The organism is Bacillus sp. BB081 (assembly GCF_008368895.1).
GTDB lineage: Bacteria > Bacillota > Bacilli > Bacillales > Bacillaceae_G > Bacillus_A > Bacillus_A wiedmannii.
This window is the reverse complement of the sequence record NZ_QOZX01000047.1, coordinates 1-57,671: the sequence shown is the minus strand read 5'-3', so window position 1 is coordinate 57,671 and position 57,671 is coordinate 1. Positions and strand designations below refer to the sequence as shown.

Below are 57,671 nucleotides of genomic sequence, written 5' to 3'. Positions count from 1 at the left end.
AAGAGATTTCGGCTTCTGCAGAAGACATGGCTCAAATATCTCAAAGATCATCTGACCGCACTGATAGGGTAAAAGAGTCTATTCAACAGCAAGAAAAATCTGTTCAAGAGATCTCGGTTTCAATTGAACAGATGCATAATGCAGCAGGAGGATTAAAACAAATAGTTGCCCAATTTACTCTTCAAAAGTAGTAGTATATTTAAGTTTTAATATAGAAAAATTCCACTCAATAAATAAAAAAATCATTCTATATAACAAAGGATGATTTTTTTATGGGAATTTTGTGCAACTATCACTTAATATATTCTAATTTTTTACAATTTTCCGATTGTAATATATAATAATACGTAATGTTTTGGAGATTTTTCATTTGTAAAAGATAGTTTATAGGAGGAGAGAAAGGGTGTTCAATAAAAAATCAATGCCGGCTATAAAAATGATCCTTTCGATGTCTATTTTCGGATCAATTGGATTTTTTTCTACTCAAACAGGCTTACCGTCTTTTGAATTAGTATTCGTTCGTTGCATTTGTGCAACTATATTTTTAGCATTGTGTTGGCTCGTAACAGGACAGTATAAAAGTGAGAAATGGAATAAAAAAGAAGTAATGCAAATATTAGCATGCGGTGTATTTCTCGTTTTTAACTGGGTATTTCTATTTAAAGCGTTTGAAGTTATGTCGATTACAATTGCGATTTCAGTTTACCATCTTGCACCAATTATCGTATTAATGATTGGTAGTATTGTATTTAAAGAGAGACTTACAGTATTTGCGGTTATGTCCATTGTCATTTGTTTCATCGGTACCGTTTTAGTCGCTGGAGTAGACGGTAGTATGTCGTTAGAGAAATTAATGTCATCTGGAATGGTATGGGCACTTCTTGCAGCGTTATTTTATGCTTTTACCACTTTATTAGGAAAAGGAATTCAGCATACGAGCGCATATGCGATGACATTTTTACAAACGTTTTTAGGTATATTTTTATTGCTACCATTCGTAGATTTTGGCAAGTTTCAAGGGTTAACAGAGATGAACTGGATGATGATTACAGCAACAGGACTTATACATACGGGATTTGTATATTACTTATTTTTTGACAGTTTAAGAGGTTTATCGACGAGATTAATTTCTGTATTAGTGTTTTTAGATCCTGCGGTTGCAATACTATTAGATACAGTCTTTACCGGGTTTAGACCGACTAGTATGCAAGTAGTAGGGATTGTTCTTATATTTGTAGGAATGGCATTTACTTTTCGCAAGGGAACAGAGAAGGATTTATCGATGAAGGAAAGTGCTACTTTATAATTTAAATAAAATGATATTGAAAAGACGCATATATATACTATTTGCGTCTTTTTGTGTCAATAAAGTGAAATTTAAAAATGTAAAGGAGTTCACAAAGAGATTGTAGAATTTTTAATATATAGTACCTTAGATGTGACAGCTTCCTTTTTGAAATAAGAAAGAAGGAGGTATAAAGCAGAGAGGACAATGAAGAAAAAATATTGGGTGTAATGATGATTGCGACAATGGTAGGCGGTATATTTGCAGGGACGAATGTGGCCCCTGTAAAAGCGGAAATTGCACCGTTACAAAATACAAATCCAATTGTATTTAAAGATGTACCAAAAGGACATTGGGCAGAAGCGGCAATTCATAATTTAGCGGCAAACGAAATTATTTTTGGATATGGGGATGGAATTTTCGGTTTTGAAGATGACGTAACACGTGAGCAAGTTGCAGCTTTAATTTATCGTGTATTTGATATAGAAGAACAAGATGAATATGAAAACCCATATGGGGATATCGATGAAAACTCAACAAACTTTATTGAAGAGATATTAGCTTTAACGGAACTAGAAATTTTTATGGGAGACGAGCATGGAAACTTTAGACCGAAAGCAACGTTAACTCGTGCGGAAATGGCGCAAGTGCTTACGAATGCTTTTGATTCACAGGCGAAGGGATCTCATACGCTTAATGATGTTTCAGCAAATTCAATGCAATTAGTGCGATACAAACAAATGGTATTACAGCGGGAATCGGAGATAATAAATTCGGCCCATCCATGAAAGTAAAAAGAGAGCAATACGCACAGTTTTTATACAAAGCAATTTTGCATGATATGGAACAAGGACAGCAATAAGGTTTAACTAGTAAAGTGATATTTGAAAAATAATACAAAAAGGTCATTGTTGTATAACAGTGGCCTTTTTTGTATGGGATAAAGCGCGAAAGAAAGGTATTTTGAAAAAAAACGAAATGAATTTTCAAAAAAAACTTCCTTTTCTGAAGATTTGTTATATAATATAAAACATAAAATCAAATCTGTTATAAAACAGTTTAAGAAGGGGATGCTAATATGTCGACGCAAACTTCACGGGTTACATTGCCCGGAGAAATGTTACCAGCGTACAACGAAATATTGACACCTGAGGCGCTTAGTTTTTTAAAGGAACTACATGAAAATTTTAATAAGCGCCGCATAGAACTTTTACAAAAGCGTGCGGAGAAACAAAAGAGAATTGATGCAGGAGAGTTTCCGAAGTTTTTAGAAGAAACAAAGCGCATACGTGAAGCGGATTGGACAATTGCTCAATTGCCAAAAGATTTAGAGGATCGCCGCGTAGAGATTACTGGACCAGTGGATAGAAAGATGGTTATTAACGCTTTAAATTCAGGAGCGCATCTTTTTATGGCAGATTTCGAAGATTCGAATTCACCAACTTGGGAAAATGCAATTGAAGGTCAAATAAATTTACGAGATGCAGTGCAGGGAACGATTTCACATAAAAATGAAAATGGAAAAGAATATCGTTTAAATAGTAAAACAGCAGTATTAATTGTGCGTCCAAGAGGATGGCATTTAGAAGAAAAACATATGCAAGTTGATGGGAAGAATATGTCTGGTAGCTTAGTAGATTTCGGACTTTATTTTTTCCATAATGCGAAAGCTCTCTTAGCAAAAGGAAGCGGTCCATACTTTTACTTACCGAAAATGGAAAGCCATTTAGAAGCAAGGTTATGGAATGATGTTTTCGTATTTGCTCAAAAATATATCGGTATTCCAAACGGAACGATTAAAGCGACGGTGTTACTGGAAACGATTCACGCTTCGTTTGAAATGGATGAAATTTTGTATGAGCTTAAAGATCATTCTGCTGGGTTAAATTGCGGAAGATGGGATTATATTTTCAGCTTTCTAAAGAGTTTCCGTAATCATAATAAATTTTTACTTCCAGATAGAGCGCAAGTCACGATGACGGCGCCGTTTATGCGCGCGTATTCTTTGAAAGTCATTCAAACATGTCACCGCCGTAATGCACCAGCTATTGGAGGAATGGCAGCGCAAATTCCGATTAAAAACAATCCAGAAGCGAATGAAGCAGCTTTTGAAAAAGTGCGTGCAGATAAGGAGCGCGAAGCTTTAGACGGTCATGACGGGACTTGGGTTGCCCACCCGGGACTTGTACCAGTCGCGACGGAAGTATTTAATCACATTATGAAAACACCGAATCAAATTTTTAGAAAACGTGAAGAAATACATGTTACAGAAAAGGATTTATTAGAAGTACCAGTGGGAACGATTACAGAAGAGGGGCTTCGCCTAAATATTAACGTAGGCATTCAATATATCGCATCTTGGTTAAGCGGAAGGGGAGCGGCACCAATTTATAACTTAATGGAAGATGCGGCAACAGCGGAAATTTCTAGGGCACAAGTATGGCAATGGATCCGCCATGAAGGTGGAAAGCTAAATGACGGCCGTAATATTACGCTTGAATTGATGGAAGAGCTAAAAGAAGAAGAACTAGCAAAAATAGAAAGAGAGATTGGTAAGGAAGCCTTTAAGAAAGGGAGATTCCAAGAGGCGACAACGTTGTTTACAAATCTCGTTCGGAATGATGAATTCGTACCATTTTTAACATTACCGGGTTATGAAATTTTATAAAAAATGAAAAGGGGATGGAACAAATGAAAAACGAAAGAATCGAGAAATTACAAGAGAGTTGGGAACTAGATACGCGCTGGAAAGGGATTACACGCCCATATTCGGCAGAAGATGTAATTCGCTTGCGCGGGTCAATTGATATTGAACATACATTAGCGCGCCGCGGTGCTGAAAAGCTTTGGTCATCGCTTCATACGGAAGATTATATTAACGCACTTGGCGCATTAACAGGAAACCAAGCGATGCAACAAGTGAAAGCTGGGCTAAAAGCAATTTATTTAAGTGGATGGCAAGTCGCTGCGGATGCGAACCTTTCTGGACATATGTATCCAGACCAAAGTCTATATCCAGCGAACAGCGTACCTGCTGTAGTGAAACGAATTAATCAAACACTTCAACGTGCGGATCAAATTCAGCATATGGAAGGAAGCGATGATACAGATTATTTCGTACCGATTGTAGCAGATGCAGAAGCTGGATTTGGCGGACAATTAAACGTATTTGAACTGATGAAAGGTATGATTGAAGCAGGTGCATCAGGTGTGCACTTTGAAGATCAATTATCTTCAGAGAAGAAATGCGGCCATTTAGGCGGAAAAGTATTATTACCAACGCAAACAGCGGTGCGTAATTTAATCTCGGCACGCCTTGCAGCAGACGTAATGGGAGTGCCGACAATTATTGTTGCAAGAACAGACGCGGATGCAGCAGATTTAATTACGAGCGATATTGATCCAGTTGATAAAGCATTTATTACAGGTGAAAGAACTCCAGAAGGATTTTACCGTACGAAAGCAGGTCTTGATCAAGCAATTGCACGTGGTTTAGCATACGCTCCTTATGCAGATCTCGTTTGGTGCGAAACATCTGAACCAAATTTAGAAGATGCAAAACGATTTGCGGATGCAATTCATAAAGAGCATCCAGGGAAATTGCTTGCATATAACTGTTCACCTTCATTTAACTGGAAACAAAAATTAGATGAAAAAACAATTGCAAGCTTCCAAAAAGAAATCGCATCTTACGGTTATAAGTTCCAGTTCGTAACACTAGCTGGATTCCACTCGTTAAACTACGGCATGTTTGAATTAGCACGTGGCTATAAAGAGCGCGGCATGGCAGCGTACTCTGAACTGCAACAAGCAGAATTCGCAGCAGAAAAACACGGCTACTCTGCAACTCGTCATCAACGCGAAGTAGGAACAGGTTACTTTGATGAAGTAGCACAAGTTATTACAGGCGGTACTTCATCAACGACAGCGTTAAAAGGTTCTACAGAGGAAGCACAGTTTACGAAATAAAAGGAAGGGGCACCTTTTTAAAGGGTGCCCTTGTTATTTTCGGAACGATTCGAGAGTAAATGGAAATACATCAACGGTTTTTCAAATATATCGACTTACCGACAAAAAAGACGATATTATCAAATCCACTCAGCTCTATGATCGCGAATAAACTGTATATCTTTCTCATAATGCTCTAAATGTCCTTCATCAATCATTCTTTGGAAATTTAAGTCGCCTTCTTGTGCTTTTCTTTTCATATATGTACATAATGCTTCTAATCGTAGTAACACTATTCCTAAGTAATCTTCGTCCATACTTTTACCGTAGGACTGGACAAACAATTTCACTCTTTCTTTCATACGGCTAGCATGTTGTGCCGATTCATAATGAACTGCCTCACCTGATTCTGTATAATACACTCTACTTAAAGGTACACAAGTATAAAGCGTATAAGCGATATCCCAAATTCTTGGACCAGGAGCAGCGACATCGAAATCAATAATACCTACTGGTTTCTCGTCATTAAAAATAATGTTATATATAGCAAAATCATTGTGGCATAAAACCTCAATGTCATTTGGAGTACGATCCATCGGTTGCCATTCATCTGATAAGGGAAAGTCACTTACCGCATCATGATAAAGGCGGAGCATCTTTGCTATTTCCTTTAAAACATCATTAGATCGCATATATTCTTTTAAAGGATAATTTCCAGCGTCTCCTTCAATAAAGGATAAAATCTCTCTATCTTTTTCATCTACACCTAAAAACTTTGGAGCATGATGAAACCCTTTGTTTTCTAAGTGCTGTAATAATGTATGAATTTTTGCACTACCTGGCTTTAATTCTCGCCGAACAGTATTTTCAGAACGATACACATTTGATACATTTCCCCCTGTAAGCTTTTTCTCGTTGGTGTAGTCTGACATATAATCCCCTCCAATATAACGACTGTACGATTATATTGTAACACTTTAGAACAAGGGATGTAATCGTATTCAAATGATGTTTGTGTTCACTTTATAGTGAAATCTGCACATACTAAAATCAATTATTTACGAATGTACAATCAATTTAATTTGTCAGTTATTTTCAAAAAAGATTGTACATTTCATTTTAAGTATGCTATGATGAAGTCAGTTGAATAGTTAAATTAAGCAATCCATATATTATCAAGTGCCGAAAAACGAACGAGAAAAAGTATGTGAGAACTAGTTTATGTTTCGTGTTTGATAATGTGTGGATTCTTTTTTTATACAGGAAGACTAAAATAAATTGTGTTTTCTTTAGGAGGAAATAATTATGGCAGTAACAGGACAAGTAAAATGGTTTAACAACGAAAAAGGATTCGGTTTCATCGAAGTTCCAGGCGAAAACGATGTATTCGTACATTTCTCTGCAATCGAAACTGAAGGTTTCAAATCTCTAGAAGAAGGTCAAAAAGTTAGCTTCGAAATCGAAGATGGTAACCGTGGACCTCAAGCTAAAAACGTAATCAAACTATAATTTTATAGTTCATTATGGAAAAAGGATGGCTGCTGCCATCCTTTTTTTTGTTGTAATATACGAGCATAATGATTATATTTGGGGGAAAAGTATACAAATGAAGTCATACTCGATGTTCGTAGTGGGAATAAAGAAGATCTACACAATACGATTGAAGAAATCTCATTCGCCCGTTTTAGATGAATAAGAAAAAATAGTCGGTTTTTTTGAGGACGAAGAAGAGTAAAAGGCTTTCCAAAATGGAAGGCCTTTTACTCTTCTTTTTCAGCTTTTCTCTTCGCGCGTTTCTTACATTCAGGGCATTTTGATTTTCGGAAAGGCTTTGCGAAGAATAGTAGAATGAAAAATAGCCCGAATATAATGCTAGCTGAGTTTTTCACGATTACAATGCTACTATTTTTCATTTGAATCGTTGGTTGCATTTCTTTTTCTTCCATAGTGGACCTCCATATATTGGATTTTCCTTTTAATTATAGCAAAGTTAATTGTCGTAATGATGCGAAATGAGGAAGCAGTTGTAAATATTTATTGGTAGTATAAATACATTTTATATAGGTTTTTATTACAAAAACACTATATTGTTATTTTATAATTTAAAAGATGTTTGATAAATGATAAAGTATTGTAAAAAAGCGGAATCTGTAAGCCATTTCCTTTTCATAGATGCTAAAATTATATATGCAGCTGCTAATATAAATGGAAAAAAGGAGACAGTAGAATATGGAAAGTAAAGTAGAACGCTATGTCGAAAACTATGTGGTAAATAAAAATACAATGGCCTTACTTCCTGTTATTCTAAGTGAGAAGAAAATTGTTACACGAGTTGTTGAGATGGAAGATTCTTTTTTCGTATTTCAAAAGCCCCTAGATATTATAGAAAGAAGTTGCCGCAAGCATGGCTCTAGTTTCTTAGGCAGAAAAGAAGGAACGAAAGAGTTAACTCATATTACACATAAAGCACCGATTGCGATTAGTCCAGCAGATCAACTTTATTTTTTCCCTACTTATTCTTACTCTAGAAAAGAGTGCGCTTGGTTGTCTCATTTTTATATTGAAAGTAATAAAGAGTTAAAAGATGGAAATGTTATTGTTAGATTTATAAATGGATTTGCTGTGAAATTAGAAATATCAAAAAGTAGTTTTGAAAATCAACAAAATCGTACAGCGAAATTGCGTACTGAATATGAAGATCGTAGAAAAAAACAAGGAAACCCTTGTTTTAAAGAGATTGATAAAACTCAAGAATCTCGATTAAAACCAGCATACGAGAAAGTATATTTTGTGAAAGAAGAGGAAGTTTAAGAGGATGGGGAAAAATCCCCATCTTTTTTATTTGTCAGTTTTTATCGGTAAGTCGATATATTTGAGAAATCCCCGATATAATTTCACCTACTGAGGAATTTGTCAACAAAACAAAAGTGTCACTTCTAAAACTGCGAAACGTCCTGTCGAATATTGATAGATTATCATAGCGTAATAATGAAGGAATTCTAATGAAAGATATGGAAACTTAATAATTACATCTCCATATGTTGTATCTACCATTTCCTCTTTCATATAAGCAATGATACAGTAGAGGTAGTACTTAGAGTAAAGGGGTAAAGTGTAGAATGGATTTTCAGACAATCAAAGAGTATTTTTCACCAGAAAATATGGATCATATTGTTGAAAGTTATAAAGCGTTCGGACCACTTCTCGGTATTGGTTTACCGATGATAGAAGCGTTAATACCGGCATTGCCACTCATCGTATTTGTACTGGCAAATGCTGTTGCATTTGGATTTTGGCTCGGTTTTCTTTATTCTTGGCTCGGATCAGTAATGGGTGCCTTACTTGTCTTTTTCATTATCCGCCATTTTGGACGAAGTCGTTTCTTTTCTTTTGTAAATAAGCATGAGAGAGTACGAAAGGCAATGGGATGGATTGAAAGGAAAGGGTTTGCGCCAATTTTCGTCATATTTTGTTTTCCGTTTACACCGTCTGCGCTTATAAATGTTGTTGCTGGTTTATCTCGCATTAGTGTAAAGCAGTTTGGACTTGCGCTCGCGTTCGGAAAGCTTGTGATGATTTTTATTTTAACGTATATCGGTCATGATTTAATGTCATTTATTCATAATCCGGTGAAATCAGTCATTGTAGCAATTGGTATTTTTATTTTATGGTATGTCGGTAAGAAAATCGAAGTAAAGTTAGAACTACATTAAGAATAGTCTTCTTTATTCAGCTATTTGAGGGCAGTAAAACTCCCACCTCAAAATTCGGTTGGATAGGTGAGAGCCTTGTTGCTCGTAAATGCTAGATTGGTGCGGCTGATAAGGAGTGGGATGAACAAAACTCCCGCCGATTCAGTTTCACTTTATAAATGCAGGCTTCATTATTAAAGGATAAGGGGAGAAGCGGATGAAGAAAACTTTGAAAAAAGAAGGCATAGAGTGGATACGAACAATTTTAATTGGTGTATTATTAGCTGTATTTTTTCGAACGTTTTTCTTTTCGACGTACGTTGTAGAGGGGAAGTCAATGATGCCGACATTGCAAGATGGTAATATGCTCGTTGTAAATAAGGTGAGTTATCAAGTGGGGGACTTGAACAGGTTTGATGTTGTTGTGTTTCATGCGAATAAAAAAGAGGACTACGTAAAACGAATTATCGGTTTACCTGGAGATCAAATTGAATATAAGCATGATAAACTGTATATAAACGGACAATTCGTGGATGAACCTTATTTAGAAACGTATAAGAAAGAGATAAATGGACGACAACTAACAGGTGATTTTAAACTAGAAGAGTTAACGAAAGAAAAGTCGGTGCCACCTGGCTATATTTTTGTAGTGGGTGATAACCGCCTCGGGAGCTGGGATAGTAGACACTTTGGATTTGTAAAAGCTGATACAGTTGTCGGTAAAGTTGATTTACGATATTGGCCAATTCAAGAGGTGCAAACGAATTTTTCAAAAGGTTGATATAATAGGTAGAAGTATAGAAAAAGACAAACTACTCTGTTTGTCTTTTTTCGTGTACTATAATACAATTATAGTAGCAAACTAACGTTCGTTATGTAAGTGAAAGGTGGGGTTACATGTCACTTCGATTTGTAATTGGTAGAGCGGGAAGTGGAAAAAGTACACTTTGTTTACACGAAGTGCAGGAAGAGTTAAAGCAACGCCCAAGAGGGAAAACAATATTATATCTTGTGCCAGAACAGATGACATTCCAAACGCAGCAGGCGTTAATCGGGAGTGAGGATGTAAGAGGTTCTATTCGGGCACAAGTTTTTAGTTTTTCACGATTAGCGTGGAAGGTGCTGCAAGAAGTTGGTGGAGCGAGTCGTCTTCACATTGATGAAGCGGGCGTACATATGTTACTTCGTAAAATTGTAGAGTCTCGTAAAGATGGATTATCGGTGTTCCAAAAAGCAGCGGAGCAAAACGGTTTCTTTGAACATCTTGGCAGTATGATTGCGGAGTTTAAACGTTACAACGTGACGCCATCTAACGTATATGAAATGTGGCAACAATTAGATGCGCATAGTAGCAGTGCAGAACAAAAGCTATTAGCGAATAAAGTGTATGATTTACAACTATTATATGATGATTTTGAACGTGCTTTAATCGGAAAATATTTGGATTCAGAAGACTACCTACAATTGCTAGTCGAAAAGCTTCCACAGTCGGCATATGTAAATGGGGCTGAAATTTATATAGATGGATTTCATTCATTTTCACCGCAAGAACTAGAAATTGTAAGACAGCTTATGATTTGCGGTGCGCGAGTTACGATCACGTTAACGATAGATGAAAAAACGTTAGCACAGCCAGTAAATGAACTAGATTTATTTTATGAAACGACGTTAACGTATGAAAAAATAAAGCAAGTGGCGCGTGAAGAGAAGATAGAAATTGAAAAAACGATTCCACTTATGGAACAACCGCGTTTTCATTCGCAAGCATTAGCGCATTTAGAAACGCATTACGAAGCACGTCCAAATGAAAAGTTTCACGGAGAAGCAAGTGTAACGATTAGTACAGCAGCGAATTTACGAGCTGAAGTAGAAGGTGTTGCCCGTGAAATTCGTAGACTTGTGGCAGATGAAGACTATCGTTACCGAGATATTGCAGTCCTTCTTCGTAACGGAGAAAGTTATTACGATGTGATGCGAACGCTATTTACAGATTATAATATCCCGCATTTCATCGATGAAAAACGCCCGATGTCACATCATCCGCTAGTAGAATGCATTCGTTCTGCACTCGAGATTATTAGCGGAAATTGGCGTTATGATGCAGTGTTCCGCTGCGTGAAAACAGAGCTTTTATATCCATTAGACGTAAGAAAAGAAACGATGCGCGAAGAGATGGATGAGTTTGAAAACTACTGTTTAGCGTACGGTGTACAAGGGAAGAGATGGATTTCTGAGGATCCGTGGATGTATCGCCGCTATCGTTCTCTTGACGATACAGACGAGATGATTACAGACAGTGAACGTGAAATGGAAGAGAGAATAAATCGACTGCGCGACGTTGTAAGAACGCCTGTTATTCGTATGCAAAAAAGGCTGAAGCGAGCGGGAACAGTTATGCAAATGTGCGAAGCTGTTTATTTATTTTTAGAAGAGCTAGACGTTCCGAAAAAACTAGAAGCATTACGTATTCGTGCAGAAGAGAGCGGAGATTTCTTATTTGCGACAGATCATGAGCAAGTATGGGAAGAAGTAATGAGTCTTCTTGATACGTTCGTTGAGATGCTTGGCGAAGAGAAAATGTCACTTTCTATGTTCACAGACGTTATGTCGACAGGTCTTGAGGCGCTTCAATTTGCAAACATTCCGCCGTCATTAGACCAAGTGTTAATTGCTAATATTGATCGTTCTAGATTATCAAATGTGAAAGCAACATTTGTCATTGGCGTGAATGAAGGAGTTATTCCGGCAGCACCGATGGATGAAGGGATGCTTTCTGATGAGGAAAGAGATGTTCTTAGTGTTGCAGGTATCGAATTAGCACCAACGACGAGACAAACCTTATTAGAAGAACAGTTCGTTATGTACCAAATGGTAACGAGAGCAACTGAGAAATTATATATTTCATGCCCGCTTGCAGATGAGGAAGGGAAGACGTTACTTGCGTCTAGCTTTATTAAGAAAATAAAAAGAATGTTCCCTGATGTGAAAGATAAATTTATTACAAATGACGTAAATGATTTATCACGTTCGGAACAAATTTCATACGTAGCAACGCCAGAAGTAACGTTGTCATATGTTATGCAGCAACTTCAAACGTGGAAGCGATATGGATTTGAAGGGAATTTAGATTTTTGGTGGGATGTATATAATTTCTACGTAACTTCAGATGAATGGAAACAAAAAAGTAGCCGCGTATTATCAAGTTTATTCTACCGAAATCGTGCGCAAAAGCTAAGTACAGTTGTAAGTAGAGATTTATATGGAGATAAAATAAAAGGAAGCGTATCTCGTATGGAACTATTTAACCGTTGCGCATATGCTCATTTCGCGCAGCACGGTTTATCGTTAAGAGAGCGTGACATTTTCAAATTGGATGCGCCAGATATCGGGGAACTATTCCATGCAGCGCTGAAGAGAATTGCAGACAGGCTATTACGTGAAAACCGTACTTGGGCGGATTTATCAATAAAAGAGTGTGAGCATCTTTCGGCTGTAGTAATAGAAGAGATTGCACCGTTATTACAAAGACAAATTTTATTAAGTTCAAATCGTCATTTCTATTTAAAACAAAAACTACAACAAATCATTTTCCGTACATCAATCATTCTTCGTGAACATGCGAAGTCAAGCGGTTTCGTACCAGTTGATTTAGAAGTGCCATTCGGTATGGGCGGTACAGGGTCGCTTCCGCCGATGGAGTTCTCATTACCAAATGGTGTGAAGATGGAAGTAGTTGGCCGTATTGACCGTGTTGATAAGGCGGAAGATGAAAACGGAACATTCTTACGTATTATTGACTATAAATCCAGTGCAAAAGCGTTAGACTTAACGGAAGTGTATTACGGATTAGCACTTCAAATGTTAACGTATTTAGATGTTGTTACTTCAAATGCACATACGTGGATGAAAAAAGGCGGGACAGCATCACCAGCTGGTGTACTGTACTTCCATATTCATAACCCGATCGTTGAGGTGAAAGGTGACGCATCGGAAGCAGAAATTGAAAAGGAAATTTTAAAGAAATTCAAAATGAAAGGACTCGTACTAGGAGATGCTGATGTTGTTCGTTTAATGGATAACAAACTTTCAACAGGAAGCTCTGATATTATTTCTGCTGGTTTGAAAAAAGACGGTAGCTTTAGTGCGCGTTCGAGTATTGCAAGTGAACAAGAGTTTAACGTACTTCAAAAATATGTACACCATACGTTTGAAAATATCGGAAAAGACATTACAGAAGGCGTTATCGATATTGCTCCTTATAAGAAGGGGAATAAAGCGGCGTGTACGTTCTGTAACTTCAAATCTGTTTGTCAGTTCGATGAATCACTTGAAGATAACCAGTTCCGTACGCTAAAAGATATGAAAGATAGCGAAGCGATGGAGAAAATTAGAGAGGAGGTTGGCGGAGAATGATTGAAAATTGGCCTGAAAAACCAGAAGGTAGTCAGTGGACGGATGACCAGTGGAAAGCGGTTGTAGCGAACGGACGTGATATTTTAGTTGCGGCAGCAGCTGGATCAGGGAAAACAGCAGTATTAGTTGAACGTATTATTAAAAAGATTATAAATGAAGAAAACCCAGTCGATGTCGACCGCCTGCTCGTTGTAACATTTACGAATGCAGCGGCGCAAGAGATGAAAAACAGAATTGGGGAAGCGTTAGAAAAGGTATTAATTGATGAGCCAGGATCGCAGCACGTAAGAAAGCAGCTTAGCTTATTAAATAAAGCTTCTATTTCGACGATCCATTCCTTTTGTTTACAAGTAATTAGAGGATATTATTACATGCTTGATGTGGATCCTCGTTTCCGCATTGCGAATCAAACGGAAAATGAACTGTTAAAAGAAGAAGTATTAGATGACATATTAGAAGAAGAGTACGGAATTGAAGATAATAGTATTTTCTTTGAACTCGTTGATCGTTATACGAGTGACCGTAGTGATGATGACTTACAGCGTATGATTTTAGCGCTTCATACAGAATCAAGAGCGCATCCAAATCCGGAAAAATGGCTCGATAAATTAGTAGAAGCATACGACGTGGAAGGAAAGACAATTGAAGATTTAGTGTATGCTTCTTACTTATTAGAAGATGTGAAATTCCAGCTTGAAACAGCAGAGGCACATATTCGTAAAGCGACTGAACTCGCAATGCTTCCTGACGGTCCGGCGCCCCGCGTTGAAACCCTGCAAGCGGATGCAGTTTTACTTGGAACGTTGTCATCAGCTGCTCGTGAGTCATGGACAAGCGTTTATGAAGCGATGCAAAACATATCGTGGCAAACGTTAAAGCGTATTAAGAAAAGTGATTACAACGAGGATGTTGTAAAACAAGTAGACTCTCTTCGTAATAAAGCGAAAGATGAAGTGAAAAAATTACAAGAAGAGTTATTTAGCCGCAGACCTGAAAGTTTCTTACGAGATTTTCAAGACATGCATCCTGTATTAGAAAAACTCGTACAGCTTGTAAAAGTATTTACAGAGCGTTTCCAAGCGATGAAGCGTGATAAAGGAATGGTCGATTTCACAGATTTAGAGCATTTCTGCTTACAAATTTTAAGTGAACAAAGTGAAAGTGGTGAAATGAAGCCATCAGCAGTAGCACTTCAATATCGTAATAAATTTGCTGAAGTACTAGTTGATGAATATCAAGATACGAACTTTGTGCAGGAATCCATTATTAAATTCGTAACGAAAGATTCTGAGAGTGAAGGGAACTTGTTTATGGTAGGTGACGTGAAGCAGTCGATCTATCGTTTCCGACTAGCAGAACCAGGCCTGTTCCTAGGAAAGTATAAACGCTTCACACAAGAAGGATTAGGTGGCGGAATGAAGATAGACTTAGCGAAAAACTTCCGTAGCCGTCATGAAGTGTTAGCAGGTACGAACTTTATTTTTAAACAAATTATGGGTGAAGAAGTCGGAGAAATCGACTACGATGCAGACGCTGAATTGAAGCTAGGTGCTAGCTATCCAGAAGGTGAAGATGTAGCGGCTGAACTACTATGCATTCAGCAAACAGAAGAAGAAGTGCAAGACGGAGAAGAAGGTGCGGAAGTAGAAAAAGCACAACTTGAAGCTCGCCTTATGGCGCAGCGAATAAAGGCTATGGTTGATTCAGGATATACCGTCTATGATCGCAAAACGAATGAAATGCGACAAGTACAATACCGTGACTTCGTTATTTTACTTCGCTCTATGCCGTGGGCGCCGCAAATTATGGAAGAGTTAAAGCTGCAAGGAATTCCAGTATACGCTGATCTTGCGACTGGTTACTTTGAAGCGACAGAAGTAAATATTATGATGAACGTATTCCGCGTGATCGATAATCCGATGCAAGATATTCCGCTTGCCGCCGTACTTCGTTCACCAATCGTTGGGTTAAATGATGAGGAACTTGCGACGCTTCGTGCTCACGGGAAGAAAGGTTCGTTTTATGAAGTAATGAGCACATTCTTAAAAGGGGCACCACTTGAAGAAGAGCAAGAACTACATGATAAATTAGAGTGGTTCTATAACTTACTGCAAGGATGGCGTGAATTCGCGCGTCAACAGTCACTTTCTGATTTAATTTGGAAAGTGTACGGTGAGACAGGTTATTACGACTTTGTTGGCGGTTTACCAGCCGGAAAGCAAAGGCAAGCAAACCTGCGTGTACTTTATGACCGTGCAAGACAATATGAAGCAACATCGTTTAGAGGATTATTCCGCTTCTTACGCTTTATTGAGCGTATTTTAGAACGCGGTGATGATATGGGAACTGCGAGAGCTTTAGGTGAACAAGAAGATGTCGTTCGTATTATGACGATTCATAAAAGTAAAGGACTTGAGTTCCCAGTCGTATTTGTAGCGGGACTAGGTCGTCGTTTTAATACACAAGATTTAATGAAACGTTTCTTACTGCATAAAGACTTCGGTTTCGGTTCACAATTTATCGATCCTCGTAAACGAATTAAATATACGACATTATCGCAACTAGCAATTAAGCGTAAAATGAAAATGGAATTAATCGCGGAAGAAATGCGCGTGTTATACGTAGCGTTAACGCGTGCGAAAGAGAAGTTAATTTTAATTGGAACGGTTAAAGATGCCAATAAAGAAATGGAAAAATGGCTCGATGCAAGGGAGCATAGTGAATGGTTATTACCAGACCATATACGTGCCGGAGCGTCTTGTTATTTAGACTGGATTGCACCTTCATTATATAGACATCGTGATAGTGAAATGCTTCTTGAATTAGGACAAGGAAGCATTCCAGGTGAAATTTATGAATATGACACGAACTGGAAAGTGGAAGTTGTTGACGGCAAAACGTTACTTGCACCGGAACCGGTTCAAGAAGAGAAACAAGAATTGTTAGAAGCACTTCGTGAGAAAAAAGCTGTTCCGCTACAAAGTGAACGGAAAGAAGAAGTGTACGACAGATTAATGTGGAAGTACGGATATGAGGAAGCAACATCTCACCGTGCGAAACAGTCTGTTACAGAAATAAAGAGAAACTACCAATCAGAAGAAGGTAGCGATAATGCCTTTATTAAAAAACTACGTGCGCCAATTAAAACACGTCCTCGTTTTATGGAGAAAAAAGGATTGACGTACGCAGAGCGTGGGACAGCAGTCCATGCTGTTATGCAACATGTAGATTTGAAGAAACCAATTACGATTGAAGTTCTTCAAGAGCAAATTGCCGGAATGGTAAATAAGGAACTATTAACATTCGAACAAGCAGAAGAAATAGCAATTGAAAAAGTGATTTCATTCTTTGACAGTGACCTAGGTAAAAGGGTATTAGCGGCGAAAAGTGTTGAGCGTGAAGTACCATTTACGATGATGCTTGCAGCAGAAGAGGCGTATCAAGATTGGCAAGGTAAGAGTGATGAAACAATTCTTGTCCAAGGGGTTATCGACTGCATGATTGAAGAGGAAGATGGTATCACTTTAATCGACTTCAAAACGGATACGATTGAAGGGAAGTTCCCAGGCGGATTCGATCAAGCGAAACCGATTTTAGAAGATCGATATAAAGTACAGCTTTCGTTATATGCAAAGGCGCTTGAAAAAAGCTTGCAACATCCTGTGAAAGAGAAATGCTTATACTTCTTTGATGGCAATCATGTTGTCAAAGTTGAGGAATAGAGGGACTTGAAAATGGCAATGGAAAAAACGTTAAGAACTTGTGAACAGGGACATGAGTATTATAAAAGTAGCGATTGTCCAACTTGCCCAGATTGTGAGAAAGAAAAGAAACCTAAAACAGGATTTCTTTCACTTCTGTCATCACCAGCACGAAATGCTCTGCAACATCATGGAATTCACACTATAGAAGAACTCTCAAAATACAGTGAAAAAGAGATTTTAAAACTACATGGTATGGGTCCAGCATCTTTGCCAAAGCTTAGAAAGGCTTTGGAGGAGAGCGGATTATCATTTAAATAAAATGAAACAGTAAACAGTGGAGTTTTTTGATAATCTTGAATGAGATAAAAGAAAAAAGTAGGAGAATATCTCCTACTTTTTTTACGCTGTTCCGATCTGATCTTGATCGGCCACATCAGAATCAAACGTATTTGTTGCACTAACACCACTAAACGTATTCACGACAAATCCAACATTGGAAGCTCCAGATCCATTATACGCTTTCGTGTTTTCTTTCGGAGATACGTTATAAAAATCTCCTAAATTGAAAGATCCATTACTGTTTTGAACGACAAGGTTTCCAACAACAGAAGGCATACCATCCACCTACTTTTCTAAGCTTTTTAATTACTATATGAATTATTGTGCGGAAGGTTCATCCGTAATATATTGGCGGATTTGCATAATACGAGAGTTATTAAAAACATAATCAACATTTCCAATTTGAAAGCAACCAGAATTTAAAAGTGTTCGCAATTCAACATTGTTTACTTCAATAAAAGGGCATTCATTTACAATGTTTAATTTTACATCTGTCGTTCGTTTTGGGATTGTGATGTGTTCATCTGTAAAGATTTCAAATGCATCTAAGCGACCTTCGCCTTTTATATAACAAGGAATTTCCCTATGGACGGCAAGAGCTCTACTTTTTAATTCCATTTGATTGGCATCTCCAACTTGAAATACGGCACTAATACCTAAAGAAATAATAGAAACATTTTGGACAACAGACACATGATGTAACATAGTTTCTCAGTCTCCTTAACCTGGAGTAGGAGGGACATCTGTGACTAATGGTACAAATGGACCCTCTGTAACAGTTTCAAATGGTGTATCAAGAATAGAAGATAGTATGAGGAAATTTGCATCCCCAATTAAAAAGAGTGCGGACGACGATACGCCGTTCATTTTAATCTGGCCAACTTTTAATTCGCGATTTACAACGTTAAGATTCATACATACTTACTCCTTTCGGAAATTGCCCGGTATGTGTTGAATAAAAGAGAGGAAAGCTTTGTCGATATCATGTTTCATCGCTTGAATAATGATATCTCGTAAATAATCTGGATCTGTTGAAATTCCTTCATAGGATTGCGTTTGTGATAAATAATAAGGAAGTCTATGCTCCATCTGTTTTTTTATGTCATCAACCATCATTTGTCGATACATTTCATCAAGCGGCGTTCTCTCTTCTTGTTCAAAATGGAGAATTCGATTATATGCTTCTTCATCTAAGTAACGATGCATTTCTTGAAGGATGCCTTGGTAAAAATCTGGGTTTGTATCTGTTTCAGGATTTACTTTTAATGTTTCTGTATCCACTTGGAAATCTTCAATTTGCTGTCCTTTTGCTGAAAACGGATTTAAACCGATATTTAAAGTACCATTTAAATTTTCTACTTTTAATTGATCGAATTTGTATTCCACTTTTCCTACAGAAGAGGAGGGGCGATTTTTTAATTCGTTAAGCTCTTCTTGGAGTTGGCGAACTTGATCTTCTAGGTTAAGGATGGTTGCTTGTTGTGCTTGAAGAGCTTGTTGAAGTTGGTGTAAGTAAGTATATATATCTTGATTCATTTTGTGAAACCTCCTTTTCAGTAGGGAGGGTAAAAATATTCCTGCTATATATTTATGACAAGGATGTCTTAAGAAGAACTAGTTGATGGTTTGATAGAAATAATTTGTCCTTTCGCCTGCAATGGGCGAAGGGGCTCTGTAAATCCACCGCTATTTGAGAATTTAGATAGAGCTTTAATACTTCCTGCAGTACCAATTTGGAATACAGAAGAGGTTGTAATGCTATCAATTCTAATGCTATTAATGATGATGCTTTGGTTTACATAAAAATTCAATGCAATCGCCTCCTCTAAGTTGAACCAATTATCGCTTGATCAATTACATCTGAATCATTGACAGTCGTTGCGCTTTGATAATTGTAGACAGAAACGTTATCTCCAACATTAAAAGAGCCGGCCCCAGCAAAAGCGCGTGAATAACTAATAGGCCTAATCGCAAATACATCTCCAATATGAAAAATACCACTTGATCCAATATTGACGATACGAATATGTCCGACCATAGCTGGCATACAAAACACCTTTCGTTTTTAAAATTTTCTTTTCTACTATTGTATGGGCGTTTTCAATAAAATGTGTTTTTTTTTATAAAAGAAACACACACGTTATTGCGTGTGTGTATTGAGTGTTTGATTAGGGTGAAAATCCGTATGTACATGCCAAATTACATTTAAGAGCCTGTCCAGTTCTTGGCTACAATCCACTGTTTTTTGAGAAGTCATTCCGTAGCGTTCAGCAAAATAAATCATTTTTTCACGTTTTTTTTCAATCGCTTGCTCAAACATTGAAATCGGCTCCATCTCTAAATGAAATTTTTAGTATATATGTAGTACATATTATACAAAAAACCAATAAAAAAGAAACACCTTCGCTAAAAAAAGTAAAATTTCTACATTTTATGCCAAATATAAAGGGGTAACGAATAGAATATGAGAAGAATATTGTAAAAATTAGCGTGCATGAGAAGGTTTTTTTCTGACGGATGCGAATACAATTAAAGGTCATGAGTTTTAGGATGGAGAGTGGAAATATTGCGTTTGGTAACGGCGAAAAAAGATGAAAAGGTATTTGTAGGTATTGTGGATGAAGAGGAAGAAAAGGTATTGCATGTAAGAGAAGCGCAAAGACAAAAAGGGGAAAAGGTTACGATTCCGATTACAATGTTAGAGTGTATTGAAAGAGGAACCGAATGCTTTGAAAAAATATGTGATATTGTAAATTGGGCGAAGGAAAATGAAGGGGCGGCGTATTATCCGTTAACTGAGGTGAAAATATTAGCACCAATTCCAAGGCCAAGGAAGAATATTCTTTGCGTTGGAAAGAACTATCGTGAGCATGCGATAGAAATGGGTGGAGTAGAGTCAATTCCAGAAAATATAATGATCTTTACGAAAGCGCCAACGACAGTTATTGGAATGAATGAAAAAATTAATAGTCACCCCCACGCAACGAATGAACTAGACTATGAAGGAGAACTAGCTATCATCATTGGTAAGCGAGGGAAACAAATAAAAAAAGAAAAAGCGCTTGAGCATGTTTTTGGTTACACCATTATAAATGATATAACTGCACGCGACATTCAAAGGAAACATAAACAATTTTTTCTTGGAAAAAGTTTCGATACATTTTGTCCGATGGGACCGTATCTAATTCATAAATCAATGGTTGAAACGCCAAATGCGTTACACATTGAAACAATAGTAAATGGGGAAGTAAGACAAACTTCAAATACAAATAAAATGATTTTTTCAATAGAAGAAATCATTTCAACGATAAGTAAAGGAATGACGTTAGAGCCAGGCGATATTATCGCAACAGGAACGCCAGCTGGTGTCGGAAAAGGTTTCACACCACCGAAGTTTTTGCATGCGGGTGATGAAGTGGTCATTACAGTAGCAGGAATTGGTACTTTGCGAAATGTAGTGAAATGAAGAAAAGGGCTATCTTATTAATAGATAGCTCTTTTTTATGGCCATGGGTTATTGAAAAAATCTAAAATAGCAAAAATATATAATCCGATGAGTATTAACGTACAAATCCCGATTAGCATAACGGCAAGAGAACTTCTTTCGCGGCCAAAACCGATAGCTGTAAGGAAAACAGCAGCCCAAAATGAGATTTTAAGTAGCATGAATGTATGAGGTGTTGAGTAGTACCTGAGTAACGTTATAGATAATAGGAATCCGATGAATGTAATGGAAATGAGAATAGTAGCTAAATAGTTAATATGTTTGCCGTATTTCAAAAGCATACAATTACCCCTTGTAAAATAAACTGAATATTCAATCTAACTTTACAGTAAACTACTAAAAAAAGAAAGAGGTTGCCCTAACATGTAGGACAACCTCTCTATTATTACGATAATACAGCTTTAATTTTTTGGAACGCCCACTCCAAATCTTCTTCAGAGATTACTAGAGGTGGTGCGATACGAATTACATTTTCGTGTGTTTCTTTACATAATAGCCCAGCTGCTTTTAATTGTTCACAGTAAGGACGAGCTGGCTCGTTTAATTCGATACCAATGAATAAGCCTTTACCACGAATGTCAGTAATCATTGGGTTATCAATTTCTTTTAATTGCCCAACTAATTTTTCACCTAATTGAAGAGAACGCTCTGTTAATTTTTCTTCTTCTAACACTTCAAGTGCTGCGATAGAAACAGCACATGCAAGTGGATTACCACCAAATGTAGAACCGTGAGAACCTGGCTCGAATACGCCTAAAATGTCGCGGTTTGCTGCTACACAAGAGATTGGGAATACGCCGCCACCAAGTGCTTTACCAAGTATGTACATGTCAGGAGTTACACCGTCCCAGTCACAAGCAAATACTTTACCAGTACGGCCTAAGCCAGTTTGGATTTCATCTGCTACGAATAAAACGTTTTCTTTTTTACATACTTCAAGAGCTTCTTTTAAGAAACCAGCTGGTGGGATGTTAATTCCTGCCTCACCTTGGATAGGCTCTAAAATGAATGCAGCTGTGTTTGGTGTAATAGCAGCTTTTAACGCTTCTAAATCACCGTAAGGAATTACAACGATGCCAGGAAGCATTGGACCGAATCCACGCTTGTACTCTTCGTTTGAAGACATAGAAACAGCACCCATTGTACGTCCGTGGAAGTTATCTTCACAAACGATAATTTCAGCACGATTTGCTTCTACTTTCTTCACATCATAAGCCCAGCGGCGAGCTGTTTTAATTGCAGTTTCAACAGCTTCTGCACCTGTATTCATTGGAAGTACCATTTCTTTATTAGTTAGTTTCGCAACTTTTTCGTACCAAGGACCTAATTGATCGCTATGGAAAGCACGAGAAGTTAACGTAACACGATTAGCTTGGTCAATTAAAGCGTTAATAATTTTTGGGTGACGATGACCTTGGTTTACTGCAGAATATGCACTTAATAAGTCCATATAGCGATTTCCTTCAGGATCTTCTACCCAAACGCCTTCTGCTTTAGAAATAACGATCGGAAGTGGGTGATAGTTATTTGCTCCGTATGTGTCTGTAAGTTCGATAATATCCTTAGTTTGAATCATGATTGTTCCCCCTTTTGTTATTACAAGAAGTTTGTAAATACTCTAAATATTATATCATTTAAATGTAAAAAAGCGAAACATTTCCTGAAAATAAATGAACATGTTATCATATAGAGTGAAAAAGTGTGAAAAGAGGAGGTAGGGGATACGATGGTACATATGCATATTACAGCATGGGCGTTAGGTTTAATTTTATTCTTCGTTGCGTATTCACTTTATTCAGCAGGAAGAAAAGGTAAAGGTGTACATATGGGGCTTCGTCTTATGTACATTATCATTATTGTGACAGGTTTCATGTTGTACATGGGTATTATGAAGACTGCAACAAGTAACATGCACATGTGGTATGGTTTAAAAATGGTAGCTGGTATTTTAGTTATCGGTGGAATGGAAATGGTTCTTGTAAAAATGAGCAAGAACAAAGCAACAGGGGCAGTTTGGGGACTATTTATTGTTGCATTAGTAGCAGTATTTTACCTTGGACTGAAATTACCGATTGGCTGGCAAATATTCTAATAAAAAATAAAACCACCTTATAATCTCAAAGACTTGGGAGATAAGGTGGTTTTTTTTACTTTATGTTGCATCGATATGCAACTCTTCTCCGTTTACTTTCGTAAAACGAAACATGTTTTTATTTGACGTAGCGTGACGAACGAAATGGTGCTGCAATGTACAAATCATCTCTTCGTTATCAAATAAAAGAATATTTACTCCTTCGCATGCTTCCTCTTTCGGTAGGAAAGATAAATAATTATGACAATACATGCAATCATATAAAGAGTAATGAAGGGATTGCAATGATTCGGTTAATAATGTAAAGACAGAGTCAGGTAATTCCTCAAGCCATTCCGTATAGCTAAGAAGTAATTTTTTTCGAATTCGTATCATTTCTCCGTTTTGCAAATGGTGCTGTTCGTTGGCGATTTGTAGTACATCTTGTTCATAGAAACGAGCTGGTAGCCAGTTGTTGTTATATAAAATCTCAAAGCCATCTTCGACAATATCTTCTAATAAAAAAGCTTCATCATTTTCATCATCAAAGAATACCCATTCATTGTTTATATATTCTACATTACCGACTGTATGAGCGCGTGGCTGGTTATATAAAATATGGTTACGTTGTATCATATATGATTTCTCCTTTATAAAAAGTAGTTATTTCTGTTATAGACAGTTCGGGCATTCTTTATAACTAGACACACCTAGACATAGGTGGGCATACAATAACACACGTTTTACTGAGTGAAAATGCTATTCCGTATGTGGATAGTACGTTATCGTCAAGTTTTTCATTTTTTTGATCCGCACCTCTAAGGTGTGGATTACTGCTCGTTTAGGAAAAGAAATAAGATGGAAGGATGATTCGTATGTGCGGGATTACAGGATGGGTGGATTATAAACGCTCATTAGAAGGAGAACGGGACGTCGTTACGAAGATGGCTGAGACGTTAGCGAAGCGTGGCCCGGATGATAATAAAGTTTGGATTAAAGGCAATGTCGCATTTGGGCATAAACGGTTAATCGTTGTTGATCCTGAGGGTGGTAAACAACCGATGACTTGTTTAAAAGATGAAACGAATTATGCAATTTGCTATAACGGTGAATTGTATAATACAGAAGATATTCGAAAGGAATTATTAAGAAGAGGATATACGTTCAAAGGTCATTCTGATACAGAGGTGCTATTAGCGTCGTATATTGAATGGAAAGAAGAATGTGTCGATCATTTAAACGGTATATATGCGTTTGCTGTATGGGATGAACAGAAGGAACAAGTATTTATTGCACGAGATCGACTAGGTGTAAAACCGCTATTTTATAAATATGATAGTGGGCGATTACTATTTGGTTCAGAGTTAAAAGCGATATTAGCGCATCCAGATGTGAAGGCAGAAGTAACGTTAGAAGGGTTATCCGAAATATTCGGTCTTGGACCGTCTAGAACACCTGGTCATGGCATTTATGCTGGTATAAAAGAATTACGTCCAGGGCATGCGATGACATTTTCAAAGAACGGTTTATGTATATGGAGATATTGGAATGTAGAAAGCAAAAAACATGAAGACTCCTTTGAAGAAACAGTAGAGAAAACACGCTTTTTATTACAAGATGCGATTACAAGGCAGCTCGTTTCTGATGTACCACTATGTACTTTTCTATCAGGCGGTGTAGATTCGAGTGCGATTACAGCAATTGCTGCGAAAGAATACGCAAGGTCAGGAAAAGGGCAATTACACACATACTCTGTTGATTATGAAGATAATGACAAATACTTTAAAGCGAATGCGTTTCAGCCGAATTCAGATGCGCCATTTATTCATTTGATGACTGAGACGTTTCAAACAAACCATCATCGCTGCGTCATTTCAAATGAACAATTAGCACAGTATTTAACAGAAGCGGTACTCGTTCGTGATTTGCCTGGTATGGCAGATATCGATTCCTCATTATTATGGTTTTGCCGCGAAATTAAACAAGATTTTGTCGTCGGTTTATCTGGGGAATGTGCAGACGAAATATTTGGTGGTTATCCGTGGTTTTATAGAGAAGATGATTTACAATCGAGTGCATTTCCGTGGATGCGCTCTACAGAAGCGCGTGAACAACTGCTAAAGAAAGAATGGAGAAATAAATTAAACTTACAACAATATGTACAGCAGCGTTATGAAGAATCTATTCAAGAAGTTCCTGTTTTAGAGGGAGAAAGCCCAATTGAAGCAAAGAGACGACAACTATTTTACTTGAACATGGTATGGTTTATGACAACATTATTAGACAGAAAAGACCGTATGAGTATGGGGGCAAGCTTAGAAGTACGTGTTCCATTTGCGGATCACCGACTTGTCGAATATGCGTGGAATATTCCTTGGGAAATGAAAATGTATAAAAACCGCGAAAAAGGTCTATTGCGTAAAGCGTTAGAAGGATTACTTCCAAATGACATCTTATATAGAAAGAAGAGCCCGTATCCGAAAACCCATAATCCGCATTATACAAAAGCGGTAACAGTATGGCTACAAGATTTATTAACAGATAAAGGCTCAATTTTGCACGAACTATTTGATAAAGAACAGCTGAGTGGATTAATTGAGTCAGGTGGCAGTGCATTTCAATCCCCTTGGTTCGGTCAATTAATGACTGGTCCGCAGCTTTTAGCTCATTTAGCGCAAATTCATGTTTGGTTTAAAGAGTATGGGGTAAATATTAAAGAATAGAAGAAAAGCGACTTGCATAAAAGTAAGTCGCTTTTCTATTAAATAAATTGTCATATAAAATTCAAAACCATATTAGAAATAATACTTATTTAGAATAATTATTTTGACGTACTTATTATTAGTTGTTATAATTGGAAACAAATGTTCTTGAAAAAGACTCTCATTTATAAAATTGAGGTGTTATATAGATGACGAAGAAAAAAATAGGTTTACTCGTAATGGCGTATGGAACGCCAGAATCATTAGATGATGTAGAAGCGTACTATACACATATTCGCCACGGGCATAAACCTTCAGAAGAAGCACTCCAAGACTTAATCAGACGCTATAAAGTGATTGGCGGAATTTCACCACTTGCAAAAATTACGAAAGAGCAAACGCATAAATTAACAGATTCTATGAATAATATATTTACAGAGTATGAATTTACTTGTTACTTAGGCTTAAAACATATTGCTCCATTTATAGAAGATGCAGTAGAAGAGATGAAACGCGATGGAATTGAGCAAGCGATTAGTATCGTATTAGCACCGCACTATTCTACATTTAGCATTAAAGCGTATAATGATCGTGCTATTCGTCTTTCAAAAGAAATCGGTGGTCCTGTTATTGAAGCGATTGAACAATGGTACGATGAACCGAAGTTTATTTCGTATTGGGCAGAGCAACTAAAAGAAACATTTACAAAGATTGAAGATAAAGAGAAAGCAGTCGTAATTTTTTCAGCACATAGTTTGCCAGAGAAAATTATTGCAGCAGGGGACCCTTATGTGGAGCAATTGCAGCATACGGCAGATTTAATTGCGAAGGCTGCCGATATTCGAAACTATACAACGGGTTGGCAAAGTGCTGGAAATACGCCTGACCCATGGATTGGCCCGGATGTGCAGGATTTAACGAGAGATTTATTTGAAAAGCATGGTTATGAATCTTTCGTATACTGTCCGGTTGGGTTTGTAGCAGAGCATTTAGAAGTTTTATATGACAATGATTACGAATGTAAAGTTGTAACTGATGAATTAAACGTGGCATATTTTAGACCAAATATGCCAAATTCACAATCTGTATTTATCGATTGCTTAGCTGAAATTGTTTCCAAAAAAATGAAGGAAGTAGTTGACAAGAATTTAGTTTTGAATAATAATTAGTTTATAATAATTTTAAATAAATAATAATTACCATGAAAGAAAGAGGAGGATCCCACTAGATGAATCCAAATAATCGCTTAACAACAAACCAAGGTGCTCCAGTTGGAGACAACCAAAATTCTCGTACAGCTGGTCGCCGTGGACCGGTATTATTAGAAGACTATCATTTAGTAGAAAAACTTGCGCACTTTGATCGTGAACGTATTCCAGAGCGTGTTGTGCATGCACGTGGTGCAGGTGCTCACGGTGTGTTCGTAACGAAAAACAGCATGAAGCAATATACGAAAGCAGCATTTTTACAAAATGAAGGAACTGAAACGCCTGTATTTGTTCGTTTCTCAACGGTTATTCATGGTCAAGGTTCTCCGGAAACGGCTCGTGATCCACGTGGGTTCGCTGTTAAATTTTATACAGAAGAAGGAAATTACGATATCGTAGGTAACCACTTACCAGTCTTCTTCATTCGTGATGCAATTAAATTCCCTGATATGGTGCATTCTTTAAAACCAGCACCTGATACAAATGTTCAAACACCAGATCGTTACTGGGATTTCATGACGTTAAGTCCGGAATCTACACATATGATGACGTGGGTATTTTCTGATTACGGTACACCAGCAAGCTATCGTGAAATGGAAGGTTTCGGTGTCCATTCATTTAAATGGATTAATGCAGAAGGTAAAATCGTCTACATTAAATATCACTGGAAACCACAGCAAAGTGTACGTAACTTAAGTGCAAAAGAGGTGCAAGAAGTACAAGGAAAAGACTTCAACCATGCAACTCGTGACTTGTTCGATGCAATCGAAAAAGGAAATTATCCGAAGTGGGATTTACACGTGCAAGTGATGCAACTAGATGAAACGGATTCTTTAGACTTTGATCCACTAGACCCAACGAAAGTATGGCCAGAAGATCGCTTCCCGTTAATTGAAGTAGGGACGATGACGTTAAATCGTAACCCGAAAAACTTCTTCGCTGAAGTAGAACAAGTGGCGTTCTCTCCAAGTGCAACTGTAAATGGTATTGAACCATCTGAAGATAAATTATTACAAGGTCGTTTATTCTCTTATCCAGATACACAGCGTTACCGTCTTGGTGCGAACTACTTACAAATTCCTGTAAACTGCCCGTACGCAGCTGTTCATAATCAACAACGTGATGGTGCGATGCAAATCAATCAAAACCCATCTACAATTAACTACGAACCGAGCCGTCATACTGAAAATCCAGTTGAAGACCCAACTTACCGCGATTCAACTATGAAAGTAGAAGGCTATGTATCTCGTGAAAAAATTGACAAACCAAATGATTTCAAACAAGCAGGTGAGCGTTACCGTTCATTCTCTAAAGAAGAGCAAGACAATTTAATTGCAAACTTAACAAATGACTTAAAAGACGTAAATGAGCGCACGAAATTACTAGCTATTTGTAACTTCTTCCGTGCAGATCATGATTACGGTATGCGTTTAGCGCAAGCGTTAAATGTTGATATTACGCAATATGTGGGAAATGCTCCGAAATAAATAGAAAAAGACGACCGGGTTTCGGTCGTCTTTTTATGTGTAAAATAAGCTTTACACGGGGTGTTTTTCATTTTCGTCATGTCGGAATTTGTTGGTAAATCGATATTCTGTGTCGAAACGTCGATATAATGAAAGAATCGCTGATATATTTAAAAAATCGTCGATATATCCGAATAATCATTGATATATTCATGAATATACCAACTAGGGTATACCACCGACAGTATAATAAAAAGAGATGCAATCTACTACTAATAGATTGCATCTCTTTTTTTAGTTCACTCGCTCTGTATACTCATAAGCTTTCTCTCCGTGCATCGAAATATCAAGTCCCATATGTTCTTCGTGTTCATCTACCCGAACAGGGAGGAAGAAGTTAATCGCTTTAATAATGGCGTACGTCATTATGATCGTGAATGCATATGTTGCGCCGATTGCTACCAGTTGTTTAAATAGTAAAGCAGCGTTTCCGTAAAATAATCCGTTAGCGCCATCAGCATTTACAGTAGTAGTTGCAAAGAGTCCTGTTGCAATACCGCCCCAAGTTCCTCCGATGCCGTGACATCCGAATGCATCAAGTGTATCGTCGTACCCAAATTTCGTTTTTAAGAAGAAGACAGCACCGAAACATAATACGCCGCCAATTGCTCCGATAAGAAGGGCGGAGAAAGGTGTAACGAACCCGCAAGCTGGTGTAATAGCGACTAGACCGGAAACTACACCACAAGCAGCTCCCATCGCAGTCGGTTTTGATTGGAAGAACCATTCTGAAAGCATCCAAGTTAATGCAGAGGCAGCAGCGGCTATATTTGTATTAATAAATGCAGTTAAAGCTACGTCGTTTAAAGATAATGCACTTCCGACGTTAAAACCGAACCAGCCGAACCATAGTAAGCCTGCGCCTAACATTGTGAATGGTAAATGGTGAGGAGAAGTACCGTTTATGTTTTTTCGTTTTCCAAGGAAAATAGCTAATACAAGGCCGGCGACCCCAGATGTAATATGAACGACATTACCGCCAGCGAAGTCTAACGCGCCGAGTTCTCTTAGCCATCCGCCAACGCCCCATACCCAATGAGCGACAGGATTGTAAACGATTGTTGTCCATAGAAGGATGAAAATAAGGAAAGCAGAAAATCGCATTCTTTCGGCGAATGCACCTGAAATTAAAGCGGGAGTTAAAATGGCGAACATGAGTTGGAACATCATAAATAAATTGTGAGGAATAGTAGATGAGTAGTCTGGATTTGGTGCGTAGGTAACTCCGTTTAAACCGAACCAATCGAGTGTACCGATAAGTCCGTGCCAATCTGGTCCGAATGATAAAGAATAGCCGATCACAATCCACTGAATCGAAACGATAGCCATTGCACTATAACTATGCATTGTCGTACTGAGTACGTTTTTACTGCGAACCATGCCCCCATAAAAAAGTGCCAATCCTGGTGTCATTAACATGACCATTACTGTCGTTACAAACATAAAAACCGTATCTCCTGTATTCATTCTCTCTCCTCCTATGATGTTAGAAAAAATAACATCGATTTGTTATGTTTCATATCATATTCGAAATGAAATGAAAAATCAACTAAAAATTCAGAAAACTTTATACTTCATGTTAGAAAATCTAACATGAAGTATTTTGAGGGAATGAAATCAACGTATGTGATTCGCTCTGAAAATTGGTATAATATTCTTACAATTAAAAAACATGGGGGATGCGTGTGAGGAAAATACGGACTAGGAAACTATTTATTTGTTTTTGTTTAGCTGTCGTTTTGTTTGTGCCAATACATACGTTTGCAGATGAAAAAAGAGAGTGGCGAGACGAAGTCGTATATTCCATTATGATTGATCGCTTCAATAATGGAGAACCGAAAAATGACAAACAGTTAGAAGTTGGCAATTTAGAAGGATATCAGGGTGGAGATATAAGAGGGATTATAAAAAGACTGGATTACATAAAAGAAATGGGTTTTACGACTGTTATGCCTTCACCGTTTTTTGAAAGTGGAAAGTACGATGGGTTAGATGTGCAAAATTTTCAAAAGGTAAATGAACATTTCGGAACAGAAAATGATGTGAAAGAACTTGTACAAGAAGCGCATGCAAAAGGGATGAAAGTTATATTCCAATTTCCGCTTGGAGAAAACGAACAACAAGTTATCGACGCGATGAAATGGTGGATCAAAGAAGTCGATTTAGATGGAAGTTATGTGATACATAGTGAAAAAAAGTCGCGTTCTTTCTGGGATGACGTGCAAAAAGATATGCAATTGATAAAGAAAGATTTTCGTATTATGACAAAGGAAGATAGTGGATATAACGAAAAAATAGTAGAATCGTTTTCTAAAGTGGATGTATCGGTGAAACCTTTATATGATGTGAGTAAAAAAGAAGGGGAATCCGTTACATTTTTAGATAATCAAGATACAAAAAGGTTTGCCCGTATTGCAAAAGAGAATATGAATTATCCACCATCTCGTTTGAAACTAGCCCTTACCTATTTATTAACATCACCAGGTATTCCGAATTTTTATTACGGGACTGAAATTGCATTAGATGGAGGGGATACCCCGGATAATAGACGATTAATGGATTTCAAATCAGATGAAAAATTTGTGCAGCACATAACGAAACTCGGTGAGCTTAGACAAGCGAGACCATCTTTACGCCATGGAACGTTTGAGCTTTTATACGATAAAGATGGAATGAGTGTACTGAAACGAAAGTATAAAGATGAAGTAACATTAGTAGCGATTAATAATACGAAAGAAACACAAAAAGTTGCTTTACCTGTAAGTGCAATTGGCGAAAAACAAGAGTTACGAGGATTGTTAGAAGATGAAATTATAAGAGAAGAAAACGGGAATTTTTATCTCGTTTTAAAGCGTGAAGAATCAAATGTATATAAAGTTAACGGGGAAACAGGTGTGAATTGGCTATTTATCTCTTTAATCGTCGGTGTGAACGTATTGTTTATTGCGTTTTTAATTGTTGTTAAAAAGAGACGGAAATGAGTAATGGATGTGTGTTCTTAATAAGTACGAAAACTCTTCTGCTGAGAGGGGACAGGCTAAGGAGGGATACTTTCTCCCTAGCCTGTTTTTCTGTGAAGTAAGACTCTTGCCTCAAAATGTAGCTGAGCAAAGAAGTGAAAAGACCGATAGAAGAAACAATAATTGCAACTATATTGATTTTACATTACATTAAAGGATGAAAAAATATTCTGATACTCATTGAGGGCTATATTTGGGGAGGAAAAATGGAATTTTACGATTTGGGTATTACCATTAAAGAACTTAGAATGAAAAAGAATATATCACAATCCGAATTGTGTCATGGAATATGTTCGCAAAGTCAAATTAGCAAAATAGAAAAAGGTATGATTTATCCATCTAGCATATTGTTATATCAGTTATCTGAAAGACTTGGTATTGATCCAAATAATATTTTCGCACTAACGCAAAATAAAAAACTAAAATATGTAGAAAATGTAAAATATGTAATGAGAGATTGTACAAAGCAAAAACAATATAATGAACTTTACGAAATAGTGAAACAAGAGAAAAACGAAAATAATTTCCAGTTAAAAGAAGATAAACAATTTCTAATATGGCATGAAGCCATTGCTATATTTCATGTAAATAAATCAATAAAAACTGCTTTAAATCTTTTAAATAGTGCACTAAAACTAACTGTAACGAATGTTGATTTTTTATCAGAAAGAGAAATAGATATTATGCAGTCGATGGCTATATTTCATTGGGCAAATAAAGAGTATGAAAAGAGTATTACTATATTAAGAAGGTGTTTAGCTAATTTTAATAAGTTAGATTTTCCTAGAGATAAAGAGATTAAATTAAAAATCATTTTTAATTTAGCGAAAATTTTAGGTCTTGCAAATCAACATGAAGAGGCAATAAAATACAATGATATGGGGATTAAATTAGCTATTAATCTAAATACTTTATATTTATTAGGTGAATTATATTATGGAAAAGCTTGGAACTTGCTAAAGCTAGAACAATATAATGAAGAAGATGTGGCTGACAACATGAAAAAAGCATTATTTATCTTTGAACTAACAGAAAAAGAAAATCTAATAAAAATGGTTAAAGAAAAATATTTTGAAAAACAAAATAAAAAATGATTCATAATTTCTGATGAATATCTTATTAATTTCTATAAAAAAAGGCACCTTACGGTGTCTTTTTATAACTTATATCATCAATTATTACATTTTATAGGTTTCTTATACCAAGCTTTGTTGATGTATTTACACTTCGCAGGTGTTGAAGTTTTAGGTGTATCCTCGGGTGTAGTTATATTATTAGAACACCCTGCAATATATAGACAGAATGTAGTTAATAAAAAACATAGTATTAATTTCTTCAAATAACCACTTCTAACTCTTGTTTAATTAACATTTTTTCATAAAATAAATTCCTTACTAATTTTACATTACATGAAAGGGTGGAAAATATTCTTATACTCATAATTTGTTACATTTGAGTGGGGAGGGAGGTTTTTGCGCCGATTATTAAAAGGACCTTCTTCATTTATGCATAATAATTAAATACTCATTCTCTACCGCTAAAAAGAAAAACATCTCTACACAGAGGATGTTTTTCTTTTTAGCGGTAGTTAATAAATTGTACGTCAATCGGTAAGTCAGCACTGCGAACTGCTGCGATAACTGCTTGTAAGTCATCACGGCTTTTCGCTGTAACACGTACTTGGTCATCTTGTACTTGTGTTTTTACTTTTAATTTCATTTCTTTAATGATGTTGTTAATTTTTTTCGCGTTATCTTTATCGATACCTTGTTGAAGTGTTGCGCGTTGGCGAACAGTGTTACCAGTCGCAGCTTCAACTTTTCCGTAATCCAAGTTTTTAATTGGAACGTTACGTTTTACAAGTTTAGAAATTAGAACGTCTTTTACTTGGTCTAATTTGAACTCATCGTCAGAAGTTAAAACTAGTACTTCTTTTTCTAATTTAATATCACTTTTACTTCCTTTAAAGTCATATCGGTTTTGGATTTCCTTTAATGCGATGTTAATTGCGTTTGTTACTTCAGGTAATTCTACTTTCGAAACGATGTCAAAAGAACTATCTTTTGCCATAGTTAGCACCTCCAAATAAATTTCTATCTTTTCATGCACCTAAATAGGCTATGTAATATACATATTAAAGTATAGCGGAAAATACATCGATTAGATAGAGTGTTGCAACTTAAGTGTTTTGACGGATCATCTGTAGGGTAATATAGTCCTATAGATAAAGTCTTTATTTAATTATAGTGAATTTTGGGCAGTTGGACAAATAAAGGAAAAATCGTGTTATAATTAACTTTTGTTTGGAATGATAAAAAATATAAAAAAGTTAATTATATATATAGAAGGGAATTAAAAAATATGTATTTACAATTAGGATCGATTGAACAGGTAACTGTTTTACGCGAAACGGAAATCGGCTATATGGTTGGGAATGAAGAAGAAGAAATCTTCTTACATAAAAACGAATTAGTTGGAGAAATTGCAGAAGGCGATACGATTGATGTATTCTTATACCTTGATCACCAAAATCGTATTTCAGCAACAATGAAGGAGCCGCTTATTACAACTTTTGATTGGAACTGGGTAAAGGTTGTAGAAGTTATTCCTAGTTTAGGTGTGTTTGTTAATATTGGTGTATCAAAAGATATACTAATCCCAGCTGATGAGTTCCCGATTTATATGCCAGTATGGCCAGAGGTTGGAGACGAATTATATTGTACGTTAAAATTAACGAATCGTGATCGCCTTATCGCTCTTCCGGCAAGAGACAGTGATATGCAAGAAATTATCGTAGATGCGACGCCATCTATGCGTAATAAAAACGTCAATGGACGTGTGTATCGTTCACTTCAAGTTGGTTCATTCATACTAACTGATGAGCATTTCCGTGCTTTCTTACACCATACTGAAAGAAAAGAACAAGTCCGCATCGGTGAACGTGTAACAGGTCGTATTATTGACGTGAAAGATGACGGTACAATTAATATTTCACTTCTTCCTCGTAAAGAAGAAGGAATGGAAGATGATGCTGCAGTACTTTATGCATATATGGAAGAACGAGGCGGAGCGATGCCGTTTTGGGATAAGAGCAACCCAGAAGACATTAAAGAACGTTTCAATATGAGTAAGGCTGCATTTAAGCGTGCACTTGGTAAGTTGATGAAAGAAGAGAAGGTTTACCAAGAAGAAGGTTGGACGTATTTTAAAAAGTAAATTAAATAAAAAGCACCGCCTTATTTTGCTGTAAAAATAAGGCGGTGCTTTTTTAATTCCCTTGCTCATGCGCAAGAGTAAACGTATTTTCCAAGTCACTATCATTTATTTTAATATTTGCTTTTTTTAATTCCTTTTGTATTAACTTGTGACTGAATGTAGGATCGGCAATACGTTCTGCTTCTAAGTTTTTACGAATAGAGTCTTTCACTTCATCATAAGGCTTTAAATCTTTTTTATCAGTTAATTTAATAATGTGATAGCCGTTTGGTGATTTAACGGGATTGCTAATTTGTCCGACTTTTAGTTTGTAGGCAGCTGTTTCAAATTCAGGCGCCATTCTGCCGGAATTGAAGTATCCAAGGTCTCCACCTTTATCTTTTGATAGTAGATCTTGTGATTCTTGTTTTGCTAATTCTTCAAATGAAGCGCCAGCATCTAATTTTTTCTTTATTTCTTTCGCTTCATTTTCGTCACTTACTAAAATATGACTCGCTTTAATTTCTGGTTTATAGTGGTCTTTCACGTCTTTTTCTGTAACACTTTTCTTAATTGCTTCATTCATAGCAAGTTTGAACTTAATTTGATTTTTGAAATCAGCTTCATCTTTTAAACGATTGTTTTCTAGTACAGCTGTGAATTGATCGCCGTATTGCTTTTTCGCTTTTTGTACTTCTTTATCTACATCATCGTCAGATACTTTATATTTTTTCGTGATAACGTCTTGTGCCATCATTTCGTATAGCATGTCTTTTCCGTAACGATCTTTCAACTGTTTTTCGAAGTCGCTCTTCTTAATGGTTGAGTCTGTTGCTGTAGCGACTGTAGCTGAGCTGTTTTTTTGTCCACAAGCAGCTAGCATTAATATACTTATTAGTGCAGTAATAATGAAAATGTGTTTCCCTCTCATGCCAACACCTCATCCGAATATGTTATCGCTATTGTAGAATATAGAAGTGAACATGAAGTGAATTTTTAATGTTTTTTCCCTGTAAAATGTAAAAAAAGTACATCAACAATATTGTTGATGTACGATGGAATCAAAGGTGATCGGTCTTTTTAGAATAGGAACGCTTACCTTGCTGAATATTTTTTTGTTCTTGCTCATTTTTTTGTGTACGCTTTGCATTATTATCGCGTGCTTTTTTGTCGTTATCACTCGTATGTGGCATATGTATCAACTCCATTTCTAAACGTTGTACGTTTATCATTTCCTTTTTCGTAAAGACTATGTATAGCAGTGCATTCATGAATAATAAAGGTGGATTCGAAATGGATTTGAAGTTGAATTATACCGAACTTATAAAGAAGTTAATCGTTGTAATCGTCGCAGGTTTGTTAAACGCGATTGGAATGAATTTATTTTTAACGCCAGCGAAAGTGTACGCGAGTGGCTTTGCTGGATTGTCCCAATTGTTATCGCAAATATTAGGTGACTTTTTATCTATTCACATATCAACGGGGATATTGTTTAGCTTGTTTAATATTCCCGTCGTTATTTTAGCATGGAAAAAGGTTGGAAAGGCCTTTACTTTCTTTAGTTTTCTTTGCGTCATATTTATGACTTTGTTTCTAGAAATTATCCCGGTTAGAGCAGTTTCGAACGATATTATATTAAATGCGATTTTTGGTGGGATTATTTCAGCAATTGGGGTAGGGATTGCGTTGAAGTGGGGGGCTTCTACAGGTGGTTTAGATATAATCGCCATGATTTTATCAAAGATTAAAGATAAGCCTGTCGGTACGTATTTTTTCTTCTTTAATGCACTGATCATTATTGCGGCTGGCTATGTGTATGGATGGGAAAAAGCATTATATACTTTGGTGACTTTGTATGTGTCAACGCGAATTATCGATGCGATTCATACGCGTCATGTGAAAATTACAGCACTAATCGTTACGAAGAATGGGGCAGATGTACGAAAGGCGATTCATTCTCGCTTAGTGAGGGGAATTACAACTATACCGGCAACAGGCGCTTATACAAATGAAAATAAGGAAATGTTAATGATTGTTATTACGCGTTATGAGTTATATGAATTAGAAAGGGTTATTAGGCAAGTGGACCCAGGTGCATTTACAAACGTATTACAGACGGTTGGGGTGTTTGGCTTGTTTCGAAAAGATTAAAGAGGACCAAAGCTGGTCCTCTTTTTTAATGTAAATTCGTAATGTTTTGTAACTGCTCTTGCATTTCGCGTAGCTGAACTTTTTCAGCTGTTGAAGAGTTTGCATAAGCAGAGTGCAAAGCGTTTTTTGCCCTATATACGAGATCTTGTTGCTCAGTACCGCTTGAACAAGATACGGCATTTGCAACGGCATCTCTAGCTTGTTGGAATAGTAAGTTCCCCATTTAAACCCCTCCAAAAGAAGAGTTACTTCTCGCTTTTTCTGCCTCAGCTAATGTACCTCTGTACGGGAATCTTGCATCATGCTTCATAACAGCATCGGCTCCTTGTTGGATAAAACGTTTTGATTTGTTCTTTTTACCCATTCGAAAAACCCCCTTTATTTAGCTGAAAACAATCGACGCGATAATCTGGCGTCTAATAATAGTATGAGCGTTTGGCGAGAAACTATAAGCAGGGAATTTTTAGATTATAATCCAAGAACCTCTTCTAAATATAGCGCAATACCATCTTCTTCATTCGTTAATGTCGTATGATTTGCGAGTGATTTTAATTCAGGAATTGCATTACCCATTGCGATGCCATGACCAGCAAATTCAATCATTTCAAAGTCGTTATCTTCATCACCGAAAGCGATAATTCGCTCTTGTGGAATGTTGTAATGACTAGAAATTTTTTGTAATCCGACAGCTTTATTTAACCCGCTTTTTACGATTTCAATAATCGGCCAAGGTGCGCCCCATTTTCTATGGTCGATTACTTCAGCGTGCATATCAGTTAAATGTTGACGAATTGCACTGGAATGCTCGTCATGTGCGTCAATTAATAAGCAGGTTGGATGATCGTTTAAAATATTTAATAAGTCTCCTGTAAAAATATTTGGAGAACCGAATTCGAAAATATGTTTTTTATCTTCATCAATTTCACGAACATACACATCGTCCATTACTTCAGCGTATATATTTTTCACACCAAAATCAAAGCAAGCTCGGACAATTTCTTGGGCTGTTGCTAGCTCAAGAGGAGAGTGATGTGTTCCCCACTTTGAATCAAGAGGATGATGTACGTAAGCGCCATTAAAGTTTACGATTGGTGTGTTAAGACCAAGTTCTTTATAGTAATCAAAACTAGCACGGAATGGACGTCCTGTTGAAATAACGACAATATGTCCTTGTTCCTTTGCTTTTGCAATTGTATGTTTTGTTCGAGTGGAAATTATTTTGTTGTCTGTTAATAAAGTGCCGTCTAAGTCTAATGCGATTAAATGCTGTTTATTCATAATTTCACCTCTTATAATAATTTTTTTGTTTCTATCTATATTTCCGTTTTTAATATGCAGAAATAAGAGGTTAAACTGGGTGAGAACACCAAAGATGGAAAGTTCACTATATATCCATCTTACGTCGCAAAGTGCTGCGGTGTCTACTATTTCTCGCTGGAAATTAAGAAAAGTCAACATCTTTTTAGAAAGTTCAAAAAATGTTTCTTTCATTATATACAAATTGTGAAAAGGGTTACATTGCTCGTGTGATGAGGCTTATAATGAACATGTAATCTTCTCGTATATGTTTGACTCTCCTTTGAAGCTGGCCTATAGTAGGTTGGTTTCTTTTTTTTCTACAAATAGGAAAGAAATCCCTTCCTAAGCTTGTATCATTTATGTATATGTACAAGAACGAAATGTAGTACTTGTTTCCTAAACATGACAGAAAAGCTTTCTTTTAAAATGGATATACTAATGAGGCAAAGACGTCATGGAAGGAGAATGGAAATGGGACAAAATCGCAGGTTTCGTTCTGGACAAAAAGCGCCAAACGATGGCATTTACGTAGAAATTGGTGAAACAGGAAGTATGGTAAAAGATCCGCAAATGGTGAAATTAACTGCGGGTGAAAAGTTTCCAGATAACGCGAATCATAACCGTCAGTGGACATATAAAAGAAAACCGTAACAGGAGCCGCAATCATTATTGCGGCTTTTTTGTCGTTATGCATTGCGTATATTTTTCAGTTGTATAATGAATGTTCCCTTTTTCTTTTTCCAATAATAAGTTTGAAAATACATAAGCAAAATTATTGTATAAAAAAGTCAGTTGGCGTATAATCAAATCAAAGGTCAAAGAAAGTCAAACATTTGGAGGACTGTAAAGATGGACTTAAATCAAATGACAACAAAAACACAAGAGGCGATTATGAGTGCCCAATCTTTAGCGGTATCTCATCATCATCAAGAAGTAGATACTGTTCATCTCTTATTTACATTATTAGAAGAGCAAGATGGGTTAGCAGTGCGTATTTTTCAAAAAATGAATGTCGATATAGAAGCGTTAAAGCAAGGCGTCGAAAGTTTAATTAAGAAAAAACCTTCTGTAACGGGAAGCGGTGCAGAAGTAGGAAAATTATATATAACAGGTGCTCTGCAACAACTACTTGTAAGAGCAGGAAAAGAAGCAGAGAAATTGCAAGATGACTACATTTCAGTTGAACATGTATTGCTTGCTTTTTCAGAAGAAAAAGGCGATATAAATCAATTACTTACAAGATTTCACATTACGAAAGATAACTTATTACAGTCTTTAATGACAGTTCGGGGGAATCAAAGAGTGACTAGTCAAAATCCAGAAGCAACTTATGAAGCGTTAGAAAAATATGGTCGTGATTTAGTGGCGGAAGTGAGAGCAGGGAAAATTGATCCTGTTATCGGTCGCGATAGTGAAATTCGACGTGTAATCCGCATTCTTTCACGTAAAACGAAAAACAACCCGGTTTTAATTGGTGAACCCGGTGTTGGTAAAACAGCAATCGTTGAAGGATTAGCACAGCGTATTGTGAAGAAGGATGTACCAGAAGGATTAAAAGATAGAACAATCTTCGCATTAGATATGAGTGCGCTTGTAGCTGGAGCGAAATTCCGTGGTGAGTTTGAAGAGCGTCTGCAAGCTGTATTAAATGAAATTAAAAAGAGTGAAGGTCGCATTTTATTATTCATTGATGAACTTCACACAATCGTCGGTGCTGGTAAAACAGAAGGTGCGATGGACGCAGGAAATATGTTAAAACCGATGCTTGCGCGTGGTGAATTGCATTGTATCGGGGCGACAACGTTAGATGAGTATCGTAAATATATTGAGAAAGATCCAGCGCTAGAAAGACGTTTCCAACAAGTATTAGCAGAAGAACCAACTGTTGAAGATACAATTTCCATTTTACGTGGTTTAAAAGAGCGCTTTGAAATTTATCATGGTGTAAATATTCATGACCGCGCGATTGTAGCAGCATCCGTTTTATCAGATCGATATATTTCGGATCGTTTCTTACCAGATAAAGCGATTGATCTTGTTGACGAAGCGTGCGCAACGATTCGAACAGAGATTGATTCTATGCCAACAGAATTAGATGAAGTAACGCGTCGTATTATGCAGCTGGAAATTGAAGAAGCGGCTCTTGGAAAAGAGAAGGACTTTGGTAGCCAAGAACGCCTGAAAACGTTGCAACTTGAATTGTCAGATTTAAAAGAAGTTGCAAGTGGTATGAGAGCGAAATGGGAGAAAGAAAAAGAAGACATTCATAAAGTGCGTGACTTACGTGAACATTTAGAGCGCTTGCGCCGTGAGTTAGAAGAAGCAGAAGGAAATTACGATTTAAATAAAGCAGCTGAACTTCGTCACGGGAAAATTCCAGCTATCGAAAAAGAGTTAAAAGAAGCGGAAGAAATGGGTGCACATAATAAACAAGAGAATCGCTTATTACGTGAGGAAGTAAGTGAAGAAGAGATTGCTGATATTGTTTCACGCTGGACTGGTATTCCTGTCGCAAAACTCGTTGAAGGTGAACGCGAGAAATTACTACGCTTAGAGCAAATTTTATCAGAGCGTGTCATCGGACAAGAGGAAGCGGTAAGCTTAGTATCAGACGCAGTTCTTCGTGCACGCGCTGGTATTAAAGACCCGAACCGTCCAATTGGTTCCTTCATCTTTTTAGGACCGACAGGTGTTGGTAAAACAGAACTTGCAAAAACGTTAGCACAGTCTTTATTCGATAGTGAAGAGCAAATGATTCGTATCGACATGTCTGAGTATATGGAGAAACACGCTGTGTCACGCTTAATTGGTGCGCCTCCTGGATATGTTGGGTATGAAGAGGGCGGTCAATTAACAGAAGCGGTAAGACGTAAACCGTATTCAGTTATTTTGTTAGACGAAATCGAAAAAGCACATCCAGAAGTATTCAACATTTTATTACAAATGTTAGATGATGGACGCATTACAGATTCGCAAGGACGTACAGTAGACTTTAAAAATACGGTTATTATTATGACTTCAAATATTGGATCTGCTCATTTGTTAGATGGATTAGAAGCAGATGGCTCAATTAAAGAGGAATCAAGAGAACTTGTAATGGGGCAATTAAGAGGACATTTCCGACCAGAGTTTTTAAACCGTGTCGATGAAATTATTTTATTCAAACCTCTTACAACGAATGAAATTAAAGGTATTGTTGATAAAATTGTAAAAGAATTACAAGGTCGTTTAGCTGACCGTCATATTACAGTAGAATTAACAGACGCAGCGAGAGAATTTGTTGTAGAAGCTGGCTTTGATCCGATGTACGGAGCTCGTCCATTAAAACGATATGTACAGCGTCAAGTTGAGACGAAATTAGCGAGAGAATTAATTGCAGGAACAATTACTGATAACAGTCACGTAGTTGTTGATGTGGAAAATAACGAATTAGTCGTTCATGTAAAGTAAAATAAAAAAGAGTTCGGATAAAATCCGGACTCTTTTTTAGTGTTGTTCTACTGGCTCGTTTGGAATTGTAGCTGAAATTGCTAGTACGAATACCGCAAGAACAACTGAGAAAATAGACGCTTGGTTAAAATCGTATGTACCGCCAGTCATAGAGCCGATTACGTAGCTCATCATATGTACAAGCGCGAACGACCAAATTAATGCCCAAATGAAACGCATATTTTACACCTCTATTCGTTCAATCTGTCCTTATTGTAACACAATTGAAAAAAGAATATAGAAAAATATTTGTAGATTTTTCAACGCAAATTCGCATTCCGTTCATACATTATAGAAGAGTACTTTTATACGTTTAGAAAATAAGGCGGGGGAAAAATGAGTATTACGGAACGTTTTTTTTACTTAGAAAAAGAACCATGTGTCATTTATTTACCGGAGAAGCCAAATGGATTTTCTGTTATGCTTCTCGGTGATTATAACTACTTTATTGAGAATGGTACAAGTTTATGGACACAGCATGCAGGTAGATCTTATTTTTTACATGGCCTTATTGAGGAAGGCTACACGGTCTTTTCCTCTAATTTATACGGAAGACATTGGGGAAACGACCAATCTGTTCGTCTAGCAAAACGTTTATATGATGTTGTTTTGAGAAAAGAGACATTAAATGCGAAAATGCACATTATGGCAGATGGTATGGGTGCACTTGTAGCACTTGAAATGATGAACAAATACCCTGAATGTATACGCTCTGTCGTTATGTTAAATCCGTGTTTAGATTTACCAGAATATGTGGAGTTTGAAAAAGAGCATAAGTTTTTTTACAAAAGATTAGTGAAGGAATTAAGTTTGGCGTATGATTCCAAAGAAGAAGAATTAGAATCCAAAATAAATAAGAAATCATTTACGCTTCTTCCATCTTGTGTACCTGTTAAAGTTTTCGTATCAACACAAGAAAAAAGAGGAAGAAAACAGTTGTTACGTAAATATGAGAAAATGAGGCAATTCAATCAATGCGATACTTCTGTCTTATTCCATCTGCAAGATGTGAAATATAAAATGGTTAGGCAAACGACTGATTTCTTTAAAAAATATGAAGAAGAATTGTGAAGCTCCCATATACATAAATGAGGAGCTATTTGTTTCAAGGAGAAAGGGTTGGTGGTATGGAGCGCGTGCTAATTATAGGTGGACTTACGTTTGTAGGTTATCACCTTGTGAATAAAATGATTGCAGAAGAAGTAGAAGTGTACGGTCTTGATTTTGATGAATTCGAGAATATGACAAAAATTAATGAAGAGAAGTTATTGTTGATTGGACGAAATGCGTTATTTACGTATTATTCGATAAGAGATGAAGATGGATGGAAATTAGTAGAAGGAGAGAAGTTCGATACGGTTTACTTTTGCTTGTATGAGCCAAATCAACAAAGTGGTTTTCGGAATGAAAGAGTTATATTACAGTATTTAAAGCGGATTATAAGACTGTGTACAGAACAGAAAGTGAAGTTAAATCTAATTTCTTCTATTGAAGTAGGAAACGCAGATGAATCTGAAAATAAACGTTTATTTTTGAAAGTGGAAGAAGGATTGAAAAAAGGAGAGGCACCATATAGTGTATTTCGAGTTCCTACATTATATGGGCCATGGCAACCATCTTTTATGATGTATCATCAGCTCATTTTATCAGAACTGGATGAGAAAGAGTGCCATTATGCGAGTGAGGAGAATGGAAGTGATCTATTGTACGTGGAAGATGTATGTGAATACTTATGGGAAAATGGAATGAACGAGGAGCATCTCGGCATATACAATTTACTTAGTGGTAAAAAGTCATTATGGAAAAAAGGTATGAACCTTTTACGGGCAACGGATAAAGAGAATAAAAAGAATGAGGAAGAACGAAATGATGCTGTCGAGGTTATTTCGATAAAAAGAAATACCCCGTTAGAATACGGTTTAAATAAACAATTGGCACATATGAAAAAATATAAAGAGTTATACGAAGGATAGCGAGCGTGTTACACTATGTATGTGAAAGTTTTAATGGAGAGGAAGAACATAATATGAATGAGAAAAGCATGCAATTTTTACAAATCGCAATGAAGCATTTACCAGAAGCAAAGGCCATCTTAGATTCGAATGGAATTGCGCTTGATATGGAGAAAGCACAACCAGTATTAGAGTTATTGATGAAAGTTATGAACGAAGCATATGAGCTTGGGAAAGCAGATAAAGAATAAAACTTTCTTTTTTGGAAGGGAAGAGAGGCTCGAACCGTGGATAGAAGCGGTTCGGGCCTTTTTATATTTCAAAAGAAACAGGAAAGGTATGTTTCTGTTTCTTTTAATAAACAATAAAGTGAATAATGCTGGATTTATGGTTTAGCTGAAATATATTCTAGACAAAAATACATTTATGTTTTAAAATTAGTACCAAGTCATAATAATTGATATAAAACGGAGGGCTGCGATGTGAACGTGGGCATTTTAGGGATCGGAAGATATGTGCCAGAAAAAGTAGTCACAAATCACGATTTAGAGAAAATCGTAGATACATCTGATGAATGGATTCGTACGAGAACGGGAATTGCAGAAAGACGCATTGCCGATGATACAATAGATACTTCATATATGGCGGTAGAGGCTTCTAAAAAAGCACTTGAAGATGCCGGGATTAACGGAGAGGATATCGACCTGATTTTAGTGGCAACAGTAACACCAGATCGCGCATTCCCAGCAGTAGCTTGTGTCATTCAAGAAGCCATTGGCGCAAAACACGCAGCCGCAATGGATTTAAGTGCAGCGTGTGCTGGTTTTATGTACGGAATGATTACAGCGCAGCAATTTATTCAAACGGGAACTTATAAAAATGTATTAGTAGTTGGTAGTGATAAACTATCTAAAATTGTAGACTGGAATGATCGAAATACAGCAGTACTATTTGGAGACGGAGCCGGTGCAATCGTAATGGGGGCTGTTTCAGAAGGAAGAGGCGTTCTATCTTTCGAATTAGGAGCAGACGGAAGCGGCGGTAAGCATCTTTATCAAGACGAGTATGTTATGATGAACGGCAGAGAAGTCTTTAAATTTGCTGTTCGCCAACTTGGTGATTCCTGTCTTCGCGTGTTAGAAAAAGCGGGACTTACGAAAGAGGATGTGGATTTTTTAGTACCACATCAAGCGAATATTCGTATTATGGAATCTGCAAGAGAGAGATTAAATTTACCGCAAGAAAAAATGAGTATGACAATTGAAAAGTTTGGTAATACATCAGCTTCTTCAATTCCAATTGCAATGGTAGAGGAATTGCAAAATGGACGTATTCAAGATGGTGATTTAATTATACTTGTTGGTTTCGGCGGCGGATTAACATGGGGAGCAGTTGCTCTTCGTTGGGGTAAATAAGGACTGAGAGAAAAAAAGGAGTGTATTTTGTATGGAGAAAAAGAGGGTCGTAATTACAGGACTAGGAGCTGTTACACCGATCGGAACAGATGTTGAAACAGCGTGGGAAAACATTAAAAAGGGTGTATCTGGAATCAGACGACTTACAAGAATTGATCCGGAACTGTTTCCAGCAAAAGTAGCAGCAGAAATTAACGACTTTGAAGTCGAGAAATATATTGATAAAAAAGAAGCGCGCCGTATGGATCGCTTTACACAATATGCAGTAGCAGCAGCGAAAATGGCAGTTGCAGATGCAAAGCTTGAAATTACAGAAGAAAACGGACCTCGAATTGGTGTATGGATTGGTTCTGGTATTGGCGGTATGGAAACATACGAAGAACAATTTAAGATTTTTACTGAGAAAGGTCCGCGCCGCGTGAGTCCATTCTTCGTACCGATGATGATTCCAGATATGGCAGCAGGTCAAGTATCGATCGCAACAGGAGCAAAAGGAATTAACACTTGTTCTGTAACGGCTTGTGCATCTGGTGCAAACTCAATTGGTGATGCATTTAAAGCAATTCAACGCGGTGATGCTGATGCAATGATAACAGGCGGAGCAGAAGCGCCGTTAACAAGTATGGCATTTGCAGGATTTAGTTCAGCGAAAGCATTAACATTTAATGAAGACCCAGCAACAGCTTGCCGTCCATTTGATAAAAACCGTAGTGGTTTCGTAATGGGTGAAGGTTCAGGTATTTTAATTCTTGAAGAATTAGAGCACGCATTAGCTCGTGGTGCTCACATTTATGCGGAAATCGCTGGTTACGGTGCAACTGGTGATGCATTCCATATTACAATGCCGGCTCCTGGCGGTGAAGGCGGCGTGCGTGCAATGCGTCAAGCTTTAGCAGATGCAGGTCTACAGCCAGAAGATATTGATTACATTAATGCGCACGGTACAAGTACGGATGCGAATGAAAAGTATGAAACGATGGCAATTAAAGAAACGTTCGGTGAGCATGCGTACAAAGTAGCAATTAGCTCAACGAAATCAATGACAGGTCACTTATTAGGAGCAGCTGGTGCTGTTGAAGCGATCTTCTCAATTAAATCAATTACAGACGGAGTAATCCCTCCAACAATTAACTATGAAACACCAGATCCAGAATGTGACTTAGATTACGTACCGAATAAAGCGAGACAACAAGAAGTAAATGCAGTATTAAGTAACTCACTAGGATTCGGTGGTCATAACGCAGTATTAGTATTTAAATCGTATAAATAATAGATGAGCTAAGGAGTTTTTTCGCACTATATTGCGAAAAAACTCCTTATTTATTTTTACGCCTTTTTCCCCTTTTGCATATACATAAGAAAAAGGAGGGATAAAGATGGGGATTGTTGAAACTGCTGAGTGGTTACATCTATATTATGGACGGCCAGAAAAGCTGTGTGAAAAGTTTACGAAGTATATCCCGCTGCCAAAAGAAAGGTTGTATCGCTTTTTAATTTCTAAAGGTATGTACCGCCCAGTTATACGAGGAGAACAAGAAGTAAAAGAGTTAGAGGAAAAGGAAGTTTGGAAAGAGTTACGTACGGAGTATGAGAAACTGAAAACCTGGTTAAAAGGTCCAGATGTCCCTGTCTTTATTTTATTATCAGATTCCTATAATCGAACTATACAAGAAGAGTATAACGGTAGGGCGGGATTATCTATGCGTCACGTTATTTTCTTATTCGTATGTGGACGGAATTCGGTGGAAGAATTAAAGGTGTTATTGGCACATGAATATCATCACATATGCAGGTTACATCAAATTGAGACGAAAGAAACAGAATATACATTACTTGATACGATGATTATGGAAGGGCTAGCTGAGCAAGCGGTAACGGAAAGATATTCAGAAAAAAACAATGCACCGTGGACGATGTATCTTTCAAAAGAAGAGGCTATTTATTATTGGAAAAATGTTGTACATGAAAGAATAAGTATAAAACGAGGAACAAGGGAGCACGACATCTTATTAAATGGATTTCACTCTTATCCAAAGATGCTTGGCTATGCGCTTGGATTTCATATTGTCAAAGATTGTGTAACATTGGAAGGAGAAGATACACTTTCTTTATTATCTATAGATGCAAAAGAAATATTGAATAAAGCAAATACATTTCATATATAAAAAACAGGAGCTCTATCTCCTGTTTTTTTTAGTATTAATAGAAGAAAAAATAATAATTAGAATATATTTCCTTAGGTGGAATAAAGTTAAGAAAAATTGAACATAATGATTGATACAAACAGTAGTGAAGTGAGGGGTAGTGAATGTTATATCTACATGATGTATGGGTAAATTGGTTTGAAGGTGAAGAGAATGGGTATAACGTTTGTCATTTTTACGAATGGCGGAAAGATGATACGATTGAGCTATTAGATCAAGTGCCATTATTAAAAGTAGATGCCACATTATATCATTACATCGAGGACGAATTGTTAGAGCTTCCGCAAAAATTGTTGGAAGACGTACATCATAAGGCATATATTCGTAAAAATCATGAACGTTTGCAGCAAGAGTATTGCTTTGTTGTTACAGATGGAAAAGGAATTATTGCGATCGACACAATTGGTTACAATGTACCAATTCGAAAAAGCAGACTTATACCGCGCCAAGAGCAGATGGTATATGAGATGGTAGAAAACGTACAAGCAGAAAAGTATGAGTTCCAAGTAGAAGAAATGGAAAAAGAACATCATATTTTATCACCATCACCTTTCATTATGAATGGCTTAACTCGTAAAGAAAGACAGCTTAAACAATTATTATTTATGGCGTTAGATCAATTACATACAACGAAAAACACAGCAGAAATTCGCTATTGGTTCACAGAGTGGGATCCATCAGCATACGGAATGGTTCAACATATGGAATTTGAAGATATTTGGGCTAAACTGTATGATGAAGCGAAAACAGGCTGGTCTGAGAAGCACGAACAATTATGCGAGCGTCTCGTAAAAGGACAGCCATTTTTTGAAAAGTTATGGGAAATGGAAAACGAGCAAAAGGTAAATTAAAAAAACCGCCAATTGGCGGTTTTTTTAATTTGTTGTAACTTAGCTCCGGCGGCAAGCTCTTCGTGTCTAAGAACCTTCCGCATAAGAAGACAAAAAGCGTCTTCTATGCGAAAGAACCTTAGCCAGTCAGAGCTGAACGAGCTGCCTCCGCTTTTATAGAAATCCAGCTCCAGCGGCAAGAATGTTCGGTGGCTTCGCGCCTTCCTGCGAGGCAAAAAGCGCCTCTACGTCAGGAGCTCCATCCCCCTCACATTCTAAGCGAGCCGCTTCCGCTTTATAAGTTACCTACGTTTTCTGCTTAGTCCCATTGCGTTTTCTACTTTGCGTAGTTGTTTGAATGCAACGCGGTTTGCTTTTTCTGCACCTTTGTCTAGAATTTCGTCTAGTTCTGGTGAGTTGATTAGTTCGTTATATTTGTCTTGGATTGGACGAATTGCTTCTACGACTACTGCTGCTAGGTCGCCTTTGAAGTCTCCGTATCCTTTTCCTTCGTACATTGCTTCTATTTCTTCAACTGTTTTTCCAGAGAATGAAGAGTAGATTGTTAATAAGTTAGAGATTCCAGGTTTGTTTTCTTTATCAAATTTCACGATACCTTCAGAATCAGTTACAGCACTTTTAATTTTCTTTTCAATTGTTTTTGGTTCATCAAGCATACTGATCATTGCTTTTGGATTCGGATCAGATTTACTCATTTTTTTCGTAGGTTCTGTTAATGACATAACGCGAGCTCCTACTTTTGGAATACGAATTTCAGGAACAGTGAACACTTCACGGAAGCGTTTGTTGAAACGCTCTGCTAGGTCGCGTGTTAATTCCATATGTTGTTTTTGATCATCACCAACAGGTACGATTTCAGTGTTGTAAAGTAAAATATCAGCAGCCATTAATGGTGGATACGTTAGTAATCCAGCTGGAACTGAATCTCTACCAGAAGATTTATCTTTGTATTGCGTCATACGCTCTAATTCTCCAACGTAAGCAACTGATTGCATAATCCATCCTAGTTGAGCGTGTGCTGGTACTTCTGATTGTACAAATAAAGTAGCTTTTTCAGGATCGATGCCACATGCTACATAAAGTGCAGCAAGACTGCGAATGTTTTTACGAAGTTGTACGGGATCTTGAGGTACTGTAATCGCATGTTGGTTTACAATACAGAAATAACAGTCGTGTTCATTTTGAAGCTCTGTAAATTGCTTCATAGCTCCTAAATAGTTTCCAAGTGTAATCGTTCCACTCGGCTGAATACCAGAAAAGATAACTGACATAAGTAATTCCTCCTAAATTTGAATGCGTGATGGGGAAGAGAAGGCAAACAAAAAAGCCCATTCATCCCAAAAACTATAGGGACGAATGGACCGCGGTACCACCCTAATTATTTCACTACTGTGAAATCTCTCTAATCCATAATAACGTTTGGATATAACGCCAAAGCCTACTACTTTCGGTTCGGTTTGGTGCTCAAAAGCCCATTCCATACTGCGCAATTACTTGTTCACACCAGCCACAAGCTCTCTGAAATTGCCTCAATATGTACTCTTCTTTATCATCGCATACATATAAATTTATTTATTGTTACCTAAGCTCTTTTAATATGAAAGAACTAAAGTTTTATAACAAAATGTTTTGCTGATTATTATATCATATGGGATAGTGTTTGCAAACTACATCAAAATAGTAAAGCTAATGAGGGTCGAGAACAACCCAAGAACGATACCGGTAATGCAAATTGGATACGTCCATTTGAATGAATATGTTTTATAAATACGTTCTTTCTTATCGACAGGTTCCTCTACTTCTTCAATTAAAGACTCAATTTTTTTGTTCGTACCAAATACTCTTTGGAAGGCGTAAATTGTTACGTTAAAAAATCCATTTTGAAATATGAATAAAAAACCGCCTATAAGAATAAAAAATAGTGCGACATAAAACGATATATTGACAAAATTCAACAAAAATTGCGATGAAACGAGGAATGCGCCAATACTAGAAGCGATTATCGCTATGGAAATTAGTATACAAGTATGAAAAAAAACTTTATTCAAAATGTTCCCCTCCGTCAAAATATTACTAGAATTATTATACTATAAAAGCTATAATATGTACTAGAATTAATTTTTTGAAAATTATACGCAATTAAAGGTCTGATTTCAAGATGATGGTAGCAATGTTAACGTATCCCTTTACAAAAAAATAAAAAAATAAACATTTTATTAAAAATTTTAACAAAAAAACAAAAAACTATATTCACAATTGTTATATTATATGTATAATGAAAATTGTAGAAACTTGGAGATTATTCTTTCAATTCTACATTTTTACAAGTGAGGGTACAGGAAGTGCAATTAGGGGAGGCAACACAACATGAAGAAAAAGATACCGTTATTACTTGCATCGACGTTGACTGTCAGTATGTTAGGAGCTTGTAGTTACCAAAAAGAGGATAATAAAGCAGGCGCAAAAGAAAAATCCTCAAACAAGCAAGTGTTAAATCTAACCGAGACAGCTGAAATCCCAACTATGGATACGACGTTATCAACAGATGCAGCATCTTCTAACATCATGAATAACACAATGGAAGGATTATATCGTCTGGGGAAAGACGATAAGCTTGTTCCAGGTGTCGCTAAATCTTATGAGAAATCAGAAGATGGCAAAAAGTATGTATTTAAGTTACGTGAAGATGCGAAATGGTCTAATGGTGAACCTGTAACAGCGAAAGACTTCGTTTATTCTTGGCGAAGAGCTGTAGATTCAAACACGGGTGCCAAGTTTGCTTACATACTATTTGATGTTAAAAATGCGGAGAAAGTTAACAAAAAAGAATTACCAGTTGAAGAACTTGGTGTAAAGGCAATTGATGATCATACACTTGAAGTGGAATTAGATAACCCTGTTCCTTATTTTGTAAGTTTAACAGTCTATCCAACATTGTATCCTTTGAATGAGAAGTTTGTAACAGAACAAGGAGCAAAATTTGGATTAGAATCCAATACGACACTTTATAATGGTCCATTCGTATTAAATGAATGGAAGCATGAACGAAGTTTCCAACTTAAGAAAAATCCAACGTATTGGGAAAATAAAGAAGTAAAACTTGAGGAAATAAACTTCAATATTGTTAAGGATCGTTCAACTGCTATAAATTTATATGAAACGAAAGCAATTGATCGTGTAGTCTTAACATCAGAGTTTGTAGACAAATACAAATCAGATGCTGACTTTAAAACGATTAAGAGACCATCTACACAATTTATTCGCTTAAATGAAAAGAATAAATTTTTAGCAAATAAAAATATCCGAAAAGCAATTGCAATGTCCTTTGAGCGTGAAAATATCGGGAAAGTTATCTTAAACGATGGTTCAGAGGGGATATATGGTTTTGTTCCGAAAGGCTTAGCAAAAGGTCCGAATGGAAAAGACTTCCGTGAAGAAAACGGAAAGCTTATAAAAGAGGATATTAAAGAAGCTCAAAAATACTGGGAAGCTGGTAAAAAAGAACTTGGTGTAGACAAAGTAGAGTTAGAGCTATTAAACTTTGATACTGATGATGCTAAAAAAATCGGAGAGTATTTAAAAGGCCAATTTGAAAAGAACTTACCAGGTTTAACAGTTTCAACAAAAATGCAGCCATTTGCACAAAAATTAAAACTTGAAGCAAGTGGAGATTACGCAATGTCATACGCGGGATGGAGTCCAGATTATATGGATCCAATGTCATTCCTTGAAATGTATACGACAGGTAATGCGCAAAACAAAGTAAATTACGCAAATGCAGCGTATGATGATTTAATTAAAAAAGCGAAAACAGAAGTTGATGTACAAGCTCGCTGGGATGCATTATTACAAGCAGAAAAACAACTGCTTGAAGATGCAGCGATTGCTCCAGTATATCAACCAGGAAAAGCTTATTTACAACGTGGCTCAATTACTGGCCTATTAGAACATAAATATGGCGGAGAATTTAGCTATAAGTGGGTTGAACTAAAAAACTAAAAATGGTTTCCATCATGAATAAGGGTATATGCCTATGATGGGCATATGCTCTTATTTTAAAAAAATAAAAGTAAGAATATTTTAAACTATCTTATTGCTTTTGAGAAAAACGGGGAGGTGCTTGACTATGGGACGTTATGTATTAAAACGTTTCGTGTACATGGCTTTGACATTATTTTTAATTACTACACTGACTTTCTTTTTGATGAAATTACTTCCGGGTTCTCCGCTTAAAAACCAGGAGAAACTATCACCGGCACAAAAAGAAATTATTCTTGAAAAATATGGCTTAAATGATCCAGTACCAGTTCAATATGCACGTTACTTAGGTAACTTAGCAAAAGGTGATTTAGGGGTATCATTCCAATATGATAACCGTCCAGTAACAGATATGATTGTGGATCGTATTGGACCATCAGCACAACTTGGTTTACAAGCGATTATATTAGGAACATTTATCGGTTTAATTTTAGGAATCGTTGCGGCACTTCGTAACAATACGTGGGTCGATTATGGGGCGACAATTATTTCCGTACTCGGGATGTCGGTACCATCGTTCGTATTCGCCGCATTACTACAATATTTCGTAGGGGTAAAACTTGGGTGGTTCCCAGTAGCATTCTGGAAAGGACCAGAGTTTACCGTAATGCCTACAATCGCTTTATCGATGGCAGTTATCGCAACAATCGCACGTTTTGCTCGTGCAGAGTTAATTGAAGTTATGCAAGCTGATTACATTTTAACAGCGAAAGCGAAAGGAATTAGCCAAGGTGTTATCATTATTAAACACGCACTTCGTAACGCGTTAATTCCAGTAGTAACAATTTTAGGGCCAATGGTTGCAGGTTTAATTACAGGGACATTAGTTATTGAGCAAATTTATGCTGTACCAGGACTAGGGGAACAGTTCGTTAAATCTATTACAGTGAATGACTATACAGTTATTATGGGAACTACAATTTTCTATAGTGCAATTTTCATCTTAGTTATTTTCATTGTCGATATTTTATACGGAATTATTGATCCTCGTATTCGTTTAGCGGGAGGGAAAAAATGATGAAAGATGTACAAAAATTATCTCCAGATTTATTTCAACAAGCCAATCAAAATAATGTTGATAATGAAGTCATTGCCCGTCCAAGCTTAACGTTTTGGCAAGATGTAAGAAGACGTTTGTTCCAACATAAAGGAGCAATGTTCGGTTTCGTTTTATTAGCGCTTATTATATTACTAGCAATCTTAGGACCGATGGTAAGTAAGCATTCTTATAAAGAGCAAGACTTAGGTCGTGCGAAATTACCACCGAAAATTCCTGTTATTGAAAATGTTCATTGGCTACCATTTGACGGTACGGATCAATATGGTGTTGACCAATATGAAAAACGTGATATTAAAGAGTATTTCTGGTTTGGTACAGATGATCTTGGCCGCGATTTATGGACAAGAACATGGGAAGGTACGCGTGTATCATTATATATCGCTCTTTTAGCAGCGGCGATTGACTTAGTAATTGGGGTTGCTTATGGAGGTATTTCAGCGTTCTATGGCGGTAGAGTAGATAATATTATGCAACGTGTTATGGAGATTATTAACGGTATTCCATACTTAATCATCGTTATTTTAATGGTAATCATTATGGGATCTGGTATATGGTCAATTACACTAGCAATGGCGATTACAGGTTGGATAGGGATGTCACGTATCGTTCGTGGACAAATCCTGAAATTAAAAAATCAAGAATATGTATTAGCATCTCGTACATTAGGTGCAACAAATACACAGTTAATTGTAAAACACTTAATCCCGAACGTAATGGGACCAATTATCGTAATGACAATGTTTACAATTCCAACAGCAGTGTTTGGTGAGGCGTTCTTAAGCTTTATCGGTTTAGGTATTCAGCCACCATTCGCATCACTTGGTTCTCTTGTAAACGATGGTTATAAATCAATTCAAACGTATCCACATATGATGTTCATCCCAGCGGTTGTCATCAGTATGTTAATCTTAGCATTCAACTTAATGGCAGACGGATTACGCGACGCGTTAGATCCAAAAATGCGTAAGTAAAAGAGGGGAGAAGTAAAAATGAAAACATTGCTAGAGGTAAAAGATTTGCAAGTCTCCTTTGATACACATGCAGGTGAAGTACAAGCTGTACGCGGTGTTACTTTTGATTTAAAAAAAGGAGAAACATTAGCGATTGTAGGAGAATCTGGTTCTGGTAAATCAGTTACTTCTAAAGCGTTAATGGGATTAATTCCGAATCCTCCAGGGCGTATTAAAAACGGTGAAATCATATTTGAAGGTCGTGATTTAACGAAACTGACAGAAAAAGAAATGCAGCAAGTGCGCGGGAAAGATATCGCGATGATTTTCCAAGATCCAATGACATCATTAAATCCAACGATGACAATTGGGAATCAAATTATGGAAGGTCTTATTAAACACCAAGGGATGAGTAAAGCAGACGCACGTAAAGTTGCGTTAGAATTAATCGACCTTGTAGGTATTCCGAATCCAGAAGCGCGTTTAAAACAATATCCTCACCAATTCTCAGGTGGTATGAGACAGCGTGTAGTTATTGCGATGGCGTTAGCTTGTAACCCGAAATTATTAATTGCCGATGAGCCGACAACAGCGCTAGACGTTACAATTCAGGCGCAAATTTTAGAGCTTATGAAGGACATTCAGCAAAAAACAGAAGCGGCAATCATTTTCATTACACATGACTTAGGTGTAGTGGCAAACGTTGCGGACCGCGTAGCAGTTATGTACGCAGGTAAAGTTGTTGAAATTGGAACGGTTGATGAAATTTTCTACAATCCAAAACATCCATACACTTGGGGCTTAATCGCATCTATGCCAAGTTTAGATGGTTCAGAAGAAGAGTTATACGCAATCCCTGGAACGCCTCCAGATTTATTAAAGCCGCCAAAGGGAGATGCTTTTGCACCACGTAATCCACAGGCATTGAAAATTGATTTTGAAATGGACCCACCTTTATTTAAAGTAAGTGATACACACTATGCGGCAACTTGGTTACTTCACGAGCAAGCTCCAGAAGTAAAACCACCGGCAGTCGTTGAAAAACGTATTCTTCAAATGAAAGCAGGTGAACAACATGACTAAACAACGTGAGAAATTAATTGAAGTAAAAAATGTAAAACAGCACTTCGACGTGAGTGGTGGTGTTGTCAAAGCGGTTAATGATATTTCATTTGATATTTACCGCGGAGAAACATTTGGTCTTGTAGGAGAATCAGGTTGTGGTAAATCGACAACTGGAAGAACGATTATTCGTTTATATGATGCAACTGCTGGTGAAGTGTTGTTCGATGGTGAAAATGTACATGGTAAAAAATCACGTGCAGAGCTGAAGAAATTCAACCGTAAAATGCAAATGATTTTCCAAGATCCATATGCATCATTAAACCCTCGTATGACAGTAGGGGATATTATTGCAGAAGGTATTGATATTCACGGACTAGCAAAAGGCAAAAAAGAGCGTATGGACCGTGTTCATGAATTATTAATCACAGTTGGTTTAAATAAAGAGCACGCAAACCGTTTCCCGCATGAATTCTCAGGTGGACAACGTCAACGTATCGGTATCGCTCGCGCACTTGCTGTAGAGCCTGAATTTATCATTGCCGATGAGCCAATCTCAGCATTTATCAATGGTAAAATACATTAGTGACCGCATCGGCGTAATGTACCGTGGTCAAATCGTTGAGCTAACAACAAGTGAAGAGTTATATGCGAATCCAATTCATCCATATACGAAATCACTATTATCAGCAATTCCGCTTCCAGATCCAGATTATGAGCGCAATCGTAAACGTATCGTATACGATCCATCTCAGCATGATTATGCTAGTGAAGCACCAACAATGCGTGAAATTCGCCCAGGACATTTCGTATTATGTTCTGAAGCAGAGTATAAGAAATATAAAGAGATTTATCAATAATAAAAAGAGCCATTCTTCCGTTACAGAAGAATGGCTCTTTTTCTACTATATAAACAGTTGTATTGTTAACATTTGTCGGTAAGTGAATATAAATGTTATCTACCAATGAATGCACCTTAATTAAACGAGTATTATTGTGCCTGAACAGAAACAATTTCCTCTTGTTCTTCAGGCTTAACGAGTGCATAACGTTCCCACGCTCTACTTTTCCAGCGGAAGAACATAATAATGGCACGTGTCCATTCATCAATAGCAATCGCTAACCAAATACCAACGAGCCCCATATCTAAATGGAAGGCGAAAAAGTAACCGAGTGGTAAACTCATTAACACCATAGAGAATGCTCCGATTAAAACCGGATACTTTGCATCACCAGCTGCGCGAAGTGAATTGATAATGACGATATTCATCGTACGTCCCGTTTCAAGTAGCACACTTAGTAAAAGAACTGACGCACCTAACGTAATAATGTGCGGATTATCTGTAAATAGTCCCATTAATTGTGTACGGAATGTAACGACGAGAGCGACCATACATAAAGTGACGCCAATTGCCCATTTTACACTTTTCCATACGCGTTCATACGCTTCATCTTTTTCACCACCGCCAACGAGGCGTCCGATAATAATGGCTGTTCCCATACCGATCGCAATCGCGAATAAATAAGTGAACATAGAAATGTTCGTAGCGTATTGTCTAGCCGCTAATGATTCCGTTCCTAAGTATGTTGCATAGTATAAGAAGACAATTTGGCAAGCTTGATACATAACCTGCTCAAATGCAGATGGAATCCCGATTTTTAAAATTTTTCCGATGTATTCCTTTGATAAGGTGAAGTAATATTGTAATTTCACACGGTATTCCATAACGCGGTACAGTAACCAGAAGAAAACGATAAGTGCGATAAGTCGGCTGACAGCAGAAGAAATGGCAGCCCCTTGTACACCGAGTTCTGGGAAACCAAATTTCCCGAAAATGAGTACGTAGTTTCCAGCGATATGAATAATATTCATTCCAAGTGAAATAAACATCGCTTGCTTTGTGAAGCCGTGTACGCGGATAATTGCGGCTAATGAATTAATAATAGCTTGAAGGAAAATAGCGCCTCCGACGATGGATAAATAGTTTTGCGCATACATGAGTACATCGCCTTGTAAGTTCATTGCCATCATCATATGTTTTGAAAATAAAAGAAAACCAGCGCTTATAATGAGTCCGACCACTAAATTTAATGTGACGGCTAAAGCTGATATTTTAGATGCTTCCATAAAACGTTTGGAACCGAGGTATTGAGATACGACGATAGCTGCGCCGTTCCCGATGACTTCTAGTACCAAAATAGCGATATGGAGATATTGATTCGCTGCAACAACTTCTAGAAACAATAGGCCATGTTAATAAGAATAAACTTAATTTCTCTGTCGGCCCGTTTTTTGCCTGAATTGCTGCCATGTCCGTCCCCTCTTTACCGATATCTATTTTTAGCAAGGTGTATCGTAACATACTTTCTTATCCTTTGCACTCATTTTAACCTACATATCTTTATTATGAAGGGAGCGCTATTTTATGATAAAAAGAGAAGGATAATTATGCGGAAAGTATTATGAAATATAAAATTTATTTTCCTCTGATAATTTAGAAAAATATAAAAATATTTATTTTCAACACTTTAGTAAGGATAATCAGCAATATGAAACGTTTACAAAGGTATATTTTTAACAGGAAATTTTAA

General features: G+C 36.9%; 55 protein-coding genes, 3 pseudogenes and 1 other annotated feature (1 of these 59 running past the window's edge). Of the genes and pseudogenes, 35 read left to right on the top strand and 23 right to left on the bottom strand.

The window, feature by feature from the left end; genetic code table 11:
* From DN394_RS29985 to aceA, 5 genes and pseudogenes are all read left to right on the top strand, one after another.
* Window positions 1-191, top strand: partial view of a methyl-accepting chemotaxis protein gene (locus tag DN394_RS29985; protein WP_420913095.1) — the end only. 763 nt of this gene lie to the left of the window's left edge; 191 of the gene's 954 nt are visible here — the last part of the coding sequence; its start codon lies off the left edge, out of view; its stop codon occupies window positions 189-191.
* 212 nt (window positions 192-403) lie between these two features.
* Window positions 404-1,306 carry a DMT family transporter gene (locus DN394_RS20200; protein ID WP_074651410.1) on the top strand — a complete coding sequence of 301 codons (903 nt, stop codon included), beginning with the start codon at window positions 404-406 and terminating at the stop codon, window positions 1,304-1,306.
* A 260-nt stretch (window positions 1,307-1,566) separates the two neighbouring features.
* Window positions 1,567-2,147, top strand: a pseudogene (locus tag DN394_RS29490) (S-layer homology domain-containing protein); the annotation flags it as partial.
* Between the two features lie 216 nt (window positions 2,148-2,363).
* On the top strand, window positions 2,364-3,953 hold the full coding sequence (gene aceB / locus DN394_RS20185) for a malate synthase A (RefSeq protein WP_046958333.1): 1,590 nt from the start codon (window positions 2,364-2,366) through the stop codon (window positions 3,951-3,953).
* Window positions 3,954-3,976: 23 nt separating this feature from the next.
* Window positions 3,977-5,254: an isocitrate lyase gene (gene aceA / locus DN394_RS20180; protein WP_000787360.1), complete on the top strand. Its 1,278-nt coding sequence runs from the start codon at window positions 3,977-3,979 to the stop codon at window positions 5,252-5,254.
* A 119-nt stretch (window positions 5,255-5,373) separates the two neighbouring features.
* On the opposite strand, the gene DN394_RS20175 is transcribed toward aceA, so the two are convergent.
* A complete protein-coding gene (locus tag DN394_RS20175; protein WP_048567023.1) occupies window positions 5,374-6,165 on the bottom strand; it encodes a phosphotransferase in 792 nt (263 codons plus the stop codon).
* 373 nt (window positions 6,166-6,538) lie between these two features.
* On the opposite strand from DN394_RS20175, the gene cspA reads away from it, so the two are divergent.
* Entirely contained in the window at window positions 6,539-6,742 is a 204-nt protein-coding gene (gene cspA, locus DN394_RS20170; protein WP_000301521.1) for an RNA chaperone/antiterminator CspA, read from the top strand.
* Window positions 6,743-6,993: 251 nt separating this feature from the next.
* On the opposite strand, the gene DN394_RS20165 is transcribed toward cspA, so the two are convergent.
* Entirely contained in the window at window positions 6,994-7,179 is a 186-nt protein-coding gene (locus tag DN394_RS20165) for a hypothetical protein (RefSeq protein ID WP_000391437.1), read from the bottom strand.
* Between the two features lie 283 nt (window positions 7,180-7,462).
* Here DN394_RS20165 and DN394_RS20160 point away from each other — a divergent pair, with 283 nt between their 5' ends.
* From DN394_RS20160 to DN394_RS20130, 6 genes are all read left to right on the top strand, one after another.
* Complete coding sequence (locus tag DN394_RS20160) at window positions 7,463-8,044, top strand: competence protein ComK (RefSeq protein WP_048567024.1); 582 nt, start codon at window positions 7,463-7,465, stop codon at window positions 8,042-8,044.
* Between the two features lie 308 nt (window positions 8,045-8,352).
* Window positions 8,353-8,946, top strand: a complete 594-nt coding sequence (locus DN394_RS20150) for a TVP38/TMEM64 family protein (protein WP_000347517.1) — start codon at window positions 8,353-8,355, stop codon at window positions 8,944-8,946.
* A 196-nt stretch (window positions 8,947-9,142) separates the two neighbouring features.
* Window positions 9,143-9,706: a signal peptidase I gene (gene lepB, locus DN394_RS20145; RefSeq protein WP_048567025.1), complete on the top strand. Its 564-nt coding sequence runs from the start codon at window positions 9,143-9,145 to the stop codon at window positions 9,704-9,706.
* A gap of 116 nt (window positions 9,707-9,822) precedes the next feature.
* Window positions 9,823-13,338 carry a helicase-exonuclease AddAB subunit AddB gene (addB, locus tag DN394_RS20140; protein WP_097994408.1) on the top strand — a complete coding sequence of 1,172 codons (3,516 nt, stop codon included), beginning with the start codon at window positions 9,823-9,825 and terminating at the stop codon, window positions 13,336-13,338.
* Complete coding sequence (gene addA, locus DN394_RS20135; protein WP_149294166.1) at window positions 13,335-17,060, top strand: helicase-exonuclease AddAB subunit AddA; 3,726 nt, start codon at window positions 13,335-13,337, stop codon at window positions 17,058-17,060. The genes addB and addA overlap by 4 nt, the downstream gene beginning before the upstream one ends.
* Window positions 17,061-17,072: 12 nt before the next feature.
* On the top strand, window positions 17,073-17,360 hold the full coding sequence (locus tag DN394_RS20130) for an RNA polymerase alpha subunit C-terminal domain-containing protein (protein WP_001240558.1): 288 nt from the start codon (window positions 17,073-17,075) through the stop codon (window positions 17,358-17,360).
* 81 nt (window positions 17,361-17,441) lie between these two features.
* On the opposite strand, the gene gerPF is transcribed toward DN394_RS20130, so the two are convergent.
* The 7 genes from gerPF to DN394_RS20095 all read right to left on the bottom strand — a co-directional run bounded on the left by gerPF (window position 17,442) and on the right by DN394_RS20095 (window position 19,701).
* Window positions 17,442-17,657 (bottom strand): spore germination protein GerPF, encoded by a 216-nt coding sequence (gerPF, locus tag DN394_RS20125; RefSeq protein ID WP_001141570.1) that lies wholly within the window; start codon window positions 17,655-17,657, stop codon window positions 17,442-17,444.
* A 42-nt stretch (window positions 17,658-17,699) separates the two neighbouring features.
* Window positions 17,700-18,086: a spore germination protein GerPE gene (locus tag DN394_RS20120; RefSeq protein WP_046958325.1), complete on the bottom strand. Its 387-nt coding sequence runs from the start codon at window positions 18,084-18,086 to the stop codon at window positions 17,700-17,702.
* Window positions 18,087-18,101: 15 nt separating this feature from the next.
* Window positions 18,102-18,296 (bottom strand): spore germination protein GerPD, encoded by a 195-nt coding sequence (gene gerPD, locus DN394_RS20115; protein ID WP_001052804.1) that lies wholly within the window; start codon window positions 18,294-18,296, stop codon window positions 18,102-18,104.
* A gap of 6 nt (window positions 18,297-18,302) precedes the next feature.
* Window positions 18,303-18,917 carry a spore germination protein GerPC gene (gerPC, locus tag DN394_RS20110; RefSeq protein WP_001070746.1) on the bottom strand — a complete coding sequence of 205 codons (615 nt, stop codon included), beginning with the start codon at window positions 18,915-18,917 and terminating at the stop codon, window positions 18,303-18,305.
* Between the two features lie 68 nt (window positions 18,918-18,985).
* Window positions 18,986-19,192, bottom strand: coding sequence for a spore germination protein GerPB (gene gerPB, locus DN394_RS20105; protein ID WP_001012513.1), 207 nt, complete (start codon window positions 19,190-19,192; stop codon window positions 18,986-18,988).
* 14 nt (window positions 19,193-19,206) lie between these two features.
* The gene (gene gerPA, locus DN394_RS20100) at window positions 19,207-19,428 is read right to left on the bottom strand and encodes a spore germination protein GerPA (protein WP_001111187.1); all 222 of its coding nucleotides are present in this window, start codon (window positions 19,426-19,428) and stop codon (window positions 19,207-19,209) included.
* 93 nt (window positions 19,429-19,521) lie between these two features.
* Window positions 19,522-19,701 (bottom strand): aspartyl-phosphate phosphatase Spo0E family protein, encoded by a 180-nt coding sequence (locus tag DN394_RS20095; RefSeq protein WP_000462847.1) that lies wholly within the window; start codon window positions 19,699-19,701, stop codon window positions 19,522-19,524.
* 246 nt (window positions 19,702-19,947) lie between these two features.
* Between DN394_RS20095 and DN394_RS20090 the strand changes: the two genes are divergently transcribed.
* Window positions 19,948-20,847: a fumarylacetoacetate hydrolase family protein gene (locus tag DN394_RS20090; protein WP_179953655.1), complete on the top strand. Its 900-nt coding sequence runs from the start codon at window positions 19,948-19,950 to the stop codon at window positions 20,845-20,847.
* A gap of 35 nt (window positions 20,848-20,882) precedes the next feature.
* Here the strand turns inward: DN394_RS20090 and DN394_RS20085 are convergent, their stop codons facing one another.
* Both DN394_RS20085 and rocD read right to left on the bottom strand, forming a co-directional pair.
* Window positions 20,883-21,167: a hypothetical protein gene (locus tag DN394_RS20085; protein ID WP_046958323.1), complete on the bottom strand. Its 285-nt coding sequence runs from the start codon at window positions 21,165-21,167 to the stop codon at window positions 20,883-20,885.
* Between the two features lie 104 nt (window positions 21,168-21,271).
* Window positions 21,272-22,462 (bottom strand): ornithine aminotransferase, encoded by a 1,191-nt coding sequence (rocD, locus tag DN394_RS20080; protein ID WP_060489299.1) that lies wholly within the window; start codon window positions 22,460-22,462, stop codon window positions 21,272-21,274.
* 150 nt (window positions 22,463-22,612) lie between these two features.
* On the opposite strand from rocD, the gene DN394_RS20075 reads away from it, so the two are divergent.
* Window positions 22,613-22,978, top strand: coding sequence for a YisL family protein (locus tag DN394_RS20075; protein WP_098704878.1), 366 nt, complete (start codon window positions 22,613-22,615; stop codon window positions 22,976-22,978).
* A gap of 60 nt (window positions 22,979-23,038) precedes the next feature.
* Here the strand turns inward: DN394_RS20075 and DN394_RS20070 are convergent, their stop codons facing one another.
* Complete coding sequence (locus DN394_RS20070; protein WP_000616070.1) at window positions 23,039-23,593, bottom strand: DUF2777 domain-containing protein; 555 nt, start codon at window positions 23,591-23,593, stop codon at window positions 23,039-23,041.
* A 239-nt stretch (window positions 23,594-23,832) separates the two neighbouring features.
* Here DN394_RS20070 and asnB point away from each other — a divergent pair, with 239 nt between their 5' ends.
* From asnB to katB, 3 genes are all read left to right on the top strand, one after another.
* Window positions 23,833-25,680: an asparagine synthase (glutamine-hydrolyzing) gene (gene asnB, locus DN394_RS20065; protein WP_098849333.1), complete on the top strand. Its 1,848-nt coding sequence runs from the start codon at window positions 23,833-23,835 to the stop codon at window positions 25,678-25,680.
* Window positions 25,681-25,868: 188 nt separating this feature from the next.
* Window positions 25,869-26,828, top strand: a complete 960-nt coding sequence (gene hemH / locus DN394_RS20060; protein WP_149294165.1) for a ferrochelatase — start codon at window positions 25,869-25,871, stop codon at window positions 26,826-26,828.
* Between the two features lie 59 nt (window positions 26,829-26,887).
* Entirely contained in the window at window positions 26,888-28,354 is a 1,467-nt protein-coding gene (gene katB, locus DN394_RS20055; RefSeq protein ID WP_001069188.1) for a catalase KatB, read from the top strand.
* 273 nt (window positions 28,355-28,627) lie between these two features.
* Here the strand turns inward: katB and DN394_RS20050 are convergent, their stop codons facing one another.
* On the bottom strand, window positions 28,628-29,860 hold the full coding sequence (locus DN394_RS20050) for an ammonium transporter (RefSeq protein WP_046957003.1): 1,233 nt from the start codon (window positions 29,858-29,860) through the stop codon (window positions 28,628-28,630).
* A 212-nt stretch (window positions 29,861-30,072) separates the two neighbouring features.
* Here DN394_RS20050 and DN394_RS20045 point away from each other — a divergent pair, with 212 nt between their 5' ends.
* Together DN394_RS20045 and DN394_RS20040 are read left to right on the top strand one after the other, a co-directional pair.
* Entirely contained in the window at window positions 30,073-31,374 is a 1,302-nt protein-coding gene (locus DN394_RS20045; protein WP_046958318.1) for an alpha-amylase family glycosyl hydrolase, read from the top strand.
* A 245-nt stretch (window positions 31,375-31,619) separates the two neighbouring features.
* Window positions 31,620-32,507 (top strand): helix-turn-helix domain-containing protein, encoded by an 888-nt coding sequence (locus DN394_RS20040; protein WP_046958317.1) that lies wholly within the window; start codon window positions 31,620-31,622, stop codon window positions 32,505-32,507.
* A gap of 484 nt (window positions 32,508-32,991) precedes the next feature.
* On the opposite strand, the gene DN394_RS20030 is transcribed toward DN394_RS20040, so the two are convergent.
* The gene (locus DN394_RS20030) at window positions 32,992-33,483 is read right to left on the bottom strand and encodes a YajQ family cyclic di-GMP-binding protein (RefSeq protein ID WP_001040146.1); all 492 of its coding nucleotides are present in this window, start codon (window positions 33,481-33,483) and stop codon (window positions 32,992-32,994) included.
* Between the two features lie 291 nt (window positions 33,484-33,774).
* Between DN394_RS20030 and DN394_RS20025 the strand changes: the two genes are divergently transcribed.
* A complete protein-coding gene (locus tag DN394_RS20025) occupies window positions 33,775-34,629 on the top strand; it encodes a CvfB family protein (RefSeq protein WP_000281279.1) in 855 nt (284 codons plus the stop codon).
* Between the two features lie 52 nt (window positions 34,630-34,681).
* Here the strand turns inward: DN394_RS20025 and prsA are convergent, their stop codons facing one another.
* Together prsA and DN394_RS20015 are read right to left on the bottom strand one after the other, a co-directional pair.
* On the bottom strand, window positions 34,682-35,539 hold the full coding sequence (gene prsA / locus DN394_RS20020; RefSeq protein ID WP_149294164.1) for a peptidylprolyl isomerase PrsA: 858 nt from the start codon (window positions 35,537-35,539) through the stop codon (window positions 34,682-34,684).
* 130 nt (window positions 35,540-35,669) lie between these two features.
* The gene (locus DN394_RS20015; protein ID WP_001120852.1) at window positions 35,670-35,801 is read right to left on the bottom strand and encodes a DUF3941 domain-containing protein; all 132 of its coding nucleotides are present in this window, start codon (window positions 35,799-35,801) and stop codon (window positions 35,670-35,672) included.
* 100 nt (window positions 35,802-35,901) lie between these two features.
* On the opposite strand from DN394_RS20015, the gene DN394_RS20010 reads away from it, so the two are divergent.
* Window positions 35,902-36,759 carry a YitT family protein gene (locus DN394_RS20010; RefSeq protein WP_149294163.1) on the top strand — a complete coding sequence of 286 codons (858 nt, stop codon included), beginning with the start codon at window positions 35,902-35,904 and terminating at the stop codon, window positions 36,757-36,759.
* A 25-nt stretch (window positions 36,760-36,784) separates the two neighbouring features.
* Here DN394_RS20010 and DN394_RS20005 read toward each other — a convergent pair whose 3' ends face one another.
* The 3 genes from DN394_RS20005 to DN394_RS19995 all read right to left on the bottom strand — a co-directional run bounded on the left by DN394_RS20005 (window position 36,785) and on the right by DN394_RS19995 (window position 38,037).
* A complete protein-coding gene (locus tag DN394_RS20005; protein WP_000527398.1) occupies window positions 36,785-36,982 on the bottom strand; it encodes a DUF3813 domain-containing protein in 198 nt (65 codons plus the stop codon).
* Window positions 36,983-37,123, bottom strand: coding sequence for a hypothetical protein (locus DN394_RS20000; protein WP_000516816.1), 141 nt, complete (start codon window positions 37,121-37,123; stop codon window positions 36,983-36,985).
* A gap of 104 nt (window positions 37,124-37,227) precedes the next feature.
* Window positions 37,228-38,037, bottom strand: coding sequence for a Cof-type HAD-IIB family hydrolase (locus DN394_RS19995; protein ID WP_001041225.1), 810 nt, complete (start codon window positions 38,035-38,037; stop codon window positions 37,228-37,230).
* Window positions 38,038-38,529: 492 nt separating this feature from the next.
* Between DN394_RS19995 and DN394_RS19990 the strand changes: the two genes are divergently transcribed.
* Window positions 38,530-38,709 (top strand): YjzC family protein, encoded by a 180-nt coding sequence (locus tag DN394_RS19990; protein ID WP_000531420.1) that lies wholly within the window; start codon window positions 38,530-38,532, stop codon window positions 38,707-38,709.
* A 198-nt stretch (window positions 38,710-38,907) separates the two neighbouring features.
* Window positions 38,908-41,508, top strand: coding sequence for an ATP-dependent chaperone ClpB (gene clpB, locus DN394_RS19985; protein WP_046958316.1), 2,601 nt, complete (start codon window positions 38,908-38,910; stop codon window positions 41,506-41,508).
* 36 nt (window positions 41,509-41,544) lie between these two features.
* On the opposite strand, the gene DN394_RS19980 is transcribed toward clpB, so the two are convergent.
* Window positions 41,545-41,727: a YjzD family protein gene (locus tag DN394_RS19980; RefSeq protein WP_001211110.1), complete on the bottom strand. Its 183-nt coding sequence runs from the start codon at window positions 41,725-41,727 to the stop codon at window positions 41,545-41,547.
* A gap of 156 nt (window positions 41,728-41,883) precedes the next feature.
* Between DN394_RS19980 and DN394_RS19975 the strand changes: the two genes are divergently transcribed.
* From DN394_RS19975 to DN394_RS19945, 7 genes are all read left to right on the top strand, one after another.
* Window positions 41,884-42,618 (top strand): lipase family protein, encoded by a 735-nt coding sequence (locus DN394_RS19975; RefSeq protein ID WP_000028707.1) that lies wholly within the window; start codon window positions 41,884-41,886, stop codon window positions 42,616-42,618.
* Between the two features lie 29 nt (window positions 42,619-42,647).
* A complete protein-coding gene (locus DN394_RS19970; protein WP_141545409.1) occupies window positions 42,648-43,520 on the top strand; it encodes an NAD-dependent epimerase/dehydratase family protein in 873 nt (290 codons plus the stop codon).
* Between the two features lie 53 nt (window positions 43,521-43,573).
* The gene (locus tag DN394_RS19965; RefSeq protein ID WP_001003337.1) at window positions 43,574-43,750 is read left to right on the top strand and encodes a ComZ family protein; all 177 of its coding nucleotides are present in this window, start codon (window positions 43,574-43,576) and stop codon (window positions 43,748-43,750) included.
* Between the two features lie 231 nt (window positions 43,751-43,981).
* Window positions 43,982-44,914, top strand: a complete 933-nt coding sequence (gene fabH / locus DN394_RS19960; protein ID WP_097918337.1) for a beta-ketoacyl-ACP synthase III — start codon at window positions 43,982-43,984, stop codon at window positions 44,912-44,914.
* Window positions 44,915-44,945: 31 nt separating this feature from the next.
* Window positions 44,946-46,184 (top strand): beta-ketoacyl-ACP synthase II, encoded by a 1,239-nt coding sequence (fabF, locus tag DN394_RS19955; protein WP_000412646.1) that lies wholly within the window; start codon window positions 44,946-44,948, stop codon window positions 46,182-46,184.
* A 106-nt stretch (window positions 46,185-46,290) separates the two neighbouring features.
* Entirely contained in the window at window positions 46,291-47,079 is a 789-nt protein-coding gene (locus DN394_RS19950) for a DUF2268 domain-containing putative Zn-dependent protease (protein ID WP_046957009.1), read from the top strand.
* Between the two features lie 143 nt (window positions 47,080-47,222).
* Window positions 47,223-47,969, top strand: a complete 747-nt coding sequence (locus DN394_RS19945; protein WP_000966116.1) for a YjbA family protein — start codon at window positions 47,223-47,225, stop codon at window positions 47,967-47,969.
* A gap of 281 nt (window positions 47,970-48,250) precedes the next feature.
* On the opposite strand, the gene trpS is transcribed toward DN394_RS19945, so the two are convergent.
* Both trpS and DN394_RS19935 read right to left on the bottom strand, forming a co-directional pair.
* Window positions 48,251-49,240, bottom strand: a complete 990-nt coding sequence (trpS, locus tag DN394_RS19940; RefSeq protein WP_000110998.1) for a tryptophan--tRNA ligase — start codon at window positions 49,238-49,240, stop codon at window positions 48,251-48,253.
* 74 nt (window positions 49,241-49,314) lie between these two features.
* Window positions 49,315-49,531, bottom strand: a binding site (T-box leader).
* 105 nt (window positions 49,532-49,636) lie between these two features.
* Window positions 49,637-50,017: a DUF3899 domain-containing protein gene (locus tag DN394_RS19935; protein ID WP_001045006.1), complete on the bottom strand. Its 381-nt coding sequence runs from the start codon at window positions 50,015-50,017 to the stop codon at window positions 49,637-49,639.
* Window positions 50,018-50,336: 319 nt separating this feature from the next.
* On the opposite strand from DN394_RS19935, the gene DN394_RS19925 reads away from it, so the two are divergent.
* The 5 genes and pseudogenes from DN394_RS19925 (at window position 50,337) to DN394_RS19905 (ending at window position 55,939) form a co-directional block, all read left to right on the top strand.
* Window positions 50,337-51,968 carry a peptide ABC transporter substrate-binding protein gene (locus tag DN394_RS19925; RefSeq protein ID WP_098092300.1) on the top strand — a complete coding sequence of 544 codons (1,632 nt, stop codon included), beginning with the start codon at window positions 50,337-50,339 and terminating at the stop codon, window positions 51,966-51,968.
* A 127-nt stretch (window positions 51,969-52,095) separates the two neighbouring features.
* Window positions 52,096-53,025, top strand: a complete 930-nt coding sequence (opp3b, locus tag DN394_RS19920; protein WP_000534165.1) for an oligopeptide ABC transporter permease — start codon at window positions 52,096-52,098, stop codon at window positions 53,023-53,025.
* Complete coding sequence (gene opp3C, locus DN394_RS19915) at window positions 53,022-54,038, top strand: oligopeptide ABC transporter permease (protein ID WP_000974096.1); 1,017 nt, start codon at window positions 53,022-53,024, stop codon at window positions 54,036-54,038. Before opp3b ends, opp3C begins: the two co-directional genes overlap by 4 nt.
* Before the next feature lie 18 nt (window positions 54,039-54,056).
* Window positions 54,057-55,100: an ABC transporter ATP-binding protein gene (locus tag DN394_RS19910; protein WP_046958313.1), complete on the top strand. Its 1,044-nt coding sequence runs from the start codon at window positions 54,057-54,059 to the stop codon at window positions 55,098-55,100.
* A pseudogene (locus tag DN394_RS19905) lies at window positions 55,093-55,939 on the top strand (ABC transporter ATP-binding protein). Before DN394_RS19910 ends, DN394_RS19905 begins: the two are co-directional and overlap by 8 nt.
* A 131-nt stretch (window positions 55,940-56,070) precedes the next feature.
* On the opposite strand, the pseudogene DN394_RS19900 reads toward DN394_RS19905, so the two are convergent.
* Window positions 56,071-57,442 (bottom strand): annotated as a pseudogene (locus DN394_RS19900) (MATE family efflux transporter).
* Window positions 57,443-57,671: the final 229 nt, after the last annotated feature.

Coding starts and splice junctions, on each gene's coding strand:
- hemH (WP_149294165.1), top strand. CDS start 25,869: ATGACGAAGAAAAAAATAGGTTTACTCGTAATGGCGTATGGAACGCCA.
- DN394_RS20070 (WP_000616070.1), bottom strand. CDS start 23,593: ATGATACAACGTAACCATATTTTATATAACCAGCCACGCGCTCATACA.
- fabF (WP_000412646.1), top strand. CDS start 44,946: ATGGAGAAAAAGAGGGTCGTAATTACAGGACTAGGAGCTGTTACACCG.
- DN394_RS19975 (WP_000028707.1), top strand. CDS start 41,884: ATGAGTATTACGGAACGTTTTTTTTACTTAGAAAAAGAACCATGTGTC.
- DN394_RS20120 (WP_046958325.1), bottom strand. CDS start 18,086: ATGTTACATCATGTGTCTGTTGTCCAAAATGTTTCTATTATTTCTTTA.
- addA (WP_149294166.1), top strand. CDS start 13,335: ATGATTGAAAATTGGCCTGAAAAACCAGAAGGTAGTCAGTGGACGGAT.
- DN394_RS19980 (WP_001211110.1), bottom strand. CDS start 41,727: ATGCGTTTCATTTGGGCATTAATTTGGTCGTTCGCGCTTGTACATATG.
- DN394_RS19910 (WP_046958313.1), top strand. CDS start 54,057: ATGAAAACATTGCTAGAGGTAAAAGATTTGCAAGTCTCCTTTGATACA.
- DN394_RS19965 (WP_001003337.1), top strand. CDS start 43,574: ATGAATGAGAAAAGCATGCAATTTTTACAAATCGCAATGAAGCATTTA.
- aceB (WP_046958333.1), top strand. CDS start 2,364: ATGTCGACGCAAACTTCACGGGTTACATTGCCCGGAGAAATGTTACCA.
- cspA (WP_000301521.1), top strand. CDS start 6,539: ATGGCAGTAACAGGACAAGTAAAATGGTTTAACAACGAAAAAGGATTC.
- gerPD (WP_001052804.1), bottom strand. CDS start 18,296: ATGAATCTTAACGTTGTAAATCGCGAATTAAAAGTTGGCCAGATTAAA.
- DN394_RS20150 (WP_000347517.1), top strand. CDS start 8,353: ATGGATTTTCAGACAATCAAAGAGTATTTTTCACCAGAAAATATGGAT.
- DN394_RS19995 (WP_001041225.1), bottom strand. CDS start 38,037: ATGAATAAACAGCATTTAATCGCATTAGACTTAGACGGCACTTTATTA.
- gerPC (WP_001070746.1), bottom strand. CDS start 18,917: ATGAATCAAGATATATATACTTACTTACACCAACTTCAACAAGCTCTT.
- DN394_RS20010 (WP_149294163.1), top strand. CDS start 35,902: ATGGATTTGAAGTTGAATTATACCGAACTTATAAAGAAGTTAATCGTT.
- DN394_RS20000 (WP_000516816.1), bottom strand. CDS start 37,123: ATGGGTAAAAAGAACAAATCAAAACGTTTTATCCAACAAGGAGCCGAT.
- DN394_RS20175 (WP_048567023.1), bottom strand. CDS start 6,165: ATGTCAGACTACACCAACGAGAAAAAGCTTACAGGGGGAAATGTATCA.
- addB (WP_097994408.1), top strand. CDS start 9,823: ATGTCACTTCGATTTGTAATTGGTAGAGCGGGAAGTGGAAAAAGTACA.
- DN394_RS20050 (WP_046957003.1), bottom strand. CDS start 29,860: ATGAATACAGGAGATACGGTTTTTATGTTTGTAACGACAGTAATGGTC.
- clpB (WP_046958316.1), top strand. CDS start 38,908: ATGGACTTAAATCAAATGACAACAAAAACACAAGAGGCGATTATGAGT.
- aceA (WP_000787360.1), top strand. CDS start 3,977: ATGAAAAACGAAAGAATCGAGAAATTACAAGAGAGTTGGGAACTAGAT.
- gerPF (WP_001141570.1), bottom strand. CDS start 17,657: ATGCCTTCTGTTGTTGGAAACCTTGTCGTTCAAAACAGTAATGGATCT.
- rocD (WP_060489299.1), bottom strand. CDS start 22,462: ATGATTCAAACTAAGGATATTATCGAACTTACAGACACATACGGAGCA.
- prsA (WP_149294164.1), bottom strand. CDS start 35,539: ATGAGAGGGAAACACATTTTCATTATTACTGCACTAATAAGTATATTA.
- DN394_RS20160 (WP_048567024.1), top strand. CDS start 7,463: ATGGAAAGTAAAGTAGAACGCTATGTCGAAAACTATGTGGTAAATAAA.
- DN394_RS19950 (WP_046957009.1), top strand. CDS start 46,291: ATGGGGATTGTTGAAACTGCTGAGTGGTTACATCTATATTATGGACGG.
- DN394_RS19945 (WP_000966116.1), top strand. CDS start 47,223: ATGTTATATCTACATGATGTATGGGTAAATTGGTTTGAAGGTGAAGAG.
- trpS (WP_000110998.1), bottom strand. CDS start 49,240: ATGTCAGTTATCTTTTCTGGTATTCAGCCGAGTGGAACGATTACACTT.
- DN394_RS19990 (WP_000531420.1), top strand. CDS start 38,530: ATGGGACAAAATCGCAGGTTTCGTTCTGGACAAAAAGCGCCAAACGAT.
- katB (WP_001069188.1), top strand. CDS start 26,888: ATGAATCCAAATAATCGCTTAACAACAAACCAAGGTGCTCCAGTTGGA.
- DN394_RS20005 (WP_000527398.1), bottom strand. CDS start 36,982: ATGGGGAACTTACTATTCCAACAAGCTAGAGATGCCGTTGCAAATGCC.
- lepB (WP_048567025.1), top strand. CDS start 9,143: ATGAAGAAAACTTTGAAAAAAGAAGGCATAGAGTGGATACGAACAATT.
- gerPA (WP_001111187.1), bottom strand. CDS start 19,428: ATGCCAGCTATGGTCGGACATATTCGTATCGTCAATATTGGATCAAGT.
- DN394_RS20015 (WP_001120852.1), bottom strand. CDS start 35,801: ATGCCACATACGAGTGATAACGACAAAAAAGCACGCGATAATAATGCA.
- DN394_RS20085 (WP_046958323.1), bottom strand. CDS start 21,167: ATGCTTTTGAAATACGGCAAACATATTAACTATTTAGCTACTATTCTC.
- DN394_RS20165 (WP_000391437.1), bottom strand. CDS start 7,179: ATGGAAGAAAAAGAAATGCAACCAACGATTCAAATGAAAAATAGTAGC.
- DN394_RS19925 (WP_098092300.1), top strand. CDS start 50,337: ATGAAGAAAAAGATACCGTTATTACTTGCATCGACGTTGACTGTCAGT.
- opp3C (WP_000974096.1), top strand. CDS start 53,022: ATGATGAAAGATGTACAAAAATTATCTCCAGATTTATTTCAACAAGCC.
- DN394_RS20075 (WP_098704878.1), top strand. CDS start 22,613: ATGGTACATATGCATATTACAGCATGGGCGTTAGGTTTAATTTTATTC.
- DN394_RS20095 (WP_000462847.1), bottom strand. CDS start 19,701: ATGTTTGAGCAAGCGATTGAAAAAAAACGTGAAAAAATGATTTATTTT.
- DN394_RS20045 (WP_046958318.1), top strand. CDS start 30,073: ATGCGTGTGAGGAAAATACGGACTAGGAAACTATTTATTTGTTTTTGT.
- DN394_RS20130 (WP_001240558.1), top strand. CDS start 17,073: ATGGCAATGGAAAAAACGTTAAGAACTTGTGAACAGGGACATGAGTAT.
- asnB (WP_098849333.1), top strand. CDS start 23,833: ATGTGCGGGATTACAGGATGGGTGGATTATAAACGCTCATTAGAAGGA.
- DN394_RS20040 (WP_046958317.1), top strand. CDS start 31,620: ATGGAATTTTACGATTTGGGTATTACCATTAAAGAACTTAGAATGAAA.
- opp3b (WP_000534165.1), top strand. CDS start 52,096: ATGGGACGTTATGTATTAAAACGTTTCGTGTACATGGCTTTGACATTA.
- DN394_RS20030 (WP_001040146.1), bottom strand. CDS start 33,483: ATGGCAAAAGATAGTTCTTTTGACATCGTTTCGAAAGTAGAATTACCT.
- DN394_RS20025 (WP_000281279.1), top strand. CDS start 33,775: ATGTATTTACAATTAGGATCGATTGAACAGGTAACTGTTTTACGCGAA.